57 protein-coding genes and 1 pseudogene (2 of these 58 running past the window's edge) are annotated in these 55,397 nt (G+C 62.9%); 26 read left to right on the top strand and 32 right to left on the bottom strand.

Annotated elements, in window-relative coordinates:
- The 5 genes in view from RCH10_RS15070 to RCH10_RS15090 are tightly spaced (at most 50 nt apart) and all read right to left on the bottom strand, a layout consistent with a single transcriptional unit that may run on beyond the window.
- Window positions 1–474, bottom strand: the start of a protein-coding gene (locus RCH10_RS15070) for an ABC transporter substrate-binding protein (protein WP_323498267.1). 687 nt of this gene lie to the left of the window's left edge; the window shows 474 of its 1,161 coding nt (coding positions 1–474); the start codon lies at window positions 472–474; its stop codon lies beyond the left edge, outside the window.
- A 37-nt stretch (window positions 475–511) separates the two neighbouring features.
- Window positions 512–1,054: a 3-isopropylmalate dehydratase gene (locus RCH10_RS15075; RefSeq protein ID WP_323501839.1), complete on the bottom strand. Its 543-nt coding sequence runs from the start codon at window positions 1,052–1,054 to the stop codon at window positions 512–514.
- Window positions 1,055–1,071: 17 nt separating this feature from the next.
- Complete coding sequence (locus RCH10_RS15080; RefSeq protein ID WP_409053003.1) at window positions 1,072–2,340, bottom strand: 3-isopropylmalate dehydratase large subunit; 1,269 nt, start codon at window positions 2,338–2,340, stop codon at window positions 1,072–1,074.
- 50 nt (window positions 2,341–2,390) lie between these two features.
- Window positions 2,391–3,968, bottom strand: a complete 1,578-nt coding sequence (locus RCH10_RS15085) for an FAD-binding oxidoreductase (protein WP_409053004.1) — start codon at window positions 3,966–3,968, stop codon at window positions 2,391–2,393.
- Window positions 3,969–4,014: 46 nt separating this feature from the next.
- On the bottom strand, window positions 4,015–4,920 hold the full coding sequence (locus RCH10_RS15090; protein WP_409053005.1) for an MBL fold metallo-hydrolase: 906 nt from the start codon (window positions 4,918–4,920) through the stop codon (window positions 4,015–4,017).
- Between the two features lie 447 nt (window positions 4,921–5,367).
- Here RCH10_RS15090 and RCH10_RS15095 point away from each other — a divergent pair, with 447 nt between their 5' ends.
- Window positions 5,368–6,225 carry an IclR family transcriptional regulator gene (locus RCH10_RS15095; protein ID WP_409053006.1) on the top strand — a complete coding sequence of 286 codons (858 nt, stop codon included), beginning with the start codon at window positions 5,368–5,370 and terminating at the stop codon, window positions 6,223–6,225.
- A 30-nt stretch (window positions 6,226–6,255) separates the two neighbouring features.
- Here RCH10_RS15095 and RCH10_RS15100 read toward each other — a convergent pair whose 3' ends face one another.
- A complete protein-coding gene (locus RCH10_RS15100) occupies window positions 6,256–7,131 on the bottom strand; it encodes an oxaloacetate decarboxylase (RefSeq protein ID WP_409053007.1) in 876 nt (291 codons plus the stop codon).
- Between the two features lie 198 nt (window positions 7,132–7,329).
- Window positions 7,330–8,403 (bottom strand): SDR family oxidoreductase, encoded by a 1,074-nt coding sequence (locus RCH10_RS15105; RefSeq protein WP_409053008.1) that lies wholly within the window; start codon window positions 8,401–8,403, stop codon window positions 7,330–7,332.
- A gap of 83 nt (window positions 8,404–8,486) precedes the next feature.
- Here RCH10_RS15105 and RCH10_RS15110 point away from each other — a divergent pair, with 83 nt between their 5' ends.
- The 6 genes from RCH10_RS15110 to RCH10_RS15135 all read left to right on the top strand — a co-directional run bounded on the left by RCH10_RS15110 (window position 8,487) and on the right by RCH10_RS15135 (window position 12,004).
- Window positions 8,487–8,840: a DOPA 4,5-dioxygenase family protein gene (locus RCH10_RS15110; protein ID WP_409053076.1), complete on the top strand. Its 354-nt coding sequence runs from the start codon at window positions 8,487–8,489 to the stop codon at window positions 8,838–8,840.
- A gap of 119 nt (window positions 8,841–8,959) precedes the next feature.
- Window positions 8,960–9,538: a DUF3455 domain-containing protein gene (locus RCH10_RS15115; protein WP_409053009.1), complete on the top strand. Its 579-nt coding sequence runs from the start codon at window positions 8,960–8,962 to the stop codon at window positions 9,536–9,538.
- A gap of 120 nt (window positions 9,539–9,658) precedes the next feature.
- Window positions 9,659–10,183 carry a sigma-70 family RNA polymerase sigma factor gene (locus RCH10_RS15120; RefSeq protein ID WP_409053077.1) on the top strand — a complete coding sequence of 175 codons (525 nt, stop codon included), beginning with the start codon at window positions 9,659–9,661 and terminating at the stop codon, window positions 10,181–10,183.
- Complete coding sequence (locus RCH10_RS15125; protein WP_409053010.1) at window positions 10,180–10,932, top strand: anti-sigma factor domain-containing protein; 753 nt, start codon at window positions 10,180–10,182, stop codon at window positions 10,930–10,932. Before RCH10_RS15120 ends, RCH10_RS15125 begins: the two co-directional genes overlap by 4 nt.
- Before the next feature lie 113 nt (window positions 10,933–11,045).
- Window positions 11,046–11,213: a DUF2256 domain-containing protein gene (locus RCH10_RS15130; RefSeq protein ID WP_409053011.1), complete on the top strand. Its 168-nt coding sequence runs from the start codon at window positions 11,046–11,048 to the stop codon at window positions 11,211–11,213.
- 59 nt (window positions 11,214–11,272) lie between these two features.
- The gene (locus RCH10_RS15135; RefSeq protein WP_187051995.1) at window positions 11,273–12,004 is read left to right on the top strand and encodes an SDR family NAD(P)-dependent oxidoreductase; all 732 of its coding nucleotides are present in this window, start codon (window positions 11,273–11,275) and stop codon (window positions 12,002–12,004) included.
- 73 nt (window positions 12,005–12,077) lie between these two features.
- On the opposite strand, the gene cadR is transcribed toward RCH10_RS15135, so the two are convergent.
- Complete coding sequence (gene cadR, locus RCH10_RS15140) at window positions 12,078–12,524, bottom strand: Cd(II)/Pb(II)-responsive transcriptional regulator (protein WP_409053012.1); 447 nt, start codon at window positions 12,522–12,524, stop codon at window positions 12,078–12,080.
- A 98-nt stretch (window positions 12,525–12,622) separates the two neighbouring features.
- On the opposite strand from cadR, the gene RCH10_RS15145 reads away from it, so the two are divergent.
- Complete coding sequence (locus tag RCH10_RS15145) at window positions 12,623–14,887, top strand: heavy metal translocating P-type ATPase (protein WP_409053078.1); 2,265 nt, start codon at window positions 12,623–12,625, stop codon at window positions 14,885–14,887.
- A 15-nt stretch (window positions 14,888–14,902) separates the two neighbouring features.
- On the opposite strand, the gene RCH10_RS15150 is transcribed toward RCH10_RS15145, so the two are convergent.
- Both RCH10_RS15150 and RCH10_RS15155 read right to left on the bottom strand, forming a co-directional pair.
- Window positions 14,903–15,817: a hypothetical protein gene (locus RCH10_RS15150; protein WP_409053013.1), complete on the bottom strand. Its 915-nt coding sequence runs from the start codon at window positions 15,815–15,817 to the stop codon at window positions 14,903–14,905.
- On the bottom strand, window positions 15,814–16,125 hold the full coding sequence (locus RCH10_RS15155) for a high-potential iron-sulfur protein (protein WP_323498254.1): 312 nt from the start codon (window positions 16,123–16,125) through the stop codon (window positions 15,814–15,816). Before RCH10_RS15155 ends, RCH10_RS15150 begins: the two co-directional genes overlap by 4 nt.
- A gap of 274 nt (window positions 16,126–16,399) precedes the next feature.
- Between RCH10_RS15155 and RCH10_RS15160 the strand changes: the two genes are divergently transcribed.
- Window positions 16,400–17,704 carry an ArgE/DapE family deacylase gene (locus RCH10_RS15160; protein WP_409053014.1) on the top strand — a complete coding sequence of 435 codons (1,305 nt, stop codon included), beginning with the start codon at window positions 16,400–16,402 and terminating at the stop codon, window positions 17,702–17,704.
- 66 nt (window positions 17,705–17,770) lie between these two features.
- On the opposite strand, the gene RCH10_RS15165 is transcribed toward RCH10_RS15160, so the two are convergent.
- The 3 genes from RCH10_RS15165 to RCH10_RS15175 all read right to left on the bottom strand — a co-directional run bounded on the left by RCH10_RS15165 (window position 17,771) and on the right by RCH10_RS15175 (window position 20,848).
- A complete protein-coding gene (locus RCH10_RS15165; RefSeq protein WP_409053015.1) occupies window positions 17,771–18,541 on the bottom strand; it encodes a phosphatase PAP2 family protein in 771 nt (256 codons plus the stop codon).
- The gene (locus RCH10_RS15170) at window positions 18,538–19,740 is read right to left on the bottom strand and encodes an MFS transporter (protein ID WP_409053016.1); all 1,203 of its coding nucleotides are present in this window, start codon (window positions 19,738–19,740) and stop codon (window positions 18,538–18,540) included. The genes RCH10_RS15165 and RCH10_RS15170 overlap by 4 nt, the downstream gene beginning before the upstream one ends.
- 370 nt (window positions 19,741–20,110) lie before the next feature.
- Window positions 20,111–20,848 (bottom strand): tRNA-uridine aminocarboxypropyltransferase, encoded by a 738-nt coding sequence (locus tag RCH10_RS15175; RefSeq protein ID WP_409053017.1) that lies wholly within the window; start codon window positions 20,846–20,848, stop codon window positions 20,111–20,113.
- Window positions 20,849–21,128: 280 nt separating this feature from the next.
- On the opposite strand from RCH10_RS15175, the gene RCH10_RS15180 reads away from it, so the two are divergent.
- The 6 genes from RCH10_RS15180 (at window position 21,129) to RCH10_RS15205 (ending at window position 25,150) form a co-directional block, all read left to right on the top strand.
- Window positions 21,129–21,482, top strand: a complete 354-nt coding sequence (locus RCH10_RS15180) for a peptidoglycan DD-metalloendopeptidase family protein (RefSeq protein WP_409053018.1) — start codon at window positions 21,129–21,131, stop codon at window positions 21,480–21,482.
- A gap of 209 nt (window positions 21,483–21,691) precedes the next feature.
- Window positions 21,692–22,030 carry a hypothetical protein gene (locus RCH10_RS15185; protein WP_409053019.1) on the top strand — a complete coding sequence of 113 codons (339 nt, stop codon included), beginning with the start codon at window positions 21,692–21,694 and terminating at the stop codon, window positions 22,028–22,030.
- A 480-nt stretch (window positions 22,031–22,510) separates the two neighbouring features.
- Window positions 22,511–23,152: a glutathione S-transferase family protein gene (locus tag RCH10_RS15190; RefSeq protein ID WP_409053020.1), complete on the top strand. Its 642-nt coding sequence runs from the start codon at window positions 22,511–22,513 to the stop codon at window positions 23,150–23,152.
- Window positions 23,153–23,401: 249 nt separating this feature from the next.
- Entirely contained in the window at window positions 23,402–23,614 is a 213-nt protein-coding gene (locus tag RCH10_RS15195) for a hypothetical protein (protein ID WP_409053021.1), read from the top strand.
- A gap of 123 nt (window positions 23,615–23,737) precedes the next feature.
- Window positions 23,738–24,679 carry a hypothetical protein gene (locus RCH10_RS15200; protein ID WP_409053022.1) on the top strand — a complete coding sequence of 314 codons (942 nt, stop codon included), beginning with the start codon at window positions 23,738–23,740 and terminating at the stop codon, window positions 24,677–24,679.
- 129 nt (window positions 24,680–24,808) lie between these two features.
- On the top strand, window positions 24,809–25,150 hold the full coding sequence (locus tag RCH10_RS15205; protein ID WP_323498243.1) for a hypothetical protein: 342 nt from the start codon (window positions 24,809–24,811) through the stop codon (window positions 25,148–25,150).
- Window positions 25,151–25,249: 99 nt separating this feature from the next.
- Here the strand turns inward: RCH10_RS15205 and RCH10_RS15210 are convergent, their stop codons facing one another.
- Window positions 25,250–25,525, bottom strand: a complete 276-nt coding sequence (locus RCH10_RS15210) for a metal/formaldehyde-sensitive transcriptional repressor (protein ID WP_323498242.1) — start codon at window positions 25,523–25,525, stop codon at window positions 25,250–25,252.
- Between the two features lie 47 nt (window positions 25,526–25,572).
- Between RCH10_RS15210 and dmeF the strand changes: the two genes are divergently transcribed.
- The gene (gene dmeF / locus RCH10_RS15215; RefSeq protein ID WP_409053023.1) at window positions 25,573–26,559 is read left to right on the top strand and encodes a CDF family Co(II)/Ni(II) efflux transporter DmeF; all 987 of its coding nucleotides are present in this window, start codon (window positions 25,573–25,575) and stop codon (window positions 26,557–26,559) included.
- Window positions 26,560–26,641: 82 nt separating this feature from the next.
- On the opposite strand, the pseudogene RCH10_RS15220 reads toward dmeF, so the two are convergent.
- Together RCH10_RS15220 and RCH10_RS15225 are read right to left on the bottom strand one after the other, a co-directional pair.
- Window positions 26,642–26,839, bottom strand: a pseudogene (locus tag RCH10_RS15220) (ABC transporter substrate-binding protein); the annotation flags it as partial.
- Window positions 26,840–26,881: 42 nt separating this feature from the next.
- Complete coding sequence (locus RCH10_RS15225) at window positions 26,882–27,781, bottom strand: TauD/TfdA dioxygenase family protein (protein WP_409053079.1); 900 nt, start codon at window positions 27,779–27,781, stop codon at window positions 26,882–26,884.
- Window positions 27,782–28,135: 354 nt separating this feature from the next.
- Here RCH10_RS15225 and RCH10_RS15230 point away from each other — a divergent pair, with 354 nt between their 5' ends.
- Window positions 28,136–28,711: a lipocalin family protein gene (locus RCH10_RS15230; protein ID WP_409053024.1), complete on the top strand. Its 576-nt coding sequence runs from the start codon at window positions 28,136–28,138 to the stop codon at window positions 28,709–28,711.
- Between the two features lie 34 nt (window positions 28,712–28,745).
- On the opposite strand, the gene RCH10_RS15235 is transcribed toward RCH10_RS15230, so the two are convergent.
- A complete protein-coding gene (locus tag RCH10_RS15235; protein ID WP_409053025.1) occupies window positions 28,746–28,943 on the bottom strand; it encodes a hypothetical protein in 198 nt (65 codons plus the stop codon).
- A 236-nt stretch (window positions 28,944–29,179) separates the two neighbouring features.
- Here RCH10_RS15235 and RCH10_RS15240 point away from each other — a divergent pair, with 236 nt between their 5' ends.
- Both RCH10_RS15240 and mdlC read left to right on the top strand, forming a co-directional pair.
- A complete protein-coding gene (locus tag RCH10_RS15240; protein ID WP_323498238.1) occupies window positions 29,180–29,632 on the top strand; it encodes a hypothetical protein in 453 nt (150 codons plus the stop codon).
- Window positions 29,633–29,898: 266 nt separating this feature from the next.
- Window positions 29,899–31,548, top strand: a complete 1,650-nt coding sequence (gene mdlC / locus RCH10_RS15245; protein WP_409053080.1) for a benzoylformate decarboxylase — start codon at window positions 29,899–29,901, stop codon at window positions 31,546–31,548.
- A gap of 28 nt (window positions 31,549–31,576) precedes the next feature.
- Here mdlC and RCH10_RS15250 read toward each other — a convergent pair whose 3' ends face one another.
- The 4 genes from RCH10_RS15250 to RCH10_RS15265 all read right to left on the bottom strand — a co-directional run bounded on the left by RCH10_RS15250 (window position 31,577) and on the right by RCH10_RS15265 (window position 35,457).
- A complete protein-coding gene (locus RCH10_RS15250) occupies window positions 31,577–33,766 on the bottom strand; it encodes an ATP-binding protein (RefSeq protein WP_409053026.1) in 2,190 nt (729 codons plus the stop codon).
- 185 nt (window positions 33,767–33,951) lie between these two features.
- Window positions 33,952–34,332 carry a response regulator gene (locus RCH10_RS15255; RefSeq protein WP_323501589.1) on the bottom strand — a complete coding sequence of 127 codons (381 nt, stop codon included), beginning with the start codon at window positions 34,330–34,332 and terminating at the stop codon, window positions 33,952–33,954.
- Between the two features lie 356 nt (window positions 34,333–34,688).
- Window positions 34,689–34,979, bottom strand: coding sequence for a DUF1330 domain-containing protein (locus RCH10_RS15260; protein WP_409053027.1), 291 nt, complete (start codon window positions 34,977–34,979; stop codon window positions 34,689–34,691).
- A 91-nt stretch (window positions 34,980–35,070) separates the two neighbouring features.
- Window positions 35,071–35,457, bottom strand: coding sequence for a DUF1161 domain-containing protein (locus tag RCH10_RS15265; protein ID WP_409053028.1), 387 nt, complete (start codon window positions 35,455–35,457; stop codon window positions 35,071–35,073).
- A 190-nt stretch (window positions 35,458–35,647) separates the two neighbouring features.
- Here RCH10_RS15265 and RCH10_RS15270 point away from each other — a divergent pair, with 190 nt between their 5' ends.
- From RCH10_RS15270 to RCH10_RS15280, 3 genes are all read left to right on the top strand, one after another.
- Window positions 35,648–36,592, top strand: a complete 945-nt coding sequence (locus RCH10_RS15270) for an ornithine cyclodeaminase family protein (RefSeq protein ID WP_409053029.1) — start codon at window positions 35,648–35,650, stop codon at window positions 36,590–36,592.
- Between the two features lie 102 nt (window positions 36,593–36,694).
- The gene (locus RCH10_RS15275; protein WP_409053030.1) at window positions 36,695–37,786 is read left to right on the top strand and encodes an ornithine cyclodeaminase; all 1,092 of its coding nucleotides are present in this window, start codon (window positions 36,695–36,697) and stop codon (window positions 37,784–37,786) included.
- A complete protein-coding gene (locus RCH10_RS15280) occupies window positions 37,786–37,956 on the top strand; it encodes a hypothetical protein (RefSeq protein ID WP_323498231.1) in 171 nt (56 codons plus the stop codon). The genes RCH10_RS15275 and RCH10_RS15280 overlap by 1 nt, the downstream gene beginning before the upstream one ends.
- A 46-nt stretch (window positions 37,957–38,002) precedes the next feature.
- On the opposite strand, the gene RCH10_RS15285 is transcribed toward RCH10_RS15280, so the two are convergent.
- The 6 genes from RCH10_RS15285 to RCH10_RS15310 form a co-directional block, all read right to left on the bottom strand.
- Window positions 38,003–38,428: a heme-binding protein gene (locus tag RCH10_RS15285; protein ID WP_323498230.1), complete on the bottom strand. Its 426-nt coding sequence runs from the start codon at window positions 38,426–38,428 to the stop codon at window positions 38,003–38,005.
- Between the two features lie 194 nt (window positions 38,429–38,622).
- Window positions 38,623–39,609: a Bug family tripartite tricarboxylate transporter substrate binding protein gene (locus tag RCH10_RS15290; RefSeq protein ID WP_409053031.1), complete on the bottom strand. Its 987-nt coding sequence runs from the start codon at window positions 39,607–39,609 to the stop codon at window positions 38,623–38,625.
- Window positions 39,606–41,204: a bifunctional 3-(3-hydroxy-phenyl)propionate/3-hydroxycinnamic acid hydroxylase gene (locus tag RCH10_RS15295; protein ID WP_409053032.1), complete on the bottom strand. Its 1,599-nt coding sequence runs from the start codon at window positions 41,202–41,204 to the stop codon at window positions 39,606–39,608. Before RCH10_RS15295 ends, RCH10_RS15290 begins: the two co-directional genes overlap by 4 nt.
- Window positions 41,205–41,208: 4 nt before the next feature.
- Window positions 41,209–42,072: a fumarylacetoacetate hydrolase family protein gene (locus RCH10_RS15300; RefSeq protein ID WP_409053081.1), complete on the bottom strand. Its 864-nt coding sequence runs from the start codon at window positions 42,070–42,072 to the stop codon at window positions 41,209–41,211.
- Window positions 42,073–42,086: 14 nt separating this feature from the next.
- Window positions 42,087–42,986: a VOC family protein gene (locus RCH10_RS15305; RefSeq protein WP_409053033.1), complete on the bottom strand. Its 900-nt coding sequence runs from the start codon at window positions 42,984–42,986 to the stop codon at window positions 42,087–42,089.
- Window positions 42,983–44,053, bottom strand: a complete 1,071-nt coding sequence (locus RCH10_RS15310) for an amidohydrolase family protein (RefSeq protein WP_409053034.1) — start codon at window positions 44,051–44,053, stop codon at window positions 42,983–42,985. Before RCH10_RS15310 ends, RCH10_RS15305 begins: the two co-directional genes overlap by 4 nt.
- Window positions 44,054–44,192: 139 nt before the next feature.
- Here RCH10_RS15310 and RCH10_RS15315 point away from each other — a divergent pair, with 139 nt between their 5' ends.
- Window positions 44,193–45,095 (top strand): LysR family transcriptional regulator, encoded by a 903-nt coding sequence (locus tag RCH10_RS15315; RefSeq protein WP_409053035.1) that lies wholly within the window; start codon window positions 44,193–44,195, stop codon window positions 45,093–45,095.
- Between the two features lie 392 nt (window positions 45,096–45,487).
- Here the strand turns inward: RCH10_RS15315 and RCH10_RS15320 are convergent, their stop codons facing one another.
- Together RCH10_RS15320 and RCH10_RS15325 are read right to left on the bottom strand one after the other, a co-directional pair.
- Window positions 45,488–47,509 carry a diguanylate cyclase domain-containing protein gene (locus RCH10_RS15320; protein ID WP_409053036.1) on the bottom strand — a complete coding sequence of 674 codons (2,022 nt, stop codon included), beginning with the start codon at window positions 47,507–47,509 and terminating at the stop codon, window positions 45,488–45,490.
- Window positions 47,510–47,776: 267 nt separating this feature from the next.
- A complete protein-coding gene (locus RCH10_RS15325) occupies window positions 47,777–48,265 on the bottom strand; it encodes a MarR family winged helix-turn-helix transcriptional regulator (protein ID WP_409053037.1) in 489 nt (162 codons plus the stop codon).
- A gap of 133 nt (window positions 48,266–48,398) precedes the next feature.
- Between RCH10_RS15325 and RCH10_RS15330 the strand changes: the two genes are divergently transcribed.
- Window positions 48,399–50,297 (top strand): FAD-binding monooxygenase, encoded by a 1,899-nt coding sequence (locus RCH10_RS15330; protein ID WP_409053038.1) that lies wholly within the window; start codon window positions 48,399–48,401, stop codon window positions 50,295–50,297.
- Window positions 50,294–51,691: an MFS transporter gene (locus RCH10_RS15335; RefSeq protein ID WP_409053039.1), complete on the top strand. Its 1,398-nt coding sequence runs from the start codon at window positions 50,294–50,296 to the stop codon at window positions 51,689–51,691. Before RCH10_RS15330 ends, RCH10_RS15335 begins: the two co-directional genes overlap by 4 nt.
- A 234-nt stretch (window positions 51,692–51,925) precedes the next feature.
- On the opposite strand, the gene RCH10_RS15340 is transcribed toward RCH10_RS15335, so the two are convergent.
- Together RCH10_RS15340 and RCH10_RS15345 are read right to left on the bottom strand one after the other, a co-directional pair.
- On the bottom strand, window positions 51,926–52,546 hold the full coding sequence (locus tag RCH10_RS15340) for a carboxymuconolactone decarboxylase family protein (RefSeq protein WP_409053040.1): 621 nt from the start codon (window positions 52,544–52,546) through the stop codon (window positions 51,926–51,928).
- Window positions 52,547–52,709: 163 nt separating this feature from the next.
- Complete coding sequence (locus RCH10_RS15345; protein WP_409053041.1) at window positions 52,710–53,579, bottom strand: LysR substrate-binding domain-containing protein; 870 nt, start codon at window positions 53,577–53,579, stop codon at window positions 52,710–52,712.
- A gap of 96 nt (window positions 53,580–53,675) precedes the next feature.
- On the opposite strand from RCH10_RS15345, the gene RCH10_RS15350 reads away from it, so the two are divergent.
- Complete coding sequence (locus tag RCH10_RS15350) at window positions 53,676–54,977, top strand: aspartate aminotransferase family protein (protein ID WP_409053042.1); 1,302 nt, start codon at window positions 53,676–53,678, stop codon at window positions 54,975–54,977.
- Between the two features lie 94 nt (window positions 54,978–55,071).
- Here the strand turns inward: RCH10_RS15350 and RCH10_RS15355 are convergent, their stop codons facing one another.
- Window positions 55,072–55,397: the 3' portion of a (2Fe-2S) ferredoxin domain-containing protein gene (locus RCH10_RS15355; RefSeq protein WP_409053043.1), read on the bottom strand. 46 nt of this gene lie beyond the right edge of the window; the window shows 326 of its 372 coding nt (coding positions 47–372); the start codon falls outside the window, past its right edge; the stop codon is at window positions 55,072–55,074.

Raw genomic sequence — 55,397 nt, forward strand, 5'->3', positions numbered from 1 at the left:
TTTGTCTTTGGGGCCGGGCAGGATCGTCATGCTGTAGACATAGGGCAGTTGCGGCAGGCCGGCCGCCGTCGCGCCGAAGATCACGAGCGGTGTCTTCGCCTCCGTCACGATCGGCTTCAGGGAGCCAGCAACCGGCGACAGAATGCAGCAGCTGATCGCCAGCAGCGAAGGGTCGGCCACGAACTGATTGGTCGCCTGGATCGCGCGGGCGGCATCGCTGCCGCTCTCCTTCGGGTCCAGCACGATCGAGGCGCCGCCGAGGTACTTCTGCGTCTTGACCTCCTCCGCTGCCAGCTGCGCGCCGTTCCAGTAGGACTGGCCGGCCGAGGCGATGGCGCCGGTGTTCTCGGTGACGAATCCGACCTTGTAGTCGCCCGGCGCGAGGCCCTGAGCGGACACCGGTCCGACATGGACGAACAATGCAGCCAGCGCTGCACCTACCAACGAAACATTCTTCAAGTTCCAGCTTTTCATCTCTTGTCTCCTCAGGGTGGTTGTCTTGGTCGGCTGTTCAAGGTTGCGCATGTTGAACAGTCCGCGTCTTGTCGGCGAGAAATCTTTTCTTCAGATAGGTCTCGAGTCCGCCCGCTTCCAGCATGTCGAGGTCGGCGCGCGGCAGCGGCTCGAAAGCGATCTCGGTGCCCTGCGTCAGGTTGCGCACGCAGTGGCCCGCCCAGTCGACTTCCAGTTCATCCCAGCGTTCGGCGAACTGGAGGATGCCGGGGCACGGCACCTGCGGAAAGCCCATGCTGATTTCACCGCGCCAGTAGCCCGGAGAAAACGACTCGGCAATGACGCCCGCGATGCCCATGTGACGCATGGCTTTCATCGGCGGATAGTGAGGATGGCCGTAGCCGAAGTTGTGGTTGCCCAGCAGCAGGTCGCCAGGCTTCACCAGACTGGCGAAGGCGGGGTCGTATTCCTGCATCGCGGCCTTGCTCAGTTCGTCGATGTTGGTGGTCTTGATGTTCTTGACGCCGACGATCTGGTCGACGTCGAAGTCGATCTCGTCGAACTTGAAGGCCACGCGGCCGCGCAGGTTGATGAGTGCCATGCTCTTCTCCTTGGCCGTTAACCGTTACCGGCGAGGTACGGACGCGGGTCGGCGATCTTGCCTTCGACCGCAGAGGCCGCGAGCACCGCGGCGTTGCACAGGTAGATCTCCGAATCCGGGCTGCCCATGCGACCGCGCACATTGAGCGTGCCGGTGGACACGGCGCGCTGGCCCGGTGCCATCGTCGCGATGCGGCCGAAGCAGTAGTCGCACGACGGCGACGACACGAAGGCGCCGGCCTCGACGAACACCGACAGCAGACCTTCCCGCGATGCGGCAGCCATGATTTCCTGGCTGGTCGGTACCACGTGCAAAGCGAAACCCGGTGCGACCTGTCGGCCCGCCAGCACCTGGGCAGCAGCGCGCAGGTCTTCGATGCGACCGGAGGCGCAGGAGCCGAGGTAGCCGGTATGGACCGGGAGGTTCAGGTAGTCGCTCAGGTCGCGCGTGTTGGCCGGACTCGGCGGGATCACGATGATGGGCTCGAGCGTCGACAGGTCGATCTCGTGTCGCGCTGCGTAGTGCGCGTCCTCGTCGCTGTAGACGGGTTCGAGCTTGATGCGGGCGCGCGGCATGGCGTATTCGAGGCGCTTGGCATCGGGATTCACGATGGCCGTCACAGCGCCGGTGAACATCGCCAGACCGGTGATGGTTTGCAGGGCGTCGTTCGACATGTCGGCCACCGCCGGCCCACCGATCTCCAGCACCTGGAAGCGACATGAAGCCGCACCCAGCACACGCACCAGGTGATGGAACACATCGCGCGCCATCACGCCGGGCTGCAACTTGCCGACCAGATCGACGCGTGTCGTGTGCGGCACGCGGATCGAGACCCGCTCCAGTGCAAAGGCCTCGAGCACGTTGCGCCTGAGACCCATGGCCAGCGTGCCGAAGGTGCCCAGCTGGCTCACATGGCCGTCGAAGTGAACCACGAACGCGCCTGGCGTGGCGTAGCCCACTTCGGACGACACCTGGTGCCCGATGCCCTTGCGTTCATACAGCTTCACGTCGTTGATGGTGGTCCATTCACGAGTGCCCTTATGCAGCTCTTCTTCAGCCGGCGAGATGGCTGGGACCATGTGGTCGATGAAGATGCCGAAGCGTTCCGGCTCGGGCATCTTGGTGATGCCGAAGTCGTCTTTCAACTGCTTGAAGATCACGTCGGTGTAGCCCGGGAAGTCGTAAGCTAGCACGAAGTCGGGCTTTGCCATGACCTCGTCGCCGGCCTTGACGGACGCCAGGCCCGACACGCGCGCGAGGATCTTTTCGGTGATGGTGAAACCCATGGATTTGTCTCCAGTTCGAGAGTGTTTTTCAGTGCTCGGCGCGCGTGGACTCAGGCCGCGTTGCGCAATCCGAGCGAGCCGGGATTCATGAGGCCCTTGGGGTCGAGTGCCCTCTTGATAGCCGTGAGCATGTTCCAGGTCGCTGGCTGCATCACTTGTTGCAGCGGATAGTCACGGCCGATTTGCCAGTTGACACCGCCCAGTTCCAGGTAGACCTGCTGCACGCCCTTGCGCAAGGCGATCACGGCCTCACGCGCAGGCAGATTGGCGGGACGGTCGAGCCATGGCCCGACCACGTCGTCACCGAGACTCTGGCGGTGCAGCGGCGTGATCTCGTCCTGCCAGTAGAAGGCCGGTTCGAGAAAAAATTCGTTGCCGACGGTCATGGTGAGGTGCGACAGGATGATGCCGTGCTGCTTCATCATCGCGGCCTGACTCTCGAAGTACGCCGCACTCGCCTCGACCACGCGCGCGGTCTCGCTCATCGGGAACACCGCATGGATCGGGACCCAACGCTGACCATCCGCGCCGAGCATGCCGCGCACCGGGTTGAAAGGACGCGAGCGCATCACCCGCGCTGCGGCGTTCTCGATCTCGATGCCATGCTTCTTGCCGATGGCGCGCAGCGCTGCCACGTTAGCGGTCAGCGCATCGGCGGTCTTGCCCTCGACGACGAGGTGCAGCGAACACGCATGGTCGGCCAGGTAGTTCGCGCCGGTCGTCGCCACGTTCACTGCATCCTTGATGCCCTGGAACAAACCTTTCGACGAACGCGCAACACTGCTCAGGATCTTCACGCCGTCTGACAGCTTGTTGACGCTCGCCGAGTTCAACGCCTTGGCGCGGTCGATGCCGAAACCTTCGGAGATCGCCTGTACGGCGCTCATCTCGGCCTGGGCCAACGCCATCGACTTCATGTCTTCGAAGCCGAAACCCAGGTAGTCCAGATGCTGGGGCGCCGCGTCGAGCTTGAGCGTGGCACCGAGCTTCAGACCGAAGGCGCCGGTGTCTCCGAGAAACAGGCCCGTCATGTCCGGCCCTGCATAGCGGGTGAAGGGCTTCGTGCCCACACGTCCGCCCGAACCGGTGGTCACGACCTCGCCGCTGGCGAGCAGCACGGTCACGCCCAGCACGCTGGCGGCGACAGTCCCGTGCAGGGTCGATCCGAAGAAGGCGCTGTTCTGAGACAAGGCGCCGCCGACCGTGGCGTTGATGCCAGACAACGGACCCCAGTAGCCGGTGTTCATGCCGGTGGCCTTCAGCGCTTCGTGCACCTGCGCCCAGGTGCAACCGGCCTCGACCGTGATGTACCGGTCGGGCACGTTGATCTCCAGCACCTTGTTCAGCTTGCGCGTGTCGATGACGATGGTTTGCGTGCTCTCCGGCAGGTAGCCCTTGGTATAGGACATGCCGCCGCCGCGCGGCACGATGGCGATCTCGTGCGCCGCTGCAGTCTTGACCGCAGCCACGGCTTGCGCCTGCGTTTGCGGCAACACGATGCACATCGGCACGATGCCCGGCTGCCAGAAGATATCGTTGGCGTAGTACTCGCACGTCACGCTGTCCGACAGCACCTGGGCGGAGCCCACGGCGTCGCACAGCGCTGAGAGAAAGGATTCGTTTGGCATTGGGAATGAATCTTTGTGATGACCGTGCGATGTGAGAAGACCGGACTCAGCCGGCCACCACGAGGTCGTCGGCAGGCCGGAAGTCGTAGCCGGCCGCATGGCGCTTCACGTAACCGCCGTGCGGCGCGCCGAAGTGGGCAGGAAGCAGCAATGCGTTGCGGTCGTGGCAGTAGTCGAGAATGGAGCGGCGCGTGGCGCGAGCCTCGCTCGCCATCTCGCAGAAGCGGCTGTTCCAGTCGGGGCGAAACACCTGCATCGGCTGGTGCAGCGAGTCGCCGGGAAAGATCGCCGCGTCGTTGCCGGATTCGAGCTTCAGCATGCCGTGACCGGCGGTATGGCCGATCGCGTCATGGAAGAACAGGCCTTCGATGATCCTTGAACCGTCGTCGATGAACTCGGCTTGCCCGCCCTCGATGACCGGCATCACGCTGTCTTCTATGACCGCGATGTTCTCCGGCATCGTGAGGTGGCCGCCGGTCGGCGATTGCCAATGCTCGAATTCGCGGCGCGAGAAGATGTACTTTGCGTTGGGAAAGGTCGGCACCCATTTGCCGTCCACCCATCTCGTATTCCAGCCGACGTGATCGATGTGCAGGTGCGTGCAGATCACGAGCGTCACGTCCTCGGGACGCACGCCGGATTCGGTGAGCCGGTCGAGGTACGGCAGATGCAGTTGATGGAAGCGCTCGAACAACGGAAGCGCACGTGTCTTGTCGTTGCCGCAGCCGGTGTCGATCAGGATGGTGTGCTTGTCGTCGCGGATCATCCACGAGTGCATGCTCGACATGACCTTCTGGCTGGGCTCGTCCCAAAACCGCGGCGCCGACAGCACCTTGTGCTCTTCGAAGATGTCGGGCGTGTAGTCAGGAAAGAGAAACTCAGGCTTGAATCCGGGCGTCAGCATTTCTTCAATGCGCGTCACGTGATACGAGCCGATCCGGAATGTCTTCATCTGTTTCGCCGTGGTCTCTTGGTGCGTCGATGTTAGGCAGGCCGTATCGGTCGCCTTACAGGGTAAACGTCCATGCCACCACAATGTGGCGAAAGAATTCCAGGTGTCAGGCCTATGGTTTGGAGTGAATGGGTCGAGCCGAGGGCTCGATCACTTCTCCACAATGTAGAGCCTCGATCGGCACTGAGGAATGCCTCGAGCAGCGTCGTGGCTTCGATGCCAAGAAGCGCTGCGGCCTCCTCCATCACAGCAGCAATGTGCGCGGCGCTTCGTGGATCGATGCGTGCCGAGCCGCCGATGCCCGGCAACTCGATCACCGTGATCGCCCAGCAGGCGGTTCGACTTGCTGAGCGTCTTGATGGACTCGATGCCAGGAGTCACCGGCACTCGCTCTACTCAGGGTTATTGGTTAGCCAACCACAATGTGGAATCCATATGATGTGAGCGATGGTCGCAAAAACACGAACAGCAACTGATCAGGCAAAAATTCCTCCACAAGGTGGAGAGTCCAGATCCGGTACGCAGAGCATCGAACGGGTGGTAGACGTGCTTCGCGTGATCGCCTCGCGTGGACGTCGCGGCATGCGTGTCGGCGAAGTCGTCGCCACTTCTGGACTGGCGGAAGCAACCTGCTTTCGGATGCTTCGGAGACTGGAGTTGGAAGGGATGCTCGATCGCGACCCGCACAGCAAAAAGTACTTTCTCGGGCCGCTGCTGCATGAGTTGGGCTTGCTTGCGCGCCCCCGCTACAGGCTCGCTGAACTGTGCGATGCAACATTGCAGCGCCTGGCTGAATTCACGCAAGACACGGTCTATCTGAGCGAGCGCAGCGGACTGGAAGCTGTTTGCGCCAACCGTGCACTCGGCGACTTCCCGATCAAGTCGCTGTCGCTGGACATCGGGGTGAGAAGACCGTTGGGCGTCGGTGCCGGCGGACTGGCGATCCTCTGTGCATTGCCCGCGTCCGAAGCCCACGCACTGGTCGAGGCGAACGCCCATCGCTATGAAAAGTTCGCGTCGTTCACAGCCGATTTTCTGTATGGCGCCATCGCGGAAGGCCGAAAGCGCGGCTACTCTTTTCTGGAGGGCGCCGTCACGCCCGGCACTGCATCGATCGGCGTGGCATTTCCGCCCGACAACCCGGTCGCGGCCATCAGCGTGGCAGCGATCGCCGGCCGCCTGCTGCCGGAACGCAGGCAGGAGATTGCGCGGCAGATGCACCGGGAGGTGGACAAGCTTGTCGTTGCAATGGAGGCTGCCAAGTCATCGGGCGAGATGGCAACGGCTGACGCTGCGCAGCGGTGATAACTCCATTTGGCTTTTGCGCGCCCGCCTTCAGGTCATCATTTCGTAATGAGCCTGCCGTTCCTCGATGGCCTTCCAGCCGATGACATCCTTGAATGCAGGCATGGTCGTCTGACCGCAGGGGAGATTGCCGATGTCTCCGCCACGACGGTCCGCCAGCACGCGCAGGTTTTCCTGCAGTGCATGGACGGTGCTCATCAACGTCACCAGCGGATAGGTCGCAAAGGCCGCGACGGACTCGACCTGTTCCCGCGTGAGGTCGGCCATCCACAAACCCTGCATCAACTGCAATGACAGCCGACGCCCCGTCACCTCTTTCAGCTTGACCAGGTCCTCGTAGCGACTGAAGGTGCGCGAGATCGGCTGGATCAGATCGGCGCCCGCCTCCGCATACTGTGCGCATCGGTCGATGGCCTCGGACGGATCGAGCACGTCGGTGCGCGCAACGATCAAAAAGTCGGGGTCGGTTCGCGCGTCGACTGCTGCCTTGATCTTTGCGACAGCATCGCGCACCGGAATCACCGGCATGGTCGATGCCGCTGCGGGACAGCGCTTCGGACTGAACTGGTCTTCGAGTTGAATGGCGACCGCCCCCGTCTTCTCGAACTCGCGCACCGTGCGAGCCATGTTGATCACGTTGCCATAGCCGGTATCGGCATCGGCGAACACGGGCTTGTTCACCAGATTGACGATGCGATCCACGACAGCCACGTTCTCCGTGAGCGTGTAGATCTCCACGTCGGGCTGGCCCAACAGCGCCGCTGAGATGCCGAATCCGGTGGTGAAGATGCCGTCGAAATCCGACTGGTCGACGAGCAGTGCAGACAGTGCGTCTTGCGCTCCCGCCATCCAGAGAGTGGGTCCTGACTGGATACGCTGACGCACCGCCTTGCGATGGTTTTTCATGGAGGCTCCTTGCGAATTGAATGGACATCGGCACGCCAACCAGTCCCCACAATGTGGCGACAACCGGAATGCCGTTGAGGCATTAATTACATTGCCTGCAAGACCGCTGCTCTACAAGGTTTACCCTCAACTCACCACATCGTGGACAAGATCTACAGACGGTTCCGTCGGAGAGCTATGGTGTTCATCGAGAACCCGTCAAGGAATCACGCGCTCAGCCCTCAGCTTGTCGAACAAATCCGTGAACGCATCCGGCGTGCTCTGGAAATCCAGGAACCCCGCCTTGCGACTCTTGGTCATGTCGGCCAGCACCTCCATCGGCCGGCCAAGGTCTGCGTCGGTGTGCCACCACGACACGAGGTTTTCGACATTCGCCTCTTTCAAGGCATGACGCTCGGCGATCTCCTTCCATTGCCCGGCGCATCCTTGCATCCGCTCGGCCAACGGGCGCATGGTGCCGTCGAAGCCAGCTGCTTCGATGCCGAAGTATTCGGCCAGCCGGGGCCACAACCATTTCCAGCGAAACACATCGCCATCGACGACGTTGAAGTCCTGATTGCGTGCTGCCGCGGTGTCTGACGCCCACGTGAGATGACGGGCGAGCAGCCGCGCATCGGTCATGTCGGTGAGTCCTTCCCACTGCGCCGCAGACCCCGGGAATACGAACGGTTGGCCCGTCGCCCTGCAGAGCGTGGCATAGACGGCGAGCGTCACACCCATGTTCATCGCGTTGCCTATGGCGAACCCGATGATGGTGTGGGGCCGATGCACGCTCCAGCTGAAGCCATGGCGCTCGGCGGCCGCGAAGAGCCTGTCTTCTTGCTCGTAATAAAAGTTGTCGACCGGCTGCCGCCCTTGCTCTTCGCGGAACGGCGTCATGGGCACATTGCCGGTGCCGTATGCCTCGAAGGGGCCGAGGTAATGCTTGAGCCCGGTGACCAGTGCCGCATGGCCGCCGCGCAAGCCGGGGCCGACGGCATCGAGCACGTTGCTCACTATGGCGCCGTTGACGCGGATGTTCTCTTTCTCGTTCGCCTGTCGCGCCCAGGCAGTAAAGAACACTTTGGAAAACTCGATGCCATCGAGTGAGCCTAGAACTTCAGCCAGCGCGACAGGATCGGTCAGGTCTGCCGTGAGGGGCTTCACGCCGGCCGCGACGGGCGTTCTGCCGCGGGAGAGACCATAGACCGATGCGCCATCGGCGAGCAAATGCACTGCAAGCGCACTTCCAATGACACCGCTGACCCCGACGATGAGCGCGTTTTTATTCATTCCGACAATCCTGTTCATAGTTCGCCATGGACAATAGACGACTGGCTTCGCAATGGCGGCCCCAAGGTCTTCCGGCAATGAACATGACCCTGTTGAATCCTTCGACCATCGGCAGCTGGCACGCCCACGTGTACTTCGACTCCGCGACAGGAGCGGCGGCCTGGACGCTGCGCGAAACCATCGAGATCGAATTGGCCGGCCGCATCGCCATGGGCCGCTTTCACGAGAAGCCGGTGGGACCACACCCTATGTGGAGCTACCAGCTGGCCATCTCGCCTGACGACTTTCCGCATGTACTGGGATGGCTTGCACTCAACCACGGCACGCTCGACGTGTTCGTTCATCCGAACACCGGCGATGCGCTGCGCGATCACCGGGACTGTGCTGTCTGGCTGGGCAAGTCCCATGTCTTGAATCTGGCGGGGTTCACTGGCTGAGTTCACTGGCTGAGTTCACTGGCTGAATATTTTTCAGCCCGAGTGCATCCAACCGCGCATCTGGTGGGTAGAGCCATCAGCAGCGAATGTGCTGCTGCCCTATCCACTGGAGAATTTCAATGCGCACTCCCCAAGCTTCTCGCCAAGTTTCTAGTCCCGTTTTTGTTGCGGTCGCACTGTCCGCCGCCGCCCTCGTCACCGCCTGTGGCTCGATGTCCATGGGTCCAACGTTCAATCAGTCTTCGCTGCCCGCACCGATCCAGGTGCCGCCGGGTAACAAGGTCGCCATGGAAACCGTGGGTGTCGGCGACATCACCTACGAGTGCCGCGACAAGGCCAACGCGCCGGGCCAGACCGAATGGGTGTTCGTCGGCCCCGATGCCAAACTGATGGACCGCAGCGGCAAGCAGGTCGGTAAGTACTACGGCCCGCCCGCTACGTGGGAATCGATGGACGGCTCCAAACTGACCGCAACTCAATTCGCGGTCGCGCCATCGGGTCCGACCAGTCTGCCGTATCAAGTGGTCAAGGCCAACCCGGCGATGGGCAGCGGCGCAATGACCGGCGTGACCTACATCCAGCGCGTCGCCTTGCAAGGCGGTGTTGCACCGGCGGCCATGCCTTGCACCCCAGCCACCAAGGGCCAGAAGCAGACCGTCAAGTACCAGGCCGACTACATCTTCTGGAAGGCGTCTTGACCCTCGGCTGCGGCATGGCATGACGGCGTTGCAGCGCGGCTCGACTACCATCGAACCCTCTTCGAGCCACCGCCATCGACCTTGCCGCCCGCCGATCATTTCGATTACGACGCCGAGCTCATGGCCTGCGCGCAAGGCGACCGCGAAGCCCTGCAGCGCCTGTACCAGCGCGAGGCCCGCTTCCTTCTGGGCGTGGCCCTGCGCATCGTGCGCCAACACCATCGTGCAGAAGACGTGCTGCACGATGCTTTCTTGAACATCTGGCAGCGAGCCGGCAGCTTCGATCCGACCCGTGGCGAAGGCCGCGGCTGGATCTACAGCGTTGTGCGCAACGCGGCACTGAACATGGTGCGCAGCTCGGCGCGCGAAGCCACGGTCGACGACGACGCGCGCGAAGCCATCGACGACGATGCCGCACTGGCAGCGTACGTCAGTGCGGGCGACCCGTTCGAACTCCGTGCCGACCTCGGCCGGCTGCACACCTGCCTCGCAAGCTTGGAGCCTGCACGCCGCGACTGCATCCTCTACGCCTACGTCGAAGGTTGCTCCCATGCCGAAATTGCGGAGCGCACGCGCACGCCGCTCGGCACGGTCAAAGCCTGGATTCAGCGCGGCATGAAAGCCTTGCGCGAGTGCATGACATGAGCACGCCGAACACATCCGGCGAAGACATCGACGCGCTGGCGGGCGAGTACGTCCTCGGCACGTTGAATGTTGCGACGCGACAGATCGTCGCAGCGCGGATCGAGCGGGAGCCCGCTTTGCGTGACGCGGTGACGGCGTGGGACGCGCGATTGCTTCCGCTCGTCGCGCTCGCGCCGCCTTCAGAGCCGTCGACGGCGCTGTGGCGGCGCATCGAGGGCAGCCTGGGCGAAGCCGCTGCCGCAGTCAAGGCACCTGTCATGCCAGCTTCTCCGCGGCCGAAAGTCGAGAGCCGAAGACCTTCGGGCTGGTGGAACAACCTCGGCCTCTGGCGCGGCATGACCGGCGCCGGCTTTGCCACCGCGGCGGCTCTGGCGGCGGTGCTCGTTCTGCGCCCAGGCACACCGCAAGCGCCCGAATACATGGTCGTGCTGGTGGCACCACAAGACAAGGCGCCGGGCTATGTGATTCAGACCAACGCCGCGCACCAGCTCAGTCTGGTGCCGCTGGGTACCGCGACCGTTCCAAGTCAAAAATCCCTGCAGTTCTGGACCAAGGGCGACCAGTGGCGCGGCCCCGTTTCGCTCGGTCTGGTGAAACCGGGCCAGACGCTCTATGTGCCGCTCGGCAAGCTGCCGGCAATAGAGCCGAACCAGCTCTTCGAGCTGACCCTGGAGCCGGAGAACGGATCTCCGATCGATCGGCCGACCGGGCCGATTCAGTACATCGGGCGGGCGGTCAAGGTTTTGTAGCGTGGGCTCAGCGTGAAGACTTGACCCGGATTTGACTCGCCTAAAGTGCGACAGCCACCGAGTTTGCCTCGATGTTGACCTCAAATCGACCCGGAAACTCGTAGCATTGCGACATGGCAAAGAGCAATGAGAGCTTTAAAGGCAACAAGGCGGCGCTGCCCAGCAAACCCTGCGTGAGTTGTGGCCTGACCATGACCTGGCGGCGTCGATGGGCGAAGAACTGGGCCGAGGTGAAGTACTGCTCGGATGCCTGCCGCAAAAAGCCACGTCCGGCCCAATAAATCCGGCAGCACACAGCCCGCTGATCTCACCCAACTCAATCACCGTCGCAATACATCCCATGACTTCGATCGTTCTCATCACGGGCGCCAGCGGTGGCATCGGCCGCGCCTTGGCACACCAACTGCACGCAACGGGCTTCCGCGTCGCCGCGGCAGGGCGCGACCTCGACCGCCTGGCCGATGTGGAAGCCGCCGTGCGGATCGCCGCCGACACCACCACGCCCGAAGGCGCAGCCCAGGCCATTGCCGCCTGCCAGGAGGCGCTCGGCGCCGCGCCCACCTTGCTGGCGCACTGCGTGGGCAGCACGCTGATCGCACCGCTGCACCGCACCCGAGAGGACGCCTACCGCGAGGTGATGCGCGTCAACCTCGACAGCGCCGTATTCATGTTGCAGGCCTGGATCGGCGCTTTGCAGGGCGGGCCTGGTGCGGCGGTGTTCGCGAGCTCGGTGGTGGCGCGCATCGGCGTCGCCAATCACGAGGCGATCGCTGCGGCCAAGGGCGGCATCGAAGCCCTGGTGCGCAGCGCCGCAGCCACCTACGCGGCACAGCGGCTGCGCATCAACGCCGTGGCACCGGGCATGACCGAGACGCCGATGACGGCCAGCATGCTGAAGCTGCCCGCCATGCGTGATGGCGCCGCGCGCCAGTACCCTTTGGGCGGCGTGCAGACTGCAGAACAGGTGGCTGACGTCATGGCCTGGCTGCTCAGTGACGGCGCAGCCCGCCTCACGGGGCAGGTGATTGCGGTGGATGGCGGCTTCACTACCGTGCGGCCTCTCGTGAGGTAGCCGTCGAGCACTCCGGAGCGACATCCGTCACCGAGCCGCCGAACGGACCGACGCCGCTCACGCGCACTGAGCTTCAGTGCGTACCGTGCACGTGCTTCGTGACTGCGCGCTTGAAAGCCCGGGCCGGCCCCTCGCTCGACAGCTCTTTCAGAATGCCGCAATCGCCCGAAGCAGCGGTCGTCGAACACTGCTCCAGAAGGCCCTTCAGCTGCTTCTCCAAAGCACGCAATTCGCGGATGCGCTGGGCGACGTGCCCGAGATGTTCTTCCAGCAGCTCGCCGACCCCGCCACAGTTTTCCTGAGGCGATTCCTTGAAGCGAAGCAGCGCACGAATCTCGTCCAGCGCCATATCCAGCGAGCGGCACCGACGGATGAACATCAGCCGTTCGACGTGCTCCGGGCCGTAGATGCGGTAGTTGCTCTCGGTCCGCGCCGGGGTCGGCAACAGCCCTTCCTTTTCGTAGAAGCGGATGGTCTCTACGGGCGTGTCCGTGGCTTGCGCCAGTTCACCGATCTTCATCGAAATCCCTCCAGAAAACCGTTTGGAAATTTGCGCTTGACTCTAAACCCGCTACAGGGTTTCCAATCTAGCCAATGACAAAAACCACAATGCCTGAAATGAAAGAGAAGCCGTCCACCAGCGCGGCCAAGACAACCGTTCCCGCCGGCGCAACGGTGTTCCGCATTCCGGCTATGGACTGTGCGGTGGAAGAAAGCGACATCCGCCGCGCGCTAGACAAGGTCGTCGGCATCAAGAGCCTCAACTTCCAGCTGGGCGCACGAACGGTGGCCATCAACGCGCCCGCCGAGGTGATTCCGCTGGCTGTCAAGGCTATTCAAAGCGCAGGTTACGAACCAGTGCCGGTGAGCGCGCCTCGAAGCGGCGCAGGCCTAGCCGCGACCCACACAGCCGAGGACGGCCACCACGGCCACGACCATGCGGGGCATGACCACGACCACGATCACGGCCACGCTCATGTCGAGCAATCGTCCAGTGTGATTCGCCTCGGCGCCGCGCTCGCACTGGCCATCGGCGCCGAGACGCTGCACTTCTTCGCCAGCGATGTCCCCGCGATGAAGTACGTCGGCCTCGGCATGGCCGCAATCGCAATCTGGCTGTCGGGCGTCGAGACCTATTCGAAGGGCATCAAGGCGCTGAGCCGCGGCCGGCTGAACATCAACGCGTTGATGAGCGTGGCCGTCACCGGCGCCTTTGTCATTGGCCAGTGGCCGGAAGCCGCGATGGTCATGGCGCTCTACGCCATCGCCGAGTTGATCGAAGCGCGTGCCGCCGATCGCGCCCGCAACGCGATCAAAGGCCTTGTCGCTCTTGCGCCGGAAGGAGCCGACGTACAGCAGGCGGACCGCAGCTGGAAGACGGTGCCATCGGCCGGTGTGGTGCTCGATGCCATCGTGCGCATCCGTCCTGGCGAGCGCGTGCCGCTCGACGGCGTGGTCACCGAAGGCCGCAGCGCGGTGAACCAGGCGCCGGTCACGGGCGAGAGCCTGCCGGTCGATCGCAGCGTCGGAGACACGGTCTACGCCGGCACCATCAACGAGACGGGCGAACTCCAGTTTCGCGTGACCGGCATTGCGTCCAACACGACGCTGGCCCGCATCATTCACGCGGTCGAGGAAGCGCAGGGAACGCGCGCACCGACGCAGCGCTTCGTCGACCGCTTCGCGGCCATCTACACGCCATCGGTCTTCGTGCTGGCGCTGGCCGTGGCCCTGCTCATGCCGTGGCTGACGGACGCCACCTGGCTCGAAGCCATCTACAAGGCACTGGTGCTGCTGGTGGTTGCCTGCCCGTGCGCGCTGGTGATCTCGACGCCCGTGACGATCGTCAGCGCGCTGGCGGCGGGCGCGCGGCGTGGCATCCTGATCAAGGGCGGCACCTATCTGGAAGAGGCACGCAACCTCAAGGCCATCGCGCTCGACAAGACCGGCACCATCACAGAGGGCAAGCCGAAGCTGGTCGACTGGATGGTGCTTCGCCCTGACGCGGACAAAGAGCAGGTCGGCCGCATCGCGACGAGCCTGGCGGAGCGCTCCGACCACCCTGTGTCGAAAGCCATCGCGCAAGGGCTCGGCTCGCCTGCCGCGCGTGCAGAGGCCGACACGGTTGAAGGCTTCATCGCCCTCCCCGGCCGCGGCACGCAGGGCACGGTAGGCGGACGCGACCACGCGCTCGGCAACCATCGCCTGATGCAAGAGCGCAACCACAGCAATGCAGAGATCGCGGCCCAGCTTGCCGCGCACGAGCAGCAGGGCCGTACGGTCACGCTGCTGGCAGACGATCGCGGCGTTATCGCCCTCTTCGCCGTGGCTGACACCATCAAGGAATCATCGCGCCATGCCATCGCCGAGCTCAAGGCACTCGGCGTGACGCCCGTCATGCTGACCGGCGACAACACCGCGACCGCGAAGACCATCGCGGCCGAGGCCGGCATCGACGAGTCGCAAGGCAACCTGTTGCCCGAAGACAAGCTGGCCGAAATCAAGGCGCTGCAGAAGCGCTTCGGCGCCACTGCGATGACTGGCGACGGCATCAACGACGCACCGGCGCTGGCGCAGTCCGACATCGGCTTCGCGATGGGTGCGATGGGCACCGACATCGCCATGGAAGCCGCCGACGTGGTCGTCATGAACGACGATCTGCGCCGCATCCCGGAGACGATTCGCCTGTCGCGCAAGACGCACGCGGTGCTGGTGCAGAACATTTCGCTGGCGCTCGGCATCAAGGCCGTTGTCATGGTGCTCGCCCTGGTCGGCACCGCCGCCATGTGGATGGCGGTGTTCGCCGATATGGGTGCGACGCTGCTGGTCGTCGCCAACGGGTTGCGACTGATGCGGGTCCGGACGACCGCGGATCGGGCTTGAGGTGCGGCCTTGCAACTACACCGGCGTTGCAGCCGCCGCGGCCGTGCCTGTGAACGCGGGCCCGCTCACCTCTCTGGCCTCGTATCCCCGGTTCACATCGAGCCCGGTGATGCGCCAATCGTGAGCCGGCAATGCGATGGGATGCACGATCCGCTCGAACGATCGCATCGGCCACGTCACGCCAAAGCGGCGCTCATGCTCGAAGGTGTCGACCTCTGCCACCGCCCCTTGCGTGTTGGCGAAGCCTTCCAGCGTGAAGCGCATTCGATGTACGAGCCCGTCGCCGCGGTCGATGCACAGGGCGACGCGGTCGGTGGCGACTCGGCCCAAGCCTGGCGATAACCAAACGTCGACGACATCGCAGACGCGGCCATCGACGCGCTCGGTGCCGCCCGACTGCATGCGCAGCCCGCGGTCGTTCAACCAGAGCGGTCCGAGCAGAAAGAGCCCATAGCCTTCGGCCACGAGGGCCGCCGCCTGCTGCGCAGCGTCATCGGCGCTGCGCACGCCGTTGAACCACACCGCAACCTCGCCTGCGTCGTCGGGCGCCGTGCCACCCCTGCGCCACCAGACGTGCTTGTTGCCCTTCGCCCCGGTGTAGGCCTGTGCCACGACAGCGGTCGAAGGCAGCAGCCTTTCTTGCGAACTGCCGCGATAGCCTTCGTCGACGACTTCGGGCTGGATGCGACCCACCAGCGGCCGCCACTTGCCGCTGTAGCTGACATTGATATCGGTCATCTGCCGGTATGCGGCAAGGCCGTGCGCCTCTGCGCTGTCACGCAGCCGCGATACGGCACCTGCATCGTTCGCTGGTGGCTGCACGAGCGGCAGCGGCGTGGTGCAACCGCCCACGAGCCATGGCAGTGTCAGCGCGCCGAGCAACGTCCTGCGGCTGATCGCGCGCGAGGCCATTGCGTGCGAGTTCGTCATCCCTTTTTCGCCCAGGCGCTGCACCATCCCTTGGCGCTCACCTGTTTGCCGGCGAAGAGCGGGCAAGCACCGTTCGCGTCGGCGGGCTTGCCCTGGTACAACGCGCAACTGCTGCACATCTGGCCGGCGGCGTACTTCGGAAATTTCTTCGCGTCGACTCGGCTGGCGTCTGCCACATAGCCAAGCGCTGCGGCCTGCGGATCTTTTTCATCAACGGCGGCTTGCGCCATGGCGTCGAGCCCGAAGCCAGTGGCTCCGGCGGAAATGGTCAGCAGAAAGATGCGGCGTGTGGTCTCGGTCTTGTTCATCGTGGTCTTTCGTGGTTGTGGGGAACTGGAACTGGCGGCTAGTAGCGCGCTCTCTGCTTCATTATTCATTTTCGTGAAACGATAATGAAGCGTTAAATGCTATTTTTCATATCGAATAACGATTCAATACCGCGTCATTCGAATTAGCGCCACAACGCATCGGCGGTCGAGCACGTTTTGGCGGCAACCCTACTTCGCCAGCGCCGCACCCCGCCACAACCGCACTGCCCGTTTCCAACGACACTGCCAATCCTTCGATAGCAGAATGGTTCTCATGCAAGAAGTCATTGAAGCCCTGGTGGACGAATCCGCCATAGTCGCCGCTGCCCATGCCCTGCGTGATGAAAGCGTCGCCATGCTGAGCGCGCTGGTCAAGCACCCTTCCCTGCTCGGCCACGAGAAGAGCGCGCAAAGCTTCATGGCCGAGCGCTTCGGCGAACTCGGCCTGCAAGTGGACGAGTTCGAGATCGACGAAGAAAAGCTGAAGGCGCACCCCGGCTATTCCCCTTCGATCGTCTCTTACGACGGCCGCACGAACGTGGTGGGCATCCACCGGCCGAGCGGCCGGTTCAAGGGCAACTCACTGATCTTCAACGGCCACATCGACGTAGTGCCGACGGGCGCCGAGGTGCTGTGGGAGGGCTCTCCGTTCTCCGGCCGGGTCGAAGGCGATCGCGTCTATGGCCGCGGCGCATCGGACATGAAGGCCGGCATCATCGCGTACACGATGGCGTTCAAGGCGCTCAAGTCGATCGGCCTGGAGCCCGCGTCTCCCGTGTACTTTCAGTCGGTGATCGAAGAAGAATGCACCGGCAACGGCGCCCTCGCGTGCCTGGTGGCCGGCTACCGCGCCGACGCCGCCGTCATCACCGAACCGATCTCCGAGAACGGCATCATGACCTGCCAGATGGGCGTGTTGTGGCTCGCCATCGAAGTGCTGGGCAAGCCGGTGCACGCCTCCGTCGCGCAAACCGGCGTGGGCGCCATCGACTTCACTCACTACCTTTTCGGCGAACTGAAAAAGCTCGAAGACAGATGGAACGCACCGAGCGCGCGCTACCGCTCCTTCGCGCACCACGACCATCCGGTCAACTTCAACCTCGGCAAGATCAACGGCGGCGAATGGGCATCGTCCGTGCCTTCAGCCTGTCGCGCAGACGTGCGGATCGGCTTCTATCCGGACATGAAGGTCGGCAAGGTCAAGGCCGAAGTCGAGGCGGTGCTCGCCGCCGCCTACGAGGCGCATCCCGCCCACGCTGCACTGAGCTACAAGATCGTCTACGAAGGCTTCCAGGCCGACGGATGCCACGTGCCGGACGACGCACCGATCGTTGTCGCCATCGCCAAGGCCCACAAAGACATCGTCGGCAAGGAAGCGACTTCAACGTCGTTCACCGGAACGACCGATGCCAAGTTTTTCAACCTCTACGGCGAGACGCCCGCCATCTGCTACGGCCCTTCGGGCGGCGCAAACATCCACGGCATCGACGAGTGGGTGTCGATCGACAGCATGATGCAGACGGTCGCGGTGCTGGCGGTGTTCATGGCACGGTGGTGTGGGGTGAATCGGTTGGGGTGAGCGAACGCAACACCACCGTCCTGAGCGGCGCGCGCCCACGGCAGAAAAGCGCCCGTTGGTGGACCCCTAGTGCGGTTGCGCACTCCGGCGAAGAGCGGTTCGTCGCCGGAGTTCGCGCACGAGCACTGAGCACAGGACTAGCCAAGCCGTGCCCCAGGCCGCTGCGGCGACCACGTCGCTGAAATAGTGGGCGCCGAGGTAGATGCGCGTCGTTGCCACCAACAGAACTGCCAGGCAGGCCGTCGCGTAAAGCGTCACCCGCCAGCCTAGCTTGGGCGTTCGCGTCGCGAGAAAGACGGCCAGCACGCCGTAGAGCAACGTTGCTGCCGTCACATGGCCGCTTGGAAAGCTATAGCTGGAAAGGCCCAGCAATGGCTCTTCGAGAATGGGGCGCCCGCGTTGAAAGATCTGCTTGAGCACCAGGTTTAACAACATGCCACCCGGCAGCACCAGAAGCAAGGTGAGGAGCCAGTACCCCTCTCGTCGCCACCCTAAGTAAACCGCGAACGCAAGGCCGATAGCGCTGATGGGAATGGCGTTATGGGCGTCAGTGACAAGCAACATCCAGCGCGTGACGCCGGCTGCCGAGTGCCGCTGAAACCAGTGCGTGATCATTTGATCGACCTTGACGAGCGGATCGCCGGTGACGACGTCTTCGGCCACCCCTGCGAAGAGCCACGTCGCGCCGATGAACAGCAGAACGCTCAAGGTCAGCCTCAGCCCCACTTCGCTGCTCGGGGACAGGCGGGCACGAGCGAAATCCAGTTGCGGCGCGAAACGCCGTATGGCGGCGGCGAGATGCGGCGACGCGAGTCGGTGTTTGATCCAGTCAATCACCGAAAACGAAGCGGGGCGAACCGCAGGCCGAGCAGCGTCAACACGCAGAACGCCGCTCCGGCGATGAATGTTGCTGGAGCACCCAAACCGTCCCACAGCAAGCCGGCGAGAACGCTGGCTACAAGCACAGCCAACCCGCTCATCAGGTTAAAGAAGCCAAACGCCGTGCCGCGCAGATGATCCGGTGCCGCGTCGGCAACCATCGTCGCGAGCAGGCCCTGCGTCATGCCCATGTGCAGGCCCCAAAGCGACACGCCCAACAGGACACTGACCCAGTGCGAGTTCGACGCAAGCACCAGGTCGGCAGCAATGAGTATCAACAGACCCATCGAAAGTAACGCTCGGTGGCTCATACGGTCGGAGAGCTTGCCGAACGGATAGGCCGATAGCGAGTAGACCAGGCTCATCACAACCATGACGAGCGGCACCCAGGCCATCCGGATCCCGCTCTGTTGCGCCCGTAGGACCAGAAATGCCTCGCTAAACCGGGCAAGAGTGAAGACTGCGCCCACTGCAACGACCCACCAGTAAGCGCGGTCGAGCTGGCGCAGGTTGTCTCGACGCAGAGGATTCGTCCGTTTCAAGCCGGCTTCACGCGCAGGCTCCCGGACGCCGACGCCCAGCAATGCGACGGACGCTATCGCAGGTATGACGGCGACCCAGAACACCGCCCGGAAGTCGTTTGACCAGGCGATCATCAGCCCCACTGCTACAAGGGGCCCGATGAATGCACCGACCGTATCGAGTGATTGGCGCAGACCGAAGGCCGCGCCTCGAAGTTGTGGCGGCGCGATATCGGCGACCAAGGCATCTCGCGGGGCGCCTCGCACCCCCTTGCCAACCCGGTCCACCAGTCGCGCCGTCAGGACCATGCCTGTGGTCTGGGCTATCGCAAATAAAGGCTTAGAACAAGCGCCCAACGCGTAGCCGGCAATGGCGAAAGGCTTGCGCCGGCCGAAGTAGTCGCAAAGCACGCCCGAAAAGACCTTCACCATCAAGGCTGTCGCCTCGCCCACGCCCTCCACCAAGCCGACCATGAAGGCACTTGCGCCAAGTGCAGACACCATGAATAACGGCAGCAGGCTGTGCACCATTTCCGAAGAGATGTCAGCCAAGAGGCTGACGAAACCGAGCGCCCAAATGCCTGCAGGCAGTCGCGTGGTGTTGATCGTCTCCGACGGAACTTCGTCTGTCGTCATCCTGGATGGCCTCTGGAGCCTTGTAAGGTGTTTCAGCGCGTGGTGGCCGACGCCGAACGATAACCCCGATAGGCGCCCTCAACTAAAGAGCTCCAAGGAAGGCGACCCCTCGTGCTGGCGCTCCGGCGCTCCCGCAATACCTGTGTATCCGCCGTCAACAGCGCCTGTCAGCAGCACTTACCTCTTTGCGACGCCTGGACGCGAGCCTGAAGCCGCCCTTCGCTAGCGTCGGCAACTGGCCGTTCAGCAATTTTGACGAAGGTCGGCTTCTCTTATTAATGCTGAAGGAACGCAACGGGCCCTGCTGCCGGCCACATTGATGGACGTACGACGGCTATCCGGCTTGAACCGGAAGTTCAACGCATATTGGCTAGCCAACAGACGCCTCGCGCAACCGCAGATGCGCGACCCCATCCCACGCGACAGGCAACTGATTCTTCGCCTGAAGATAGTGGTGCGTGAAGACCGCGAGGTACGCGTCTAGCGTTCGCTGCGCAATGTGCTCTCCCGCCAGATTCATGCAGAGCGCAGCCACTTCGCTGGTGCAGAAATGATCGTCGCGGCCGGAGCGGCGCAGCTTGTAGTGCGGTAACCGATCGGGCTGCAGACTGAGCACGGGCAATGGGTCGAGGTACGGGCTTTTCCCAAACATCTTGCGTGCCTCGGCCCAGGTGCCATCGAGCAGGATGAACAGCGGGCGCTTGACCGGTTCACCATCGGCGGCGCTGGACGGCGCCACTGCATGCACCACCCGCTCCGGCGCTGCGTACTGGCCTGGGAACACGACATAGGGTTGCCACTGCGGGTCGCTCAGCAAGGCCAGAAGTTCGGGGTCGGTTTCAGTGCGCGACCATCCGAATGCGAAGGTGTCGACCACCACATCGGCGATCAACCAGCCCGTGTTGCTCGGCTTGAGCGGCTCGATATCGGCCATGAGCAGGCACACGCCTGCACGCGTGACGACGGACGGACGCAATGCGCACATGCAGTGGCTGGCAACGAGACGGCAACCCGTGCAACGCTCACGCTTGAAACCACCACGGGCGAGGAAGGGTTTGGCACTGCGGGCCAGGCGCGCGGCGCGCAAGCGGGAGACGGCGTGAGGCATGCGGGGATTCTCAGGCGTCTTCGGCCCGTCAGAGAGCGCCATGTAGCATGAGCGATTGGAAAAAAGTCCGGGAAGTCAGAGACATATGGTGCAGAGAATTTGGGTGCGCGCAGCATTCGTTTTGGTTGCCGCAGTGAGTGCGATCGTGTTGGCAGGTTGCGCGAAGGATCAGCCAGCGAGCGTCAAGAGCGCCGCAAGCAAACAGAGCGGACCTCGGCAGGCGCCCGCAAAGCCGGGACCGTCGGAACAAGCCGCGCCGGCAACAGGCAACAGCAGCTTCGTGCGCCCCGCGGCGGGCAACACGATTGCAGGCTATGACGGGGTGCGCAACAAGGGCATCGACATCGACGGCAGCCGCGGTGATCCGGTTATCGCGGCTGCATCGGGGCGCGTCATGCTGGTCAGCAATTCGCTGCGGTCATACGGCACGATGATCATCATCAAGCACAACGCCAAGCTGATCACGGCCTATGCGCATCTGGATCGCGTGCTCGTGCGTGAGGACGAACAAGTCAAGCAAGGCCAAAAGATCGGCGACATGGGCAGCACGGGTACCGACCGCGTCAAGCTGCATTTCGAAGTCCGGAAGGATGGCGTTGCCACGAATCCAGCGCCGTATCTGCAAGGGAGATAAGCGACATCGATGTTGACGGTGTCGCCCCACTTCAGAATCTTGGCCGGAGACGGGATGACACAACACACCACATGGTTGACTGAGGTGAGGATGGTTTTAGGATCCTCCTGATACCCAGATACACCGCGCTGGTTGGCATGGCGTCGCACGTTCTCGATGTGGTCGTGGCAGATCCGTTCGAGCGTGTCCGTGCAGCGTTAAGCTGAAGCATGCCTCGCAGCCGCGCCGACCTTCATTTTCAGACGTCCGACAAGCGGCTGACTGCCGTTTGCGAGTTGCGCGCTCTCGACACGGTGTGTCATCCCTACGCAGCCTTGACCCAGCTTGCTGGAGACTCCGCACAGACCTTTGCGGAACAGGCCTCCGACGGCTGGCAGCGATGGGACGGCGAACTCAGGCGGACCGCACCCGATGCGCCCACGTCCCACGCGGTCATCGGTCGCTGCACTGTCTACTGCTTTCCATCGGACATGGAGCGCGACGAGTTTTGTCGCATGACCGGATCGAGGGCCGCGACGCTGGTACGGGTGTCGGCGACAGGGCGCTGATCAACGTCGGCGTTAGCGTCGAGTCGGCGAGTTCATTTGGGTGGTCCCCGCAGGCAGGCCCTGGATCGAAGAGCCCTGGGCTCGCGAACTGGAGGGCGGCGGCGTGCTGGGCGGAAATGCCGGCGCCACCTGCGGCTGCACAGGCGTCGAGCCCGCCCCACCCTGCGACTGCACACCTTTGCGTCCGACGCATGGCCGCCTCGGGTCGGAGCTGAAGGTGCCATCGGCACACTGCGCGGTCGTACCGGCGGGCGCGCCGCGGGTCGCTTGCGCGGACGCTTCGTTCACTGCACCCACGCAGAAAGCAGTTACTGCGTAGAACAACAAAAATCGATTCATACCTCACTGTATGGCAGCCACCGAATCACTTGCGCCGGCGTGGGCAAACGCATCCCCGCAAGCACACCAGGATGTTCCGACCGCGTGCGCGGGCGGTGTCGGGGCAAGATCGAGCATCTCCAACCCTCCTGAAAATCAACTGTGCTCACCATCCATCACCTCGGCAAATCCCAGTCGGAGCGCATTCTCTGGCTCTGCGAAGAACTCGGCCTCGACTACGACCTCGTACACCACGTCCGTGACCCAGTCACCGGCCTTGCCCCGCCCTCGCTCGTGGCTCTACATCCCATGGGCACCGCACCCGTCATCGAAGACGGCGAAATCGTCCTCGCGGAATCGGGCGCCATCATGGAATACATCATCGGCAGACATGGCGGCGGGCGCTTGATGCTCGCGCCTACGCACCCCGACTACGCGCAATATGTTTTCTGGTGGCACTACGCAAACGGCAATTTCCAGCCTGCGATGGGCCGCAACATGGTGATGAGTCGACTGAACCTGCCCGTAGACAACCCGATCGCCGCGCGCATCCGGAGTCGACTGCTCGATGCTTTCACGATGATGGAAATGCGGCTCGGCAAGACCCCTTTTCTGGCCGGCGAGAGCCTGACCGCCGCGGACATCATGATGGTCTTTTCGTTGACCACCATGCGTTACTTCTTCCCGTTCGATCTCGCGCCGTACCCCAATGTGCGCGCCTATCTGCAACGCGTGGCGGCCCGCCCGGCCTACCAGCGGGCGATGCAAAAAGGCGACCCCGGAATGAAGCTGCTTCTCGACTGACCAGGCAACTGACAAAGTGAAGGGCACAGCAAAAGTTCCGCCACTTTTGCCAACTAGTTCCTAAAAAATACGCCAACGCGTACCTTTGACCGACTTGGCGTGTTGCAGCCGCGTGACTACGCTCGAGGCTTGGTTCTCCAAGGTGGTTTCAAGGGCCACACTTCCAAAGGCCCGCCTCGCGCGGGCCTTTTTTTGTCCTCCACGAGCGGGGTGGTTCGTCGACAGCAACCCCGCGTACATTTACGGACCATGAAAAACGCTCTGCTCCTGATGTTGCTGCTTGGCACAGGCGCGATCGTCTTGCTGCTGGCAGGCCGCCTGATCGACGCACGCAAGCCGAAGGGCGGCCACTGGGACATCGCCATATCGGCGATCGTCATTGCAGCGATTGCGGCCGTCGGCATTTTTCTGTCGACAGATCACGACGACTTGCTCCGCTCTATCGCGAGCAGCAAACGCTGAAAGTCCGCGGCGAGACATCGGTAAGACCTCGGCGCCAAGCCTGCCAGGGCTCTTTTCTTTAAGCGTGCCCTAAGCCACGCGTGATTTAGTCGCTTGGACAATTTCGCAAGGAAAGAGGCTCCCATGTTCAAACGTCTGGTCATTCATCTCAGTCATCTCGCTCTGGCGCTCGCGCTGACCGTTCCGGTTCTTGCGCTGGCACAGGCCGAAACCGCCGCGACCCGCGCTCGTGAGCCTTCCATCGACGAGATCTACAAGGCGGCGGAGAGCGGAAAACTCTCCGAAGCCGACAGCATGATCGCCACGGTGCTAACGGCGCATCCGGGCAGCGCCAAAGCTCATTTCGTACACGCGGAACTGCTCGCCAAAGAAGGCAAGCTCGGGGCGGCGAAGACAGCCTACGCCAGGGCCGAGGCGCTGGCGCCAGGCCTGCCTTTTGCCAAGCCAGAAGCGGTTGCAGGCTTACTCCAGCGGATCGATGGACCAGCGTCCGCAGCGCGGCCCGCGTCCACAAAGGTGGTCGAATCACAGAGCGTCGCGTCGTCCGGTCTCGGCGCACCGGCCAAGACAGGCATCGTGGTGCTGCTGATCGCGGCAGGCTTCTTCATGTTCAAGCGAATTTCGGGTGCAAGGCCTGGTGCGAGCGGTGCACCCGGTGCGCCGGGCAGTGCGCCGGTCACTGCGCAAACGGGCTACCCGAATCCTTCGTATGGCGGCGTTCCGGCTGGCTACGCACCGGGATCGACGGCACAACCCAACTACCCCTATGCCACACCGGCGCCCGCCGCGCCATCGGCAACTTCCGGCCTGGGTGGCGCGTTGATGACGGGCGCCGCCGTTGGCTTGGGCGCGGTCGCAGTCGAGCAAGCCGTGCGGCACTTCAGCCAACGCGACAGGTCTGACGACATAGCCGAAAAACGTCGCGATCAGCCTGCTTTCGACAACAATCTCGGACCGGATACCAATGCAGACATGGGCGGCTCCGACTTCGGAATTTCCGATGCCGGCTCATGGGACAGTGGCGGTGGCGGTGGCGGTGGCGGCGATTCCAGCAGCGACTGGTGAGTCGCTTGCGTCGCTTACGTCGCTTACGTCGCTTAACAGCGAAACAGCACCAGCGCATCATCTTCTTTGAGGACGTCTTGAACCGACGAACGGGCACCACGAAAGCCAGGTAAAAAGCATCATTGACCAATGGTGCTGACCCTTCAATTCCTGTCGGTGGACGACAAGATCCAGGCCGATTGCCGCTCTGGCTCACTGAAGACCGACATTTACGAACACGTCGCGATCTTCGTCGGCCACCACCTCGATCGAGCACACGCCGCAATGCTCAGAGCGTCGCGCTGCGAGTTGGTGGAAGGCCGGTATGCCCGGTATACGGGCGATGTCTATCGGCCAGCACACGGCGACCCGGTCGAAGTTGGTCAATGCTTGGTCGGCGTCTTTCCGACAGCGGGCGATCGCGATGCCTTCACATTGCTTTCCGGTGCGCACCGTGCCTACTTTGCCCGGGCTATTGCGCAACTCGATTGATTGACTGATTAGTAGCCGAGCAGGCGTCCCAGCGTATCCCCATATACAGCGTTGCCACGTCGGCGTTCATGTGCGGTTCCCTCGACCTCAGCTCGACTGTCATTTCATGTAGGAACGAAGCACGGAGACGATGGCCTCGACGTCTTCCATACGGTCATGCGATGCGTCGCTCCCTGGCCCTATGTGTTCGCGGAGATGCCCTTCGAGCACTTGCGACATAAGGCCTTTCACCGCCCCGCGGATCGCCGCGATCTGCTGCAGCACCGCCATGCATTCGGTGCCGGCTTCAAGTGCGCGCTCCAGTGCCTCTGCCTGGCCTTTGATGCGCCTGACGCGTGCGAGCAAGGGCTTTTTGTCGGTGATCGTGTGTGCCATGGTGCATTGTAAAAGGCACCGAGGGAATACTGGGGTAGAGTATGTGAATGCAAACAGACGACGCCGCCCAGTCACCTTTGAGCTGGCAGCACTCCCACGCTTTCGACGAAGGCAATCCACTCGCCGAACGCCTGACCAAGTGGGTAGTCGTTTTGACCGCCGTGATGATGGTGGTCGAAATCGCAGGCGGCTGGACCTTCAACTCCATGGCCCTGCTGGCAGATGGATGGCACATGAGCTCGCATACGCTGGCGTTGGGTTTGTCGGTCATCGCATATGCAGCAGCACGGCGCTTTTCTAGCGACAGTCGCTTCGCTTTCGGCACCTGGAAAATCGAAGTGCTCGGCGGTTTCAGCAGCGCGATCCTGCTGACGCTGGTCGCGGCGCTGATGCTCTACCAATCGGTCGAGCGGCTGGCCTCGCCGACCACGATTCATTACGACGAAGCCATCGCGATCGGCGTGGTCGGCTTGCTGGTCAACCTCGCTTGCGCGTGGCTGCTACGCGGCGGTCATCAGCACGAACACCACGGTCACGGTCACAACGACGCCCATGGTCATGCGCATCACCAGGACCTGAACCTTCGCTCCGCCTACGTGCATGTGGTGGCCGATGCCGCGACGTCCGTGCTGGCCATCGTCGCGCTGTTCGGCGGCAAGTTGTGGGGCGCAGCGTGGCTCGACCCCGTCATGGGAATCGTCGGTGCCGGGCTGGTGGCAGTGTGGGCCTACGGGCTGATGCGCGATTCAGGTCGGGTGCTGCTGGATGCAGAAATGAACGCGCCTGTGGTGCAGGAGATTCGGGAGGTGATCGATGCCAGTCCGGTCAAGGCGACGTTGTGCGACCTGCATGTCTGGCGCGTCGGCAAAGGCAAGTACGCCTGCATCGTCTCGCTCGCGACGACGGCGGCTGTCGAGCCAGACTTTTTTAAGCAGCAGCTGCGCGTCCATGAAGAGCTGGTTCACATCACAGTCGAAGTCAACCGCGTGGAACACCGTGTTGCTGACGTGGCTCATCGCCCGATCGCGTCCTGAGCTTTCTCCGACGACTCAACGCTGCTGACCCCAGCGCCGAACGGTCAGCCGCTCGAGCGTCGCGGCCGGCAATGCGATGCGATGCGATGCGGTCCTTGTCGGTGAAATCTGCGATGGTCTTGACCGCAGGGTTGTTGCTCACCAGGTAGTACGGAAAGTGGCCTAGCGACGCCATGCGCTTCACGTTTTGTTTGCCCTTGGTCCGGTCCCTGTTGCCTGACAGCAAGGCGTCGTTGATGGCCGCGCCAACCGACAGCTTGATCCACTCGACCTTGGCGTCGAACTCGCGAGACGAAGTGCGCAGCGACCTGGGGGCGAGCAGCTACCTTGGCGTGTCGCCAATGACCGTGGTGCGATAGAGCTTCCGACGAATGTTGTCCGCCGTACCAGCCGCCAGATGCATCAACGAACGGTTGTCCCAGAACACCAGGTCGTGCGGCTTCCACGCGTGGCGATAGACGAACTCGGACTTCACGCTGTGAGCGAACAGCTCGCCCAGCAGTGCGTCGCTTTCATCTTGCGGCAGGCCGACGATGCGGGTCGTGAAATGCTCGCTTACGAACAGCGCCTTGCGGCCCGTTTCGGGGTGGGTGCGAACCACCGGCTGCACCGCAGGGGCGACCTGATCGATCTGTGCCTGCGACAGCTTCGGCCGCCAGGGATTCTTCGCACGCAGGTCTTCGTACTTGGCGAGGTAGCTGTGCTCGGCCTTCAAATGCAAGACCTTTTGCTGGAGCTTCGGGCTCAATGCTTCCCACGCCAGATGTTGATCGGCGAACAGCGTGTCTCCCCCTTCCGCTGGCAATTCCTGCGCATGCAACAGCGAACCCAGGCTCGGCTTCGGCTTGTATGAAATGTCGGAGTGCCAGTACACACCGGCGTCGCCAAGCCCGATCGGCTCGTCGTTTTCCTTGATGTTCGAAACGATCAGGATCTCGGGATGATTCTTCAGATGGAACTGGTGCAGCACATGAATCTCGAGAGGGCCGAATCGGCGGCTGAACTCGATTTGCGCTTCAGGTGAAACGTTCTGGTCGCGAAACACCACCACGTGATGATCCAGGTGCGCGCGATGGATGCGCGCAAAGTCCACCGCGTCAATCGGTTTGGAAATATCGAGCCCGACGATCTCGGCGCCGACAGGTGCGTCGAAGCGCCGGACTTCGAAAGCTTGCGATGGGATCGAGTCGGCCGCCGAATCGGTCGATGTTGCCGTTGGCATAGTTGGTGGGACTGTAGCAATGGCGGTCATGCGAGTCTTGTTCTTCAAACGAGACCCTTACTTTAGGTTTGCACCCGGCAAACACGAACGATTGATTTCTTGGTTGCTTATGAGAAATCGGTTGATTGAAAACCGATCGGCCGCCCTGGGGCGCAACCGTTGGTCGAGCCGAAGAGCGCCTCGGAAGCAGCGCGCCAACCGGTGGTGTCCGGGCTGTCGTTCCAACGCAGTCCATCCGACCGTGTGCCGACTCGATGTGCGCCATGTCTGACTCAGGGTCTCTGCGGGCGCCTTCACGCGTCTGCGCCCCTCCGGCAATGATCGGCTCAACGAAATATTTGGCCTCGAAATTCCATGAAGTTGCGCACGTCGAACACCCTCCGCACCACACTCCCGGTTGCCGTGCTGGCCCTCGCAGCGATCGCGCTGCTTGCCGCATGCGCCACCTCCCCTTCTGCGGGCCGAAGCCCTGTCGCGCTGGCACCCAAGGTGGACTTGCCGCGGTTCATGGGCGACTGGTATGTCATCGCGAACATTCCGACATTCCTGGAAAAGGGCGCGCACAACGCCAAAGACAGCTACCGGCTCGATGCCGACGGCACCATTCCGACCACCTTCAGCTTCAACGCCGATGCGCCAGACGGGCCGCGCAAAAGCTACGGCTCGCGTGGCTTCGTGATGGATGGTGGAGCGAACGCGGTGTGGGGCCAGCAGTACGTGTGGCCGATCAAGGCGGACTACCGAATCTCTTACGTTTCGCCGGATTACACACAAACGGTGATCACCCGCGACAAGCGAGACTACGTGTGGATCATGGCGCGCACGCCGACGATCCCGGAAGCTGACCTGGCGCGCCTGATCGCATTCGTCGGAAGCCAGGGCTACGACGTCGACAAGCTGCAGCGCGTGCCGCAGGTCGCAATCAAGTGAGGCGCACCGCGTTTGACGATGCCGTACCGGTGATTCAGTTCGGGTAGAAAGCTTGCCGGCGGTCGTTTCGCGCCGGCGATTTGCCCGCCGAGTGCTCCGGCGAACGGCCCCAGAAGCGTGGTGTCATCACAGTTGCAAAAGCCGCAATGCGCGGGTCCCGGGCACGGCCTCCAGTGGCGGCCATCTCTATCAGGGCGGCGTATTCGGACGTATCGGTGTCAGGAATCTGCATGCCCCGATGCTAGGCCGTTCTTCTCACCAATCCTCTCCTCCGACTGCCGGGGCGTACGCATAGCGCGTTTTACGTCACACATTTGTCGGAATGTTGGTCGCCGGGGCTCGACGAACCATAGGTCAAAGCCCTACGGATCCACCCCGTGCGGGCCGACACGTCGTGAGGTCGTCTCGCCGCCAAACTGACATCCACGGGCGACAAGGTGTCTCCCTGTCATTCAATAGAGGTGTTTCATGAATCCAGACAACGTCAAATCCCCATCGCAACTCGCCGATGAAGCTCGTGGAACTGCAGGCGACGCGCTCGACACCGCAAAGAATTTTGCGCAAGCCTCCCGCGCTGTCAGTGACGACGCACTGAGTTCGGTAAAGGACTCTCTGCAGGACAGCGCCGATGACGCAAAGGTGCTCGGCCACGATGCAGCCAGCGCAGCCCGCAGTTATGTGCGCGACGCACGGCAAACCGGGAAGGATGCGATTGAAACAGGCCGCGCCTACGCGAAGGACGCCGTCAACGCCGCCGGAAAAAAAGTTGCCGACATCAAGGATCAGTTGTCGACCGCGCGCAAGCAAAGCGAGCAATACATCATGGACCAGCCGGTGCGCGCGACCTTGATCGCAGCGGCAGGCGGTGCGGTGCTGACAGCGCTGCTCGTGTCGTTCATGCGAAAGAGCGACCGTCGGTAGTCGTTAGCTTCCGGGAAGCCGCGCGCGCGAGTGCCGCGGCGACCCGATTTCGTCGGCCGACGGTATCGGAACGCATTGAACCGAGCCGTGCTACCCACGATGAGCGACTTTCTGGTCCTGTGGTTTGCAGACGCGAGAAATCGCGCGTGAGGGACACTGCCCGCGCCGACGCGCCGCAAGGTCCGAACACGAGGCAAGATACGGGCGAAACCAAGCCTGGATCACAGAAGACTTCGATGACAAAAAACCCTGCAGCCGACATCGCAATGAGTGACGGAGCCGATGCTGTCGCCGCCACAGCAACCGCCGAAAGCACCCATGTCACCGTCCGCACCGCCGTGCTGGACTTGCTCCGCGCGTTCCACATGACCACGATGTTCGGTAACCCGGGCTCTACGGAGCTGGGCCTGTTCCGCAACTTCCCCTCAGACTTTCGCTACGTGCTGGGCCTGCAGGAAGCCGTTGTCGTGGGCATGGCCGATGGTTATGCGCAGGCCACGCGAAACGCCAGCTTCGTCAACCTGCATTCGGCGGCCGGCGTCGGTCATGCGATGGGCAACATCTTTACCGCGTACAAAAACCAGACGCCGATGGTGATCACCGCCGGCCAGCAGGCAAGGTCGATCCTGCCATTCGACCCCTTCCTTTTCTCCGGTCAGGCGACCGAGCTGCCCAAGCCCTATGTCAAGTGGAGCGTGGAACCGGCGCGCGCCCAAGACGTGCCGCTGGCGATGGCCCGCGCGTACTACATTGCCATGCAGGAGCCGCGCGGTCCGGTGCTGGTATCGATTCCCGCCGATGACTGGGACTGCCTGACCGAGCCGGTGTTGCCCCGCGTGGTGAGCACCGAGTCCCGTCCCGAACCGATGGTGCTCGGTCTCATCGGCGATGCACTGGACGCGAGCCGACGCCCTGCTTTTGTCGTGGGCACCGCGGTCGACCGCTGCCAGGCCTGGGATGCGGTAGTGGCGCTGGCCGAGCGGCATAACGCCAGCGTGTGGGTGGCGCCGATGTCGGGCCGCTGCGGCTTCCCGGAAGACCATCGCCTGTTCGCCGGCTTTCTGCCCGCCATGCGCGAGAAGATCGTGCAGTTGCTCGGCGGTCACGACTACATCTTCGCGGTCGGTGCGCCTGCCTTCATCTATCACGTGGAAGGCCACGGCCCGCACGTGCCCGCCGGCGCCACGCTGGGTCAGTTGATCGACGACCCGACGATGGCGGCATGGACTCCGGTCGGCACCACGGCGGTTGGAAATATCCGGCTCGGCGTACAGGACTTGCTTGAGCGCCCCCTCGCCCCGCAACTCGCGCGACGCGCCCTCCCCGCGCCACGTGCCGCCCGACCGCTGGCGACACCACCGCAGGAAGGCGAACTGATGTCCGTCGCCTATGTCCTGCAGACCCTCGCCGGCCTCCGTGCACGCGACAGCATCGTGGTCGAGGAAGCGCCCACGGCGCGTTCGGTCATGCACGCGTACCTGCCGATGCTGGAAAGCGGCGGCTTCTACACGATGGTCAGCGGCGGGCTGGGCCACAGCATGCCGGCCGCCGTGGGCGTGGCGCTGGCCGAGGCGCAGGCGAACAGCGGGCGCAAGGTGATCGGCCTGATCGGCGACGGCTCCAGCATGTACTCGATTCAGGCCTTGTGGAGCGCAGCACAACTGAACCTGCCCATCACCTTCGTGATCCTGAAAAACCGCCGCTACGCCGCTTTGCAGGATTTCGCGCCGGTGTTCGGTTTCGAGCCCGGGGAAGCACTACAAGGAACCGACTTGCCCGGCATGGATTTCGTCGCGCTGGCGAGGGGTCAGGGATGCGATGCGGTGACGGTACGCGATGCCGGCCAGCTCGCCGAGGTGCTGCGAGCAGCGCTGTCCGGGGCCCGGCCCACGCTGGTCGAAGTCGACGTGGCCTAGCGCCTACCGTGGCGGCTACCGCCGACGACTAACGCCGCTTGGGCACCGACACGGTGAAGGTCACGCGGGTCCCGTCGTGGCTGTACTCCAGCTTGCCGCCATGCCCCTTCGCGATTTCGCTCGCGATGTACAGCCCCAGCCCGAGACCGCCGGGGTTCCGCACGTTGCGGATGGAGCGCGGCTTGAACGGATCGAATAGCGTGCTGATCGACGTCTCCTCGATCGGCGGCGCCATGTTGGCGACGCGGAGCACCACCATCGTGTCTTCGTCGGCCAAACGAACCCAGATCGACTCTCCAGCCACGCCGTGGTTGCGCGCGTTGCTGATCAGGTTGTTGACCACCTGCGACATGCGATCGGCATCAAAATCGGCATGCAGGAACGGCGGCAGCTCAGTGAATATCGCGACCTCCGGATGCGCAAGATGCGCATCCTCGACCAGGCCGCGAACGAGCGCCGACACATCGCCCGGCACGCAGTTGAGTCCGAGCCCCAGTCCGGCCCGCAAGCGGCTCATCTCGAACACTTCACCGATCAGCCGCTGCATGCGGCCGATGGACGTAGAGATGCGTTTGCCATAGCCCGCGTGCCGATCGGGACTGCCCTGTTCCAGCATCAACCCCATCATGCTGATGGTCTGCAGCGGATCACGCAGGTCGTGTCCGAGCACCGCAAGCAATTGCGCCCGCGCCATTTCCATGCGCGCGGCGCGTGCCGCACCGGCGCGCGCCAGCGACTCCATGAGGTCGTGCGCGATGACGCGGTCGGCGTCGTCCCAAGCCACGGAAGTGCCTTCGACCGTCTGCCGCCATTCAGCCAGCGAGCCTTGTGGCGTAAGACGTGCGCCGAGCGGGCCGATACGTTCGAGCTTGGCCGGAATGCCGCTCCACACGATGGTTTCGATTTGTTCGCGTCGCAGTAGAACGATCCAGCCGCGGTTCACCCGGTCGATGCACAGCGCCATGAATCCGCAGAACGGTTGCAGTGCCAGACGCAGCGCTTCGGGCAGCTTGGCGGATTCGTGCAGCGCGATCAGGTCCTGCTCTGCGGTGTCGAGCCAGTGCAGCAGTTGGGCTGCGCTTTCCTTGGGCAGCGCGTCGCACGACATCAGTCCGCCATAGCTGCACAAGGTGGCGTCAAACGACATCACGCTGCCGAGCGCGTCGGTCATGTCCGGAAAGGCGGTCGCGAAGTCGTCGCTGCCAAGCAAGAGTTCGGTCAGATTTTTGCGAACCTCGACTGCGGCCAGCCGTCGCTTGGCGGCCAGCCGTTCGACCGCGCTTTGCACCGAGGACGACAGCACGTGCGACAGTACATCGCACGTCATGCGCACCGCATACGGCACGCGGTGTGCCACGCCGTGATGACAGGCGATCAAGCCCCAAAGCCGTCCATTCACCACGATAGACAAGCTCATCGAGGCACCGACCTGAATGTTCTTCAGGTACTCGATGTGGATCGGCGAGACGCTGCGCAAGACCGAGTAACTCAGATCGAGGGCGCGATCGGTCGGATCGTGCGCATCGATGGGCACCTGCTCGTCGTGCACGTCGGCAATCAAGCGCAGCGGATTGCGCACGTACAGCGCGCGCGCCTGCACTGGAATGTCGGAGGCCGGAAAGCGGCGACCCAGAAACGGCTCGAGCGCCGGGACGCGCACTTCTTCCACAACCTCGCCGCTGTCGTCCTGATGAAAGCGATAGGCCATCACGCGGTCGAAGCCGGTGAGCTTGCGCACCGTTTCGACCGCTTCCGAAAGCATGGTGGAGATGTCGCGCCGACTGCGCATCTGACCCATGCTGCGATGGGCCAGCAATGCGAATGCGGCAAGATCCTGGTCGCGTGCCGCACGCTGTTCGAGCTCCACGATCACGCGGCCGTCGTAGGTGTGGAGCACGACGTCGAAGACGCGCTCTTCAGATGCCAATTCCATGGTGAGCGGCGCGCTCTCCCGTCCGGTCTCGGCGTCTCGCAGTGCGGCAGCTATCGCAGCCCAGAAGGCGGCTTCGGAATCAGGAAACGTGATCGGCAAACCCTGGCCAGGCTTCGGCAGGCTGGTGATTACGTTGCCTGCATTGCGGCTCGCATGGGTGAGTCGGCCCCGCAGATCGAATGCAATGAGCGCCCCGTGCGGCTGGATGTGCCCCGGCACATGGATCGGCTCGCGATGGCAGTTGTCCAGGTCGATGGTCGAGAGATCGACCACCACCCGCGTCACGACACCTCTAACGACGCCGGACAGAGCGCTCGGGAAAAGTGAGTCGGACCGCAGCCGTAGCGACGTGCCCGCCTGCGGGGCAATGAGAGCGGGTGACGAGCAGTTAACATTTGGAGTGAGGGTACTCTCATTTGCTTACTGACGAACCTGCCGTCGCGCACGCCGTATGCACGCAGCCGGAATAACTAGGCCGCCCCGCTTTCGACGATGCGCACGTAATCAAGAAAAGCGTCGAGTTCCGTCGACTTGTCGAACACCGCATCGGCTCCGAGCGCCGCGCAACGCGCACGAAGATTCGGCGTGGCGTAATTGCTCAGCACCACCACCCGCTGCAGCGGACTGCGCTCGCGAATAGCGCCCAAAACCGCGAGGCCGTTGCCCTCTGCAAGAAACAGATCGACGACAGCCAGATCCCAGGCGTCGCGGTTGGCCTGCAACCAGCGATTGGATTCGAGTGCCCCATTCGAAAAGCTGACGACCTCGATGGCGGCCAGCTCGACCAGGGTTTCGATCAGGTTGGTCCTGATCAAAGGATTGTCCTCGACAATGAAAACGCGAAGCGCCATCTGATTTTTATGGTCCCGCAGGATGGTTGCAACGCTCGCCGCCCGGGTGGGCGACAAGCCCTGATTTTCAGCTTCAGGCGACGCCCGACGCTGTCGGACTGCGCGCCGTTCAGACCAGCGCACTTTGCAGCGCGCTCACGGCCGCGAGCGTGAGCCCGATGGCGTTTTCTATCTGCGTTGACGATAGACGCTGTCGGGATTGGCTGGTCGATCTCGCGATGCCCAGGATGGATGCGGATGGTGCTGCGCTTCGACAAGGCACGGGTCGCCCACGTTGCCTATCCCTGCGGCAATCAGTCGGTCATCGAGCCGTCGAAAGCAAGTCACTGCATGACGGGAGCGGGACTCGAAGTGACTCAGACGCCTTCGATGATCCGAATGTCGCGCTCGGCGCCATCGCCCAGTGCTGCCAGCGCCTCCTGATAGGCCGCACTGTCATGCGCAGCCATCGCCTGCGCGACGCTGTCGAACTCGATCAGCACGGTGCGCGTCATCAGGCCGTGTTCGTAGACCTTGGCCGGGTCGCCGCGCGCCAGGAAGCGGGCGCCGTTGGCGGTGAGCGCGGGGCCGGCCAGCTTGGCATAGGCGGCCAGCTTGTCGGAATCTGTGACCGCGCGGTAGGTGCTTACCCAATAGGCTTTCGGCATGGTGTTCTTGTGTCCTTGTTTTCAGAGCAATTAGAACCCGCGACTGTGCCGCGGGTCTTGGAGCGCGGCAAGTCCCGCCGCGACTTGACGTTCACTTCTTGCAGTCGCCACCGGCCGAGACGGAGCCATCCTTGCACTCCGTCAGGATGACATCTTTCTTGGCCCGCGGAACCACAGCGGGAGTGCCGGATGTTGCGCTGGCCGAACCGCTCATAGTCGATGAGGACGGCGCATCCATCTGCTGGTACACGATCGACTTGGCGCCCATCTCGCAACTCCCGACCACCTTGCCACGTGTGCCGGAAGCGGCGCTTGCGTCCGCTATGGTCACGGCGAAATTGGCCACGCCGGACGCTGCGATCTTGGCTTCGATCTGCGAGCGCAATGCATCACAGTTGCCGGCGGCGCTCGCGGTGCCGACCGTACCGGCCGCAGCGGCAAACGCGAGGACCAGTGGAATCAACGGGAATTTCATCATCGGTGCTTGCCTCGAAAAGGAGTGCATAGGCGAAACAGTCTAGCGCTCAGACCGAAAGCGGCCTGCACTTGCAAGTGCTCGCGCCGAAGGCGCTGTCGATGTCGATCTCGGCGTCTTGCCTCCGTGGTTGAATTCGCGAGATGCCGAACGCTCAGCACCACCGCTCACCCTGCCCACACGCAAGCACGCCATGTTGATCATCGATGCGCCGACGGCGCAGCAGGCGTTGCCCTTTCCCACATTGATCGCGGCGTTACGTCGCATGTTTCTCACAGGCTGCGAGGTACCGCGGCGCCATGTCCACCAGGTGGCGGCGATCGCACCCGAGCGACCGTCGGGCGTCACTTCGCTGCTCATGCCGGCATGGAACGCGCGCTACTACGGCGTCAAGATCGTCAACATCGCGGCGGGCAATGCAGCGCTTGGATTGGCCGGGCTTCACTCCAGCTACCTGCTGCACGACGCGACGACAGGCGTGCCCCTGGCATTGATCGATGGCGATGCAATCACCGCACGGCGCACGGCAGCCGCCTCCGCCCTCGCGGCCTCCTGGCTGGCGCGTGATGACGCACGGCATCTGCTGGTGGTCGGTGCGGGAAAGGTCGCTCGCCTACTTCCCGAAGCATATCGCGCGGTGCGTGCCATCGATCGCGTCAGCGTCTGGGCGCGGTCGCCGTTGCAAGCAACGACGCTGGTTCAAGAGCTTTGCGGTGAAGGCATGGACGCGGCGGTATCGACCGACCTCGCCGCATCCGCCGCCGAAGCCGATATCGTGAGTTGCGCCACACTGGCCACGTCGCCGGTGGTGTTCGGCCAGTGGCTCGCAGCCGGCAGTCATCTGGATCTGATCGGCGGCTTCACCCCGGCGATGCGCGAGGCCGACGATGCCTGTTTCATGGGCGCGAGCCTCTTCGTGGACACCGAAGAGGCGCTGCAAAAAAGCGGCGACTTGCTGGGTCCGATAGAACGCGGCGTGTTCGAGGCGACCGACGTCAAGGCCACGCTGGCGCAACTGATGGCGGGCGAAAGATCGGGCCGGAGCAATGCATCGGAGCGAACCGTGTTCAAGTCTGTGGGCACAGCACTCGAGGACCTCGCTGCAGCGGTGCTGGTCTACGAATCGCAACGCGCGTAGTTGCCCAAGTGCCAGCCGGTGCTGCCACTTCGCCAGCGAACGCCGCATAACGCTACACCTCTTCCGCTTCCGCTTGACTCGTCCTTTCCAGACACTGGAAGCATGACTTCCAGCCGCTACCCCACCACCCTCTACCTCAGCGCCCCCGAGATGATCCGGCTCGTGCAGCGCAAGGGCTTGTCGGCCTGCATCGCAGGTATCGCCGCCCGCATCGAGCGCGAATTCTTGCGCTGGAACGACTTCGACAAGAGCGCACGCGTAGCAGCTTATTCGGATGTCGGCGTCATAGAGCTGATGCCCATCGCCTACGCTTCGCAGTTCGCCTTCAAGTACGTGAACGGGCACCCGACCAATCATCGCCACGGCCTGCCAACCGTGATGGCCTTCGGCGTGCTGGCTGACGTCGCGACCGGCGCACCGCGCCTGCTGTCGGAGCTGACCCTCACCACCGCGATCCGCACGGCCGCGATGTCGACCGTCGCCGCACGCGCACTCGCCCGCCCGCAAAGCCGCGTGATGGCGCTCATCGGCAACGGCGCGCAAAGCGAGTTCCAGGCGATCGCGTTTCGCGACCTAGTCGGTATTCGCGAGCTGCGGCTGTTCGACATCGACGCTGCGGCCAGCGCCAGGCTCGCGAACAACCTCGTGGGCCAGAGGCTTCAAGTACGCATCTGCGGCAGCACAGCCGACGCAGTGCGTGGCGCCGACATCGTGACCACGGTCACTGCAGACAAGGCCAACGCGGCCATCCTCACGCCCGACATGATCGAGCCGGGCATGCACATCAACGCCGTCGGTGGCGATTGCCCCGGCAAGACGGAACTCGACCATCGCGTGCTCGACAACGCATCGGTGTTCGTCGAGTTCGAGCCGCAGTCGCGCATCGAAGGCGAGATCCAGCAGATGCCTGCGGACTTCGCGGTGACCGAGTTGTGGCGGGTGCTGGCGGGCCAGCGCCCAGGGCGCGCCAGCACGCCTGAAGTGACGGTGTTCGACTCGGTCGGCTTCGCACTGGAGGACTTCGCGGCGTTGCAGTACCTGCGCGAAGTCGCGACTGAATTCGGCATGGGCGAAGTCATCGAGTTGGTGCCGCAACCGGTCGATCCGAAGAACCTGTTCGGGCTGCTGCACGCAACAAACGAATCGATCGACGATTTCGAGTTGGTCGACACGCATTTGCAACCGGTGTGCTGATGGGCGCGCTGGAACCCGAGAAGGATCTGGTTCCGCTCGAGGTCGGCATCCCGGGTAAAGTGACTGCGCCCACGCAGGAACTGGCCAACGCCATCTGCAGCAACGCGCGCATCGCGGTGCGTGTCCGAAGCCGTATTCCCCGGCAGATTAAAAGCCTGCGCCGCGCGTGAGTCCGAGTGCCGCATAGTGCGCAGCGGACCGGACGCCCACGGACACTCAGCCCACTCGCAGCCCGGCGGCTTTCACCCCCGCAATGCAGATACTTTCATCCTCGTCGCCGGTCCCGCCACTGGCGCCGACGGCACCCAGCGTTGCGCCATTGGCATCCAGAATCAGTACGGCACCGGTCTGCGGCAAAAAGCGACCGTCGGCCGTCGCGGCAAGCGCCACGAAAAAGTTCGGATTGCCTTTGGCACGTTCATGCAGCACGCGGCTTGAACTTCCCATCCCCACCGAGCCCCAAGCCTTTGCCCGGGCCACATCAAACCGGAACATGCTTGCGCCGTCTTCGCGAGCGAAGGCGGTCAAATTACCGCCCTCGTCCAGGACAGCAATGCCCATGGGCTTGTAGCCCATTTGCCGGGCATGCGACAGGGCAGCCTCGATGATCTGATTGGCGTGAACGAGTGTCAGAGATGTCATTGCAACGGGACGGTAGATCGTGAAGAGCCGGATGCTCGGGGCTGCCAAGTTTGCCAGCGTTGCGCGCCGGCGCTCAAGGTCCCCCTGGGCGCAACATCAGCAGGTGCTGCAAGTGCACTGCGGGCCAACACAAGAACGGCTGCAGTGACAACAGATTTGAAGAGGGTTGTAGTGACCGAAAAGCTTGTGCCGCGTTATTCAGGGAGCAGGCCGATTTCTGCGACCACCTGACCGAGTCGTTTGTGCTCTTCCAGAAGATAGGCCTGGAACTGTTTCGGCGAGCCGCCTGGCGTTGCGATAGGACCGACGGTGAGCATCCGCTCGGCCAGCGCCGGATCCGAAAGCAACTTGTTGACCTCGGCATTCAGACGCGACGCAACGGCAGTCGGTGTGCCCGCCGGCGCGACGATGGCCATCCACCCAGTCATGTCGATGCCCGGGAGAAACTCTGCCACCGTGGGCACTTGGTCCCAGCCGGCGATCCGCTTCGCAGAGGTGACTGCCAGCAGTCGCATGCGACCTTCCCGCACGAACTGAGAACTGGAGGCCAGGTCCGCAACGGCCACGTCGGCATGGCCCCCAACGATGTCCGTCAGCGCGACACTCACCGAGCTGTAGCCCACCAGATTGGCCTGCGCCTTGCCGCGCGCGTTGATCAGGCGCGCAATCATGCCGCCAAAGGTGCGGGGCCCTTCGTTGGCAATCGACACCTTGCCCGGCTCTCGCGCGCTGCGCGCAAGCAGGTCCGGAAATGATTTGATGGGCGACTCCGCCCTGACCAGAATTGCAAATGGGCTGTTGGCTACGAAGGCGATCGGATCGAAATCTTTCAGTGGGTCATAAGGCAGGCTCTTGAAGAGGTAGCTGTTCGTGACGAGCGCGGCGGTTGTTGCGAAGTACAGCGTGTAGCCATCGGCCGGCGCCCGAGTCACGGTCTGCGCCCCAATGATGTTCTGGCCGCCGGGTTTGTTTTCGATGATGACCGGTTGTCCCAGGCTGCGGGCCAGTCCGTCGCCCAACATGCGCGCGATGTTGTCCGGCCCCGACCCGGCCGGCTGCGACAAAACCAGCCTGATGGGCTTGGTGGGCCATTTGTCTTCCGCACTGGCGGAAAGGCACCAGCCAGAGGCAGCCAAAGCGGCGGCAGCCAGACTGCCGACCTGGAAATTTCTTCTGTTCATCTTTTTGTCTCCGTTGTAGTTCGAGGAAGGGGGGTCCACTGCAGCCAAGACGCCAGCGTCTGCAGCATCGCGATCAGGTCGACTTGGTCGGCAGCCACCCCGTACACATAGCGGTCGGGACGCACCAGGGCTGCCTTGCAGTTATGACGCTGGAACCAGGCCGCCGCGATACCTTCTGTCTCCTGCAACGATTCACCCAGGCGCAGGATAGAAAGCGCAGGCAGGGAAAAGTCCGCAGTCGCTGGCAGGCCGCCATCGAAGTCGCTGGCCAGCACAAGCCACCAGCCGTCGCCAGCCACACTGTCAAAGCGAACGCGGTCCCCATCGTGCGCAATCCAGGGCTGCGGGAAGATGGTGCCGTTCGCTGCATGCGGGTCGGGCGAAAGAAGGCCGACCTCGAGTCGGGGAATGACGTCCTGACGCGGTGTATCGCGCACTACGCCGCCGCACTCGGCCAGCATCCGTGCATCCCGCTCGATCGCCTTCGCTTCGTCGCGTTCGCCGATCACGGATCCGATCTCCTTGATCCGTGCTGTGAGATCGCGCACGTGCCGCTGGCGCTCGATGCCATAGCTGTCGAGCAGAGTGTCGGCCGCTGCACCACGCACCTCGCCCCTGATCACGCTGGACAGCTTCCACGCGAGATTCGAAACATCGCGGATACCCTGGCACATCCCCTGGCCGAGGAAAGGCGGCTGCTGGTGCGCTGCGTCGCCGGCAATGAAGACGCGTCCCTCGCGCCACCGCTCGGCCACCAGGGCATGAAAACGATAGCTTGCCTGCCGCCACAGTTCGCCATCGCTCGGTTCGAGCCAGCGCGCCAGCAGCTTCCAGGTTTCTGCGGGCTCTATCACCTTGCGCGGATCTTCGCCCTCGTTCAGCGAGATCTCCCACCGCCTGTGATTGCCCGGTCCGATCACCAAGGTGCAGGGCCGGACGGGCTCGCAATATTGAACACTTGTCGTAGGCAGCTTGGCGAGCCCTCCAGCGTTGGCAAGCAGGTCGACCACCAGCCAGGCCTCATCGAACGCCAGATCCTCCAGCTGGATGCCAACCAGATCGCGTACCGTGCTGGAAGCGCCGTCACATCCGATGACGTAGCGGGATCGCACCTCGGATTGCGCGCCTGTGTCGTCACGCAACGTCAGGCGAACGCATTCTTCGTTCTGTTCGATGCCGAGCAGCGCCATCCCCAACTCGACGTGACCGTGCACGGACTGTTGAACATGCTCGCGCAGCAGCGCCTCGACGGGTGGTTGCGTGAACACATTCGATGGTGTGTAGCCCAGAGGGAATGGCGGCTCGACCATCGTGAGCCGCTTGATGAGCTGACCGTTGGCTCCGAAGTATTCAGAGGGCGTGAACGGCTCGACGTGGCGCAAGACTTTATCGACCACGCCCAATTGTTGAAACACGCGCAGCACTTCATGGTCGATGGCGATCGCACGTGGTTTGTCGTAGATCTCCCGCTGACGGTCGCATACATAGACGTTCAGGCCCATGCCTGTCAGCAATCCGGCAGCCACGGCGCCGGACGGGCCGAAGCCGACCACCGCGACGTCGTAGAGCATGTCGCGTTGCGGTTGAGAGCGCATCGCGTCAGTCCTCCGCGCGGATCGGATTGACGAGCGTGCCAATGCGCTCGATCTCGACTTCGAAGCTGTCGCCCGCCTTCATCCAGACCGGCGGGGTGCGCGCCTGGCCCACGCCGGCGGGGGTGCCCATCACGATCACATCACCGGGCTCGAGCGTAAGAACGTCGCTCAGCAGCGCGATGGTCTCGGCCACGCCCCAGATCATGTCGCTCGTGTTCGCGCTCTGCATGACTTCCCCGTTCAGCCGACCCTGAATCTTCAGGCCGGTCGCGGCGTATGGCAGTTCGTCGGCCGTGACCAAGACGGGACCAAAACCACCCGAAGCATCGAAGTTCTTGCCGATGGTCCATTGCGGCGTGCGTTTCTGATAATCACGAACAGACATGTCGTTGAAACACGTGTAGCCGAAAACGTACCCGGGCGCGTCGTCCTGGGACACATGGCGCGGCACGCGGCGGCCGATCACCAGTGCTATTTCGGCTTCGTAGTCGAACTTGACCGACACCCTGGGCGCGATGCCCGCCGCGCCGTGCGCAAGCAGCGAGGTCGCGCCACGAAAGAAGAACCACGGGTACTCCGGCTTTTCGCGGCCCCCCTCCTTTGCGTGGTCGAAATAGTTCAGCCCCAGGCAGATGATCTTTCCCGGCTCCGGAACCAACGGCGCGAGCATCAGGCTCGACATCGGCAGTCGTGGCGCGCTCGAGGCCAGCGCCGCATCGGCAGCCGCAGCCAGATCAACTCCCTGTGCCAGCGCGGCACGCAGACTTGGCGGGACCTGTGTCTGCGCCGCGTGCAAGTCGATGACACTGTCTCCGTCCAAGAGACCAAGCCGCGTCTGTCCGCCCTGAAGAAAGGTGGTGAATTTCATGAATGCTCCAAAGCTCAGGAAGGAATGAAAAAGACTTGCCGCTGTGCGTCTTTCAGGCGCGACGAAGGCGGTTGCGAGATACCCCACTGGTCCACGCGGCCAGCCGGCCACTTCCAGTCGTCCGGCCCGCCGGCCTTGTAGCTGTCGTCGATCTGTTGAACGTCGGCCGTGTACTCGATGACCTCGCCGAACGGACCAATGAAATAGTTGAAGGCGTTGTCGCCAGGCCCGTGGCGGCCTGGTCCCCACTCGATTTCGTGGCCTGCATCGCGCATTCGGCCACCGCCGCGCATCACCGATTCGAGATCGGGCATGACGAAGGCGATGTGGTTGAGTGCGTCGTTGTCGGTATCACCCAGAGCGACGCTGTGGTGATCGGCATTGCAATTGAGAAATGCCATGATCCGCGTGCGATCGGCCAACCGAAATCCCAATGCCTGCTCGAAGAAGTCTTGCGTTGCCGCGACGTCATGGCTGTTGAGCACAACATGCGCAAGGCGCAGGGGCCGGTCCCTGGCTGCGTATGCGTCCCGGTGCGTTTCATCCCCATGAACCACCTGTAAAAGACGGCCGTGAGGATCGCGCACCGTGACGACCTCTCCCTGACCAGGTTCGGAATTAGACGCAAGAGGCGTGTGAATACTGCCACCTGCCCGCAGCGATGCCTCAGCCACGGCCTGCAATGCCGATCGATCACGAGCACGCAAGGTCACATGGCGGATTTCACAGGCTTCGGCGCCGAGGTGCAGGGAAAGCAAGTGATGGTCTGCACCGGTGCCACGCAGGTAAATCGCGCCTGCGGTGCGTGCGACCACGTCCAGGTTCCACACGCGGGTGTAGAAATCTTCGGCACGCGCGAGGTCCGGCACATTGAGCGCAACGCTGCGCAACCCGGCGATCCAAGGCGAACTCATGGCGATTCCTTTGCACCGGCAGCCACCGGAAATGCTCGACTCAGGAAGCGCCGCGCATTGCCGGTCGTCAACTGTTCGCGTACGGCCGCAGACAGACCGGTGGCATCGATCTGCGCGATGGGCGCGCGTTCATGGAAATTGAATGGATAGTCGGTCCCGACCATGAGCTGGGTGCCGCCGAAGGTCGCGACGAGATGCGCCAGCGTGGGTGGATCGAACACGACCGTGTCGAAGAAAAGCCGCCTTGCTTGTTCGACAGGCGACTGCGGCACTTGCTCTTGAAGGGCGGGGAATACGCCCCATCCCTTCTGCAGGCGCGGTAGAAGCAGCGCAAGCGTTCCGCCGCCGTGGCTGAAGGCGATGCGCAGTTTCGGATGGCGTGTCAACAGATTGCCGGTGATCACGGAAGCGGCGGCAAGCCCTACATCGGTGGGGTACGCCAGCACCTGTTGCAGGGGTGCAGGGCCGACGAGTCTGTCCATCCCGGTGGGCTTGAGCGCATGCACAAAAACAGCCGCGTCCAGAGCCTCGCACGCTTCGAAAAAGGGGTCGAAACGCGCGTCGCCGATTGGCGTGCCGTTGACGTTGCTACCGATTTCCACGCCAGCGAAGCACAGCGTTTCGGTGACATACCTCAGTTCGGCAATGGCAAGGTCGATGCTTTGCAACGGCACCGCGCCCATTCCAATCAGCGCACCGCCGCCTTCCGCCACCATCATCGCGATCTGCTCATTGAGAAACCGCACAAGCTGATGCGCATCAGCGGCTTCCATCCAGTAAGACAAGAGCTCAGGCATCGGCGAAATCGCTTGATGCGACAAACCCATGTCTGGCAGATCAGAAAGCCGACGCGTCACGCTCCAGCATTTTTCCGAGATCGTGCGGTAATTTTTTCCTGCAATCATCACGTGCCGGTGACACAGGCCTCCGGCATCCGGCGCTGCAGCGGTCGACGGCCACTGAGCCGGAAGCTTGTTGCCGACATACGCGGGAAGGCGCTCGGGCACCACATGTGCGTGCACATCGATGCCACACGCGCAGCGATAGCGATGGGCGTTCTCAGCCACGTGCCGCCTGACAAACCAGTCTGCTCATTTTTGTCTCCTACGCCCGTGTGTGTTCTTCGCCAGGGCTTTGTTGAACCAGAGTCTAGGGATTCGCTTGATATCAACAAAGCGGATTTTGTGTATACATACAATCCACGCCATGGATATTCGACGTGTCGATCTCAACCTGCTGGTTGCTTTTCATTCCATGTTGGAGCACCGCAGCGTCACGCAGTCAGCGGAGGCCATTGGACTGAGCCAGCCAGCGATGAGCGCCGCGCTGGCTCGCCTTCGCATCCTGTTCAACGATGCGCTGTTTGTGCGAACGGGCTCAGGCATGCAACCGACATCGCGCGCCGCCGAATTGGAAGGCGCTGTGCGCCGGGTGATCGACACCGTAAAGGCTGAGATCCTGCCAGCGCCATCCTTCGAGCCCCGCCGGGACAGCAAGGTCTTTACGCTGGTGACGCCAGACATCGCCGAGGTCCATTTCCTGCCGAAGATCCTTGCCTGTTTGGTGAAAGAGGCGCCCCATTGCGATGTGCGCACGCTCTCCATGCCAAGACAGGCAGCCGCCGCGGCATTGGAAGTGGGAGCCGCAGAGCTGGCAATCGGCTATTTGCCGGACTTACAAAAGGCTGGCTTCTTCTTGCAAAAGCTATTTCGCAATGACTATGTGTGCATCGTGCGTGGCGACCATCCCCTCGTTGGCGAAAAGATTTCTTTGAAAACTTACCTTGCTGCGTCCCATGCGGTGGTGAGTCCAGATGGGCGCGAGCATTTGCTCGATCAATTTCTGAGTCGCCGAAATCTGAAACGTCGGGTCTTGGTGGGCCTCTCGCATTTCATGAGTTTGCTGCCGATCATCGAATCCTCCGATCTGATCGCCACGGTCCCACGCGACCTTGCGAATATTTGTGCACAGCACGCCAACATTCGCATCGTCGATCCACCGTTTAAAGCCCCCGTTGTCGAAGTCCATCAGTTCTGGCACCGGCGCTATCACCAGGATGCGGCCAACGTCTGGCTGCGTGCCCAAGTGCTTCGACTCTTTCGGGGATGAGGCTGTTCTTTCACTGCGGCCCGACCGCGGGTTGGCGCCTCGACATTTGCATATCAGCGCAATCGCTTCCATGCGGGCTCGCGGCTTGATGAACTTGGCTAAGACGGCCGGCGGTCGAAATCAAAGTTCTTTTAGTGCACCGCCAGGCTCGCGCTGTGATGACGAGTTTGCGTAGTCGACCCGTCTATGAATTTGCACACGTTCAGCGGTGCCGGTCCGGAAGGCTGATGATCGAATCGTGGTCGCGCGCTCAAGCGACGCAGCGCCACTGGCGCAAGGCGCAAGCAAACACCTCGAAGTACCGCATTTGATAGTTGCGCCCTTGGCCAACTCTTGCGCGACGACGTCGTTGCCTCATCAACCTCCGATCGCGCCCATCAATGCCGCGACCTTCAATGCGACGTGCCCGTCGCAAAACGCACCGCATCACGCCCCGATGCCTTGGCCGCGTAGCAGGCTGCGTCGGCAGCATCCATCCATCCCGCAAGCGATTGGTGCGTTGCATTCAGTTCGGCAATGCCCAGACTCGCGCCCACTTGCAGGACGCCCTGCCCCCATGGAAGCCGAACGTCGCGGACTGCGCCGCGCACAGCCTCTGCGATGCGCAGAGCGTCTTCATGCGAGCACCCGTCCAGCAGCAGCGCGAACTCATCTCCTCCGATGCGCGCGACCAGATCGCCGGAACGCACCTGACCGGATATGGCCTTCGCCACCGTCAGCAGCATCAGGTCACCCATCAGATGCCCAGCGGTGTCGTTTACAGGTTTGAAGCGGTCCAGATCGATGAACACCATGGACGCCGGCTGGGACGACTGAAAGGTGTCTATCAAGCGACTGGCGCGCGATTCAAATGCTTTGCGGTTGGCCAGTCCGGTCAGGGGATCATGTGTTGCCGCCCATTCCAGGAGCTCACGCGAAGCGCGCAACTCTTCGACATCACTGAACGTCCAGACCGTGCCACCCGATGTGTTGCGAATATCTACCGGACTGCATCGCAATGCCGCCCAGAAACTGCTGCCGTCACGCCGGCGCATCTGCCACTCGCCCCCATAGGCCTCCCCCGAAACGAAAGCTGCATCCTGCTGGATCAGGAATGCCTCGAAGTCCGCGTGTGCCCAGAAACGAGCGGCCAGGTCCTCGACCAGCAGGTCATGTTCCGTGCCCGCAAAGAGCCGGCAGAACTCCTTGTTCAGCAACTCGAACTTCAGGCCCTGCGCAAAGGCGATGCCCATGGGCGCCGCCGACATGACCGAGGTGAGCTGACCCATGGTCCGCGCCTTCTCGCGCTCCAGCCGTGTCCGGTCGATCCCCACTCGCCGAAGGACCTTGCTCAGATTGGCAATCTCGCCGCTGGCCCGCGGCCATCCGGTCTCCGGCGGATAGGCTGCGTCGAACATGTGCCGCGCACGATCCTCCAAAAGAGCCAGCGGCCTGAGCAGCCACCACAGGGTGCCCAGCACCAGCGGCAGGAGAACCAGAACCAGTGCGGCGGCGGTAGACAGCGCCCGGACACGGGCGGCGTGGAGGGGCGCCAGCAGATCCGCTTCGCTTCGCACCCGCCAGATCATCCAATCAGGGCCCGGCACGCCCGCTGCGCTGACGACCTCACGCGGTTGATCCAGCGCCAGTCCGGTCGGCTCCACGGGCGCACCCTTGGCTTGCCATGAAGCAAAGGCAACGGCCAGGCGGGGTTCCTCGGACAGAGGCTGCAACAGCCGCGCGCGATTGGGGTGTGCAAGGATCTGCCCCAGCGCGTCGGTCACCACCACCATCGCCGTGGCGTCCTCGCTCTGAGAGTCCACCAACCCCTCCAGCAGGTCACGGTTGTCCAGGCGCATCGCGCCACCGAGCACAGCGAAAACCCCCTGTTCATCGCGCACGGGTTGCGCAAAGACAATCACCGGCGCGCCGCTGAGCTTGCCCGGAAGTGCCTGCGAAATCACGCTTCGAACCTGCATCAGAGTTTGCTGAAAGTAAGGGCGCTGCGAGAGATTGACTGTGGGTCGGCTGGTGCCGGTCGCATCCATCGAAATCCGAACGCTGCCATCCGGTGCTGCCACGAAGACATTGGAGAACAACTGCTGGAGTACGGACTGGCTCAAGGCAAAGCGGTGCAGCGCTTCGGTATCGTCCAACGCCAGCCGTTCCAGCCGGCTCGACGCGGACCCGAGCGCGCGTTGAAGGGCAACCACGTGACCGGACAGGCGAGATGCCGTGCTGGCGGCTTCATCGATTTCGCGCCGGCGCTCAGCTGACAACGTATGGGTCTCCGCGCTTTGCAGGAAGACCAGCGTGATGAGCGTCACGCTCATCACCATGACAACCATGCCGCCCAGCAGCAGGCGAACTTTGAGGAAGCCGAGCCAACGCAAGGCAACCGACCCAGCCTGTTTGATCCCGATTTCCGATCGCATACCCTAAGTGTGACGGCTCAAGCCGGGAAAGCGCGTGAAGTCGTACACGGTCACCGTATAAAGGTGCGCCATCCCTCGCTCAGACGGCCGCAGCTGACGTCATGCTGAATCGTTTGACTGAAAAAGAGGTCAACAGTGATTGCTGTGGGCGCAGGTTGAGATGCGTACCCTGCGATCGCCCGTCTCAGTGGCTGCGGATGTCGATGCGCTGCCGAGGCGCCTGCACTCCACCCCACACTTCGCAACAGGGCTCCGCCGTCTTCATTGTTAAAGACCTTGTGCCGGCGCCCCGCCAGGTGCTCGGCTCCTGTCATTGTTGGTCGACACCAGCACGCGCAGCATGCGCATGAACTCTTTGCGATCGGCCTTGGGCAGCGGCTCGAGCATGCGCACTTGCGCCCGCAACATCGAGGGAACCACCGCGACGAGCACCTCCCGGCCCTCGTCGGTCAGGGTGAGCAGACGCACCCGTTTGTCTGTCGGCGAGGCATTGCGAAGAACCAGCACGCGGGATTCAAGCCGGTCAATGACGCTGGCAATCGTCGAGGTGTCGAACCCGATGGTCCTCGCCAGCGTCCGCTGGTCGATGCCGGGACTGTTTGCGATTCCCTGCAAAGCGGAGTACTGGACCGGCGTCAGGCCATGCGGCTCAGTCTCCTGCAGGAAGACCGACACCGCAATCTGTTGCAGCCGCCGGATGTAGTGACCTGGCAAGGTTTCAAGATCGAGGGGCGAGGTGCTTGCTTTCGCTTTCATGTCGTCCTGGTTGGTCGAGGGTGAACCCTGATGTCTACAACTGTTTTTATCACTACACTAACAATCAGTATGCTGACGATCAGTATACTTTTCATGTGAGAAAACGAATTCCAATGAATGCAATGGACACCTCGTGCAGTTCTATCTGAATGGTTACGCGCCCGGCGATCCCGACGTCGCCGGGAAGGCGTTTCCGGACACGGTCGACGTCCTTGTGATCGGCAGTGGCCCGGCTGGTGCCTTGTTGGCTGCCCAGCTGTCGACCTTCCCGAAGATCACCACGCGGTTGATCGAACGTCGCCCCGCTGCGCTACAGGTTGGACAGGCCGACGGCATCGCCTGCCGCACGGTCGAAATGTTCGAGGCGTTCGGTCTGGGCCAGAGGCTCATGCGTGAAGCGTATTGGGTCAATGAGACCGTGTTCTGGCGCCCATCGAAGCATGACCGCACACGCATCGAACGTACCGGGCGCGTCCAGGACACCGAGGATGGCCTGTCGGAGTTTCCGCACCTCATCGTCAACCAGGCACGACTGCAGCAGTACCTGCTCGACTACATGCGCATGTCGCCCTCGCGGCTCGTACCGGACTACGGACTCGACTTCGTCGGACTCCAGGTCGAACCCGAAGGCGAGCATCCTGTGGTGGTGACGTTGCGTGACGTCGCCACGGGGCGGCAAAGCACCGTGCGTGCCAAATATGTCGTCGGCTGCGACGGTGCGCACAGCAAGGTACGCGATGCGATCGGTGCGGTGCCCCGCGGGGACTTTGCCAATCATGCTTGGGGCGTTGTCGACATGCTGGCCGTCACCGACTTTCCGGACATCCGGCTCAAGGCCGCCATCCAGTCAGCGGACGACGGCAACATCCTGCTCATTCCGCGCGAGGGCGGCTATATGGTGCGGCTCTATGTCGACCTCGGCGAAATCGACCCGGCCAGGCGCGACGCGTTCCGCGCCGTCACCCAGGAGCAGGTCATCGAGACCGCGCGGCGCGTGCTGCACTCGTACACGCTGGACGTCAAAAGCGTGGTGTGGTTCGCCGTGTACCAGGTCGGACAGCGCGTCACGGACCGCTTCGACGACGTACCCGTCGATCAGCTCGCCTCTCGCCTTCCGCGTGTCTTCATTGCGGGCGACGCCTGCCACACGCACAGCGCGAAGGCTGGCCAAGGCATGAACGTCTCGATGCAGGACGCGTTCAACCTCGGCTGGAAGCTCGCCTCGGTTCTCGATGGCCGCGCCGCGCCGGAGCTGCTGCGCACCTACTCTGTCGAGCGCCAGGCAATCGCGCAGGGCCTTATCGACTTCGACAAGGAGTGGTCGAAGATCATGGGATCGGCACCGCAAGACCCAGACCATCCCGAACTTGGCGGTGTCGACCCGCAGGAACTCCAGGCTTACTTCGTGAAGTCGGGTCGGTACACCGCCGGCGTCGCGACGCACTACGCACCGACGACCGTACTGACAGCCGACGCGACCCACCAGGCTCTGGCCAAAGGCTTCACGATCGGCATGCGCTTCCATTCAGCGCCCGTCGTGCGGCTTGCGGACGCCAAGCCGATGCAGCTTGGCCATGCCGCGCGTGCCGACGGCGCCTGGCGTGTCTACGCGTTCGCCGATGCAATCGGCGCGCGGCTGCGCGACCTTGCCGCTTTCCTGGCGGAATCTGCTGATTCGCCAGTCGGCCGCTTCACGCCAGCAGGATCGGACATCGACAGTGTCATCGACTTTCGCGTCATCTTCCAGCAGAGGCACCTCGACCTCGGGGTGGACGAGCTGCCCGCGCTTTTACTGCCGCGCAAAGGGTGCTTCGGCCTCATCGACTACGAGAAGACCTATTGCGCCGACCCCAGCGGGGGTTCAAATATCTTCGAACTCCGGGGCATCGACCGCGAGCATGGCGCCATGATCGTGGTGCGTCCCGACCAGTACGTTTCGAGCGTGTTGCCGTTGGATGCTCACGCTGATCTCGCTGAATTCTTCGACCGCTTTCTGCTGGACCGCCATCACGCCAAGGAAACACGAACATGACCACCACAACCAGAACAACAACATCGCCAACGACATCGGGCTCTGACGCCGCGCAGCAAGCCCGGCGTCTGCGCACGGTGCTCTGGGTGGTGTCGCTGGCGACCGTGGGGCTCGTCTTCGACGGCTATGACCTCGTCGTCTACGGCACGGTGGTCTCGACGTTCCTGCGCGATGCATCGCACATCGGCACCGTGACCCCGGCGATTGCCGGCGTGCTTGGCAGCTATGCCCTGTTCGGCGTGCTGGTTGGCGCGCTGCTGGCGGGCAGCGTGGGCGACATTGTCGGGCGGCGCAAGGTGATGCTGTTCGCCTATGCCTGGTTTTCTGTGGGGATGGCACTGACGGCCTTGGCGACAACGTCTGCCGCCTTTGGCTGGCTGCGCTTCGCCACCGGCCTGGGTGTCGGCGCACTCGTTGCGACGACAGGCGCGCTCGTGTCCGAGTACGCGCCCAAAGGGAGGAAGAACCTGTGCAATGCCATTGTCTATGGCGGCATCCCTCTGGGTAGCCTGCTCGCCGCCCTCCTCGCCATCCTGCTGCTGCAGCACATTGGCTGGCGCGGCATGTTCAACATTGGTGCCTTGCCGCTGTTCACACTGCTGCCTCTGGCGTACTTCAAGATGCCCGAATCCGTCGCCTGGCTGGCTTCGCGCGGCAGGATGGCTGAGGCTCGGGTCCTTTCCGAGAAAACTGGTGTCGAGCTCCCAAGCGAGGTGGTCGAGCTGGCCGGGCAGCACGGAATCGCCGACGAAGGCAAGGCGGGCTTTGCTGGCCTCTTCGGCGGCCACTACCTTTTCCCCACCATCGTGCTCGGCCTGATGAGTGCCACCGGCCTGGTGCTGGTGTATTCGCTCAACACCTGGTTGCCCGAACTCATGCTTCGCGCCGGCTTCAATGCCAAGGGTTCGTTGTCGTTTCTCCTGGTGCTCAATGGCGGCGCACTGCTCGGCGCCCTGCTCGCCTCGGGCGCGGCAGACCGCTTCGGTCCAAAGCCGGTCGTTGCGACCTGTTTCGCCACCGGCACCATCGCGCTGATCTTGCTGACACTGGGCTTCCCGCTGGCGGCCTTGTTGCTGATCGTCGCCATTGTCGGGCTGGGAACAAGCGGTACGCAAACTCTGATCTACGGCTTCGTTGCCAACTACTACCGGACCAACGTGCGCGGCGCAGGCGTCGCATGGTGCGCAGGCTTTGGCCGGCTCGGTGGCGTCGGCGGCCCAATGCTCGGAGGTCTGCTTATCGGCGCTGGATTTGCGCTGAATTCCATCTTCTACGTGCTGGCGGCGCTGGGTGTCGTCGGGGTGGTTCTGACCCTGCTTATCCCCGTCAACAGCGCCTCGCTCGGCACCCATGCGGCGCCTGAACCGACGGGCGATGCGCTAACGGTCGGATAGAAGCAGTAGCCCTCACCCTGAGACCCTGGCTCGGAGCCTCGCGCCCCGTGCTGGACTGTGGAGCTGGCGCCATGCCGTCACAGTCCATGAAAAGCATCGTTACCCCGCTTCGACGCACCCGCGAAACGCCGTGACGAAATCACGGTAATTGAAAACGAGCAGTTCTTCGGCGCCGGGATCAGCTATGTGAACCTTCATCTTATTGCCGCAACTCGCATTGCCACGACAGAACCGCTATTCCGGCAGTCTCCTGAGCCCTACCTGGCCCTTTGGAAGCTTGTATTGCGCTGAATTCAGTTGCATTGCCAGTAATGTGTAGTAGCCGGCGATCCCGGTCAGATCCACCACACCTTTGGTTCCAAAGCGGGTTTTGACCCGCTCGAATGTGACATCGGACACTTGCTTGTTCTTTGCCAGCTCGGTGGTATAGCTGTAAATCATGTCTTCGTCCGAACTCATGCCGACAGGACGACGTCCTTCTGCAATAGCATCCGCGACCTCTTTGGAGATGCCGGACTTCAGGGCCAACGGATAGTGATACCACCATTCGAAGTCCTGTGTCCACTCGCGGGCGATGATGAGGATGACCAGTTCGCTCATCGTGTTGCCGATCGCCGATTTGTAGCGCAAGTAATCACCCATCGATCGCGAGAGTGTCATGACCTGCGGGCTGTGCATCAGGGGCTCGAAGGGTCCGAAAACCGGGCCCTTGCGTGCCACTTCGAAATCAGCGGCAGCCTGGGCCTGCTCGGGCGTATAGGCTGCCGGAGGAATGGTCGGCAGCCGGTCTTCTGCATGAACCTGAATTTGGACCAACAGGACGCAGGCGGTGAATAAATGAAAGAAGCGGGGCATCAGGTTCCAATGGTGCGTGAATCAAATTCGAATCGTCCGACGATGAGCGGCTGAAGCAGGAAGACGACAACATCCCTGCAACTCATTCCTTGGCTGAACGATACGATCATGGCTTAATCCTCTCAGAGTGTTCAGCCTCCTCAAAAGCTGGGGCGATTCAGGTTCAAAACGTCGGCACGATCTTCTCCAGGTGCTCGGCGAATTGCACCACCAACGGCGGTGGCCGCAGCAGGTCGAATTTCACCGTCAGCCCGACGGTCGGCAAGCTCGGCAACAGGTCGCCCGGTGCGAGGATCTGCAGATCCGGGGGCACCGCCGATTGCGTCAGCACCGCGATGGCCTGGCCGGAGCGCACCACGGCGAGCAAGCCGGACATGCTGCCGCTGGCGTAGGCCACGCGGTACGGGCGATGTGTCGCGTCCAAACGCTCGACGGCCGCACGGTGATCGAGCGTGTCCGGGTCGGAGAGCGCGAGTTTCAAAGGCTCGTGCGTCGCGGCGAGATCATGCCGGCTGCCGACCCATACGAGAGGCTCGCGACGCATGATCGACGTTGTGCCCTTTGATTCGGTGTTGGTGTCGGTGGTGGAGACAAGCGCCAGATCGAGTGCGTGCTTCGCAAGCTGTTCCAGCAGCCTGGGCGTCGGCGCGCAGATCACCTCGACGAATACCTGAGGATGCTGGCCTGCAAAGCTGCGCAAGATGTCCGGCAAAAACGCCGCAGCGTAGTCGTCGGGGCAACCGAAGCGCAGTGTGCCTACAAGCCCCGTGCCCGAGATGTCCGCGACCGCGGCATCGTGCTGCCGCAGGATGGTTCGCGCGTGGCCGAGCAGCCGTTCGCCATGCAATGTAAGCACCACGCCGCGGCCAGTGCGATTGAGCAACGGCTGGGCCAGCATCTCTTCGAGCTTTTTCACCTGCATGCTCACTGCAGCCTGCGTGCGGCCGATCTTGTTGGCAGCACGCCCCAATGTGCGCGTCTCTGCGATGGCCACGAAGGTGCGCAGTAGATCGAAGTCGAGTTGGCGTCTCATGAAATAAGTGGGGCTGATAGCTGCATTCAGAAATATTAGCTTTCCTTGAGGTTGGCGGGTTCGTACGCTGGGTCACCAATTCACCTGGAGCACCCGATGTCCCGCAACGACGACCCCGATTTCTGGCAAGCCGCGCGTCGGCACCTGATCCGCTACGGCGGCGCCTTTGAACCGATGATCATCGAGCGGGCGCAAGGCAGCTTCGTGTATGACGCGGACGGCCGCGCGATCCTGGACTTCACGTCGGGCCAGATGAGTTCGCTGCTGGGCCACGGGCACCCTGAAGTCGCCGCTGTCGTGGCCGAGCACGCACGCAACCTCGACCATCTGTTCAGCGGCATGCTCAGCCGGCCCGTAGTGGAACTTGCGACCCAACTTGCCGCCATCACGCCGCCCGGACTCGACCGCGCCATGCTGCTGACCACCGGCGCAGAAGCCAACGAGGCCGCCATCAAGATGGCCAAGCTCTACACCGGCAAGTTCGAGATCGTGAGTTTTGCGCAGTCGTGGCACGGCATGACCAGCGGCGCGGCGTCCGCCACCTACAGCGCGGGCCGCAAGGGCTACGGTCCTGCGGCAGTGGGTTCGTACGCCATCCCCGCGCCGTATCCGTATCGCCCGCGCTTCGAGCGCGATGGCAAGTTCGACTGGCAAGCCGAACTCGACTACGCCTTCGACCTGATCGACCGGCAATCGAGCGGCAACCTCGCAGCCTTTATCGCCGAGCCGATCTTGAGTTCAGGTGGCCTTATCGACCTGCCGCTCGGCTACCTCGCAGCATTGAAGAAGAAGTGCAGCGAGCGCGGCATGCTGCTGATCCTGGACGAAGCGCAAACCGGCGTGGGCCGAACCGGAACGATGTTCGCCTTCGAGCGCGACGGCGTGGTGCCGGACATCCTGACTTTGTCGAAGACGCTCGGCGCCGGCTTGCCACTGGCGGCAGTGATGACATCGGAGGCGATCGAAGACGAGTGCCACGCGCGCGGCTTTCTTTTCTATACGACCCATGTATCCGACCCGCTCCCGGCTGCGGTCGGCCTCAAGGTGTTGGAAGTGGTGCAGCGAGACCGACTGGTCGAACGCGCATGCGTTGCCGGTCAACGCCTGGAGAGCGGATTGCGCGCGCTGCAGGAAAGCGTCGACTGCATCGGCGATGTGCGCGGACGCGGCCTGCTGCTGGGCATCGAGATCGTCAAGAGCCGAGCCGGCAAAGAATCCGCGCCCGACCTGGGCGTCGCCATCACGCGTGAGTGCATGAAGCTGGGCTTGAGCATGAACATCGTGCAGTTACCCGGCATGGGTGGTGTCTTTCGCATCGCGCCGCCGTTGACGGTGAGTGACGAGGAGATCGATCTGGGGCTCGATCTGTTGAAGCGGGCGATCGGGGCTGTGGCTTAGCCGGCTCTGGCTGCCAACGGGCCAGAAGCAAGCCCCAATTTGGCACTGCCCGCGGCGCATTGCAAGTTGCAGTAGCGAGCCGCCCAGCGTTGCCCTAACTCGACAGAACCGTCATCTCGGCATCGGGGCTTGGCCCGCGATGAAAGACCAAGTCTTCCACTACGCGACCGTGCCCGAGGTGGTCTTCAATGACGCGATCCATGGCATCCGGTGTGACACCGTAGTACCACACACCATCCGGTTGCACACACACGACTGGTCCGCTGCGACAAGCGCCCAGGCAATCGACCCGGGTAGCCTTCACACAATTCGGACCTGGCGCAAGTGCGCCGGAGAGCTTCAACTTCGCCGCGACCTTCTCTAATTCTTCGGCCGTCATGCCATCGGCGACGCAATTGCGGCCAATGTATATCAGCAAGT

The organism is Variovorax sp. GrIS 2.14, assembly GCF_046115955.1.
Taxonomy (GTDB): Bacteria; Pseudomonadota; Gammaproteobacteria; order Burkholderiales; family Burkholderiaceae_C; genus Variovorax.

Coding starts and splice junctions, on each gene's coding strand:
- RCH10_RS15075 (WP_323501839.1), bottom strand. CDS start 1,054: ATGGCACTCATCAACCTGCGCGGCCGCGTGGCCTTCAAGTTCGACGAG.
- RCH10_RS15080 (WP_409053003.1), bottom strand. CDS start 2,340: ATGGGTTTCACCATCACCGAAAAGATCCTCGCGCGCGTGTCGGGCCTG.
- RCH10_RS15085 (WP_409053004.1), bottom strand. CDS start 3,968: ATGCCAAACGAATCCTTTCTCTCAGCGCTGTGCGACGCCGTGGGCTCC.
- RCH10_RS15090 (WP_409053005.1), bottom strand. CDS start 4,920: ATGAAGACATTCCGGATCGGCTCGTATCACGTGACGCGCATTGAAGAA.
- RCH10_RS15095 (WP_409053006.1), top strand. CDS start 5,368: ATGGTCGCAAAAACACGAACAGCAACTGATCAGGCAAAAATTCCTCCA.
- RCH10_RS15100 (WP_409053007.1), bottom strand. CDS start 7,131: ATGAAAAACCATCGCAAGGCGGTGCGTCAGCGTATCCAGTCAGGACCC.
- RCH10_RS15105 (WP_409053008.1), bottom strand. CDS start 8,403: ATGAATAAAAACGCGCTCATCGTCGGGGTCAGCGGTGTCATTGGAAGT.
- RCH10_RS15110 (WP_409053076.1), top strand. CDS start 8,487: ATGACCCTGTTGAATCCTTCGACCATCGGCAGCTGGCACGCCCACGTG.
- RCH10_RS15115 (WP_409053009.1), top strand. CDS start 8,960: ATGCGCACTCCCCAAGCTTCTCGCCAAGTTTCTAGTCCCGTTTTTGTT.
- RCH10_RS15120 (WP_409053077.1), top strand. CDS start 9,659: ATGGCCTGCGCGCAAGGCGACCGCGAAGCCCTGCAGCGCCTGTACCAG.
- RCH10_RS15125 (WP_409053010.1), top strand. CDS start 10,180: ATGAGCACGCCGAACACATCCGGCGAAGACATCGACGCGCTGGCGGGC.
- RCH10_RS15130 (WP_409053011.1), top strand. CDS start 11,046: ATGGCAAAGAGCAATGAGAGCTTTAAAGGCAACAAGGCGGCGCTGCCC.
- RCH10_RS15135 (WP_187051995.1), top strand. CDS start 11,273: ATGACTTCGATCGTTCTCATCACGGGCGCCAGCGGTGGCATCGGCCGC.
- cadR (WP_409053012.1), bottom strand. CDS start 12,524: ATGAAGATCGGTGAACTGGCGCAAGCCACGGACACGCCCGTAGAGACC.
- RCH10_RS15145 (WP_409053078.1), top strand. CDS start 12,623: ATGAAAGAGAAGCCGTCCACCAGCGCGGCCAAGACAACCGTTCCCGCC.
- RCH10_RS15150 (WP_409053013.1), bottom strand. CDS start 15,817: ATGACGAACTCGCACGCAATGGCCTCGCGCGCGATCAGCCGCAGGACG.
- RCH10_RS15155 (WP_323498254.1), bottom strand. CDS start 16,125: ATGAACAAGACCGAGACCACACGCCGCATCTTTCTGCTGACCATTTCC.
- RCH10_RS15160 (WP_409053014.1), top strand. CDS start 16,400: ATGCAAGAAGTCATTGAAGCCCTGGTGGACGAATCCGCCATAGTCGCC.
- RCH10_RS15170 (WP_409053016.1), bottom strand. CDS start 19,740: ATGACGACAGACGAAGTTCCGTCGGAGACGATCAACACCACGCGACTG.
- RCH10_RS15175 (WP_409053017.1), bottom strand. CDS start 20,848: ATGCCTCACGCCGTCTCCCGCTTGCGCGCCGCGCGCCTGGCCCGCAGT.
- RCH10_RS15185 (WP_409053019.1), top strand. CDS start 21,692: ATGCCTCGCAGCCGCGCCGACCTTCATTTTCAGACGTCCGACAAGCGG.
- RCH10_RS15195 (WP_409053021.1), top strand. CDS start 23,402: ATGAAAAACGCTCTGCTCCTGATGTTGCTGCTTGGCACAGGCGCGATC.
- RCH10_RS15200 (WP_409053022.1), top strand. CDS start 23,738: ATGTTCAAACGTCTGGTCATTCATCTCAGTCATCTCGCTCTGGCGCTC.
- RCH10_RS15205 (WP_323498243.1), top strand. CDS start 24,809: ATGGTGCTGACCCTTCAATTCCTGTCGGTGGACGACAAGATCCAGGCC.
- RCH10_RS15210 (WP_323498242.1), bottom strand. CDS start 25,525: ATGGCACACACGATCACCGACAAAAAGCCCTTGCTCGCACGCGTCAGG.
- dmeF (WP_409053023.1), top strand. CDS start 25,573: ATGCAAACAGACGACGCCGCCCAGTCACCTTTGAGCTGGCAGCACTCC.
- RCH10_RS15225 (WP_409053079.1), bottom strand. CDS start 27,781: ATGCCAACGGCAACATCGACCGATTCGGCGGCCGACTCGATCCCATCG.
- RCH10_RS15230 (WP_409053024.1), top strand. CDS start 28,136: ATGAAGTTGCGCACGTCGAACACCCTCCGCACCACACTCCCGGTTGCC.
- RCH10_RS15235 (WP_409053025.1), bottom strand. CDS start 28,943: ATGCAGATTCCTGACACCGATACGTCCGAATACGCCGCCCTGATAGAG.
- RCH10_RS15240 (WP_323498238.1), top strand. CDS start 29,180: ATGAATCCAGACAACGTCAAATCCCCATCGCAACTCGCCGATGAAGCT.
- mdlC (WP_409053080.1), top strand. CDS start 29,899: ATGAGTGACGGAGCCGATGCTGTCGCCGCCACAGCAACCGCCGAAAGC.
- RCH10_RS15255 (WP_323501589.1), bottom strand. CDS start 34,332: ATGGCGCTTCGCGTTTTCATTGTCGAGGACAATCCTTTGATCAGGACC.
- RCH10_RS15260 (WP_409053027.1), bottom strand. CDS start 34,979: ATGCCGAAAGCCTATTGGGTAAGCACCTACCGCGCGGTCACAGATTCC.
- RCH10_RS15265 (WP_409053028.1), bottom strand. CDS start 35,457: ATGATGAAATTCCCGTTGATTCCACTGGTCCTCGCGTTTGCCGCTGCG.
- RCH10_RS15270 (WP_409053029.1), top strand. CDS start 35,648: ATGTTGATCATCGATGCGCCGACGGCGCAGCAGGCGTTGCCCTTTCCC.
- RCH10_RS15275 (WP_409053030.1), top strand. CDS start 36,695: ATGACTTCCAGCCGCTACCCCACCACCCTCTACCTCAGCGCCCCCGAG.
- RCH10_RS15280 (WP_323498231.1), top strand. CDS start 37,786: ATGGGCGCGCTGGAACCCGAGAAGGATCTGGTTCCGCTCGAGGTCGGC.
- RCH10_RS15285 (WP_323498230.1), bottom strand. CDS start 38,428: ATGACATCTCTGACACTCGTTCACGCCAATCAGATCATCGAGGCTGCC.
- RCH10_RS15290 (WP_409053031.1), bottom strand. CDS start 39,609: ATGAACAGAAGAAATTTCCAGGTCGGCAGTCTGGCTGCCGCCGCTTTG.
- RCH10_RS15295 (WP_409053032.1), bottom strand. CDS start 41,204: ATGCGCTCTCAACCGCAACGCGACATGCTCTACGACGTCGCGGTGGTC.
- RCH10_RS15300 (WP_409053081.1), bottom strand. CDS start 42,072: ATGAAATTCACCACCTTTCTTCAGGGCGGACAGACGCGGCTTGGTCTC.
- RCH10_RS15305 (WP_409053033.1), bottom strand. CDS start 42,986: ATGAGTTCGCCTTGGATCGCCGGGTTGCGCAGCGTTGCGCTCAATGTG.
- RCH10_RS15315 (WP_409053035.1), top strand. CDS start 44,193: ATGGATATTCGACGTGTCGATCTCAACCTGCTGGTTGCTTTTCATTCC.
- RCH10_RS15320 (WP_409053036.1), bottom strand. CDS start 47,509: ATGCGATCGGAAATCGGGATCAAACAGGCTGGGTCGGTTGCCTTGCGT.
- RCH10_RS15325 (WP_409053037.1), bottom strand. CDS start 48,265: ATGAAAGCGAAAGCAAGCACCTCGCCCCTCGATCTTGAAACCTTGCCA.
- RCH10_RS15335 (WP_409053039.1), top strand. CDS start 50,294: ATGACCACCACAACCAGAACAACAACATCGCCAACGACATCGGGCTCT.
- RCH10_RS15340 (WP_409053040.1), bottom strand. CDS start 52,546: ATGCCCCGCTTCTTTCATTTATTCACCGCCTGCGTCCTGTTGGTCCAA.
- RCH10_RS15345 (WP_409053041.1), bottom strand. CDS start 53,579: ATGAGACGCCAACTCGACTTCGATCTACTGCGCACCTTCGTGGCCATC.
- RCH10_RS15350 (WP_409053042.1), top strand. CDS start 53,676: ATGTCCCGCAACGACGACCCCGATTTCTGGCAAGCCGCGCGTCGGCAC.